Source organism: Bacillus sp. FSL K6-0073 (assembly GCF_038006085.1).
GTDB classification, from domain to species: domain Bacteria; phylum Bacillota; class Bacilli; order Bacillales; family Bacillaceae_G; genus Bacillus_A; species Bacillus_A cereus.
Map to the genome: position 1 here is coordinate 1 of NZ_JBBOUN010000006.1, position 55,805 is coordinate 55,805.

Here is a 55,805-nt window from a genome sequence, read left to right on the forward strand (position 1 = left end):
CAAATTTTGACTAAAATAAAAAAGCCTGCTGCAGCACGCTCAATTTCGATAAAGTTATATGTTCATTTTCTTCCACGCGTATTCTAGTGGTTCAGTACGTGGTGGTTTCATTACTGCTTTTTCAGTAGTTTTGCTTTCGTTTCGGGAGAAATTAAACATAACCCCTTTTCGTGTGGCGGTTTGCCTCACCCCTGTAATATACATGTCACTGATTTCTAATTTTGAGCCTTTGCGTATTTGTGGTTTACGTTGTACGGTTGGATACAGTGTTTTTGGTTGAATTATTATGCCTTTTATTGTCATAAAATCACCAGCCTTATTCTACTCTTAATGCAATGTTGTACTCTGAAAATGAACTCCATACACTTGAGTAGTAGGTGTTAAATAATTTATATTTCTGGACTTCTCCATCTTGAGAAATTTCAACGATATCGCCAATTACAAAATTTGAACCTCTATATGTGTAAAGGCCATCAAATTTCGCTCTTAATCCATCTACGTTATCTCCCATAAAAAATGATGTGAATATTATATTTCCTTCTAAAGATGGTGCCTTTAAAAATACCTTATCCCAAATGAAAATAGGAACAGAAACATTTTTTAATCCCTCATATATAAGTTTACTTCTAGCAGCCACCAGTGCTGCATAAACGTCCCACCTTGAGCAAGCACTCACTAAGACACTAAAAGGAGAAGATATAGGTGTGAATTGTTCTTGTTGATATAGTTCATCTGGAATACCAAATAATCCTATTACAGTCTTCCCTTTTCGTTCTGGAAGATTATCATCGTTTTCATAAACACAATAAATAACAATGTCTTTATCAACGTATAAATATAGATCCACCATAACAATTGGTTTGCTAATAGTAGTAACATTAATGGAGCTAGTCGTTTTCCCTTGATGAAAACATAACGGGTAGAACGAACCAGGTCCTCCGAAGGTAACATCCTTCTCTTTATCATATCGTTCAATTAATCTAAAGCTTGCATCAGTAACAGAATTAGCAGAATCTCTTATATCAAAATAGGTATATCTACCTGCTATAATATCTTGGCTACTTGCATTAACGGCATCAAATGGACGTAATTCTATAGAATGGTTTTTCATACCATCGTTACCGTTTGAGTACATAACATAAATGGTATCCTTTGATGGTGCAGCAGCATTTAATTGCTGCCATCCAGCCTTTTTCATTTCATCGATAATCTTCATAAAGACTTCTCTTCGCTCTAGTCTGTGTAACTTACAAATTTTATTTGTCATTTTATATGTTCCTCCTTAACTTAAACGTATCGCTTTCATAGAAACATTAAAAGTAGAGTTTGCTACGCCCCTATTTTCTATATAAAGATGGACCTTGTTTGTATGATCTTTATCCTCGCAAGGAATCGCTAAAATATCATATGTTCTTTTTTCTGATAAACTTTTATAAATTTGATTCCCATTCTCTTTTTGGTCGTACATAAATAGCATTGCTTCAACATTTGAATCATTTGTAACTTGAATCGTGCGAATATCGTATTTGTTACAACCTACATCCAATGGAGTATATAGAGTTTTTCCTGGTTCAATTGTAATTTGTATATTCCTCTCAATAAGGATTGACGGTGTAATCTCGCTTTCGGATGTATATCTATATAATTTCATTACGGTTCCCATATTGTATTCACCTCAATTATGTTTTAGATGAATATTAAAATAAATTGGTTCAAATGCTAGGAAATTTGTATCCTTCACAACTTTTACCCAAAAATCACGCGTACTTTGTGCAGCTACTGAATCAATCTGTATTTCATTTAAATAGCTTGTCCCATCTAACGAAATAAGAGCCCAGGTGTAACCAACTTTCTCCATGTACTGTTGAATGGATAGTTTTATATTTGTAGCAGCGCCGATGTTGTCATTTACGATTGTCATTTTTATAATACGCTCATTATTCACCATGTAACCTAAATTCGTTGGATCCGTTGTATTTAATTCTTCGCTATTCATTTTGATTTGTAGTGATGAACCCATACAATACATATCCCCACCATAGAAGGTAGCTTGTTTCTTTGCTAGTAGTTCGTTTTCTTCATCATATATTTCTATGATTCCCTCAAACTCTAAAGAAGGGAGTAGAATATCAATGCCTGTATGAGCTGCAGCTACAATGTTAGTAGACAGGATATTATCTGCAGTATCTTTTAATACAACTTTATAATTTTCATATAGTTGGCGCAGACGTAACATGTTGCTTGTTGTCATAATAATTTTATTGATGTCTAGCGGTACAAATCCCTCTGCAGTTCCTCTTTTTAAAATAACACCAATTCTTTTTGCTTCTAATGAGTCGTTATCCGCATAATCAAAAAATGTATCTGTCTTTGTATAAAAGTCCCATTGATCTTCCTTGCATATTGCCATCCACTCTTTATTGCTTTGTGAACCATTAGCAGAATAGGATTCAAGAAACTCGACTTTATTTTTTTCATTTTGATAGATTAGTAAGCCGCCTTCATCTCCTTCTTTTGTAGGAGCATAATCCGCAATAACCTGGATCGCAAAGTTACTTTGTGGTTTATCGATTAAAAGCATAACGTCTTTATCTGCAGAATGATTCATACGTAAGAATCCTTTTTTAACAGCATTGTTAAATGAATTTGATGGTGACATAAGCCATTTTGGATTTACGGAGTCAAAATCATCTACAAATATTTTTCCACTTTCTTTTTCATACAAGGATACTTTAGGCTTTTTAATTAAATCTGGTGATAGTAATTCTCCCTGTAATACGTCAATAGCATCTATAATATTATCTTGAGCTTCAATTACAACTGTATGAATTCCAGGTTCAATTTCCAATTTCTCATAAACTAAACATTGAAGAATAGTTGATTTTGGAGAAAGTGTGTAAGTTTCAGAAGAACCGTCTATAGTGATTTTTATTGGATCTCTGTAACCTGTACTATTGATGTATTTAGAAATAATGCGAATTCCCTTTCCAGAAAATACGAACTCGCATTTTGTAGGTTCAGTACCATGATCTGAGTTCTTGTATGACAACGTATTATTAGAGTCACCTACCGCATTACTACTATGAAACCAAGGTCCTTTGTACCGAATATTGCTATCCGTATCATCAAACCGTTTCCAACCTGGTTCCGGTTCTTTTAATACATCACCAACTTTAGCACCTAAATCTGCGTAATCAATAGCAGCTACAAATGTATAAGTAATTCCAGGTGCCCCGGAAGCATATCCATTTGTAGTTACTTTAACGTTATGTTCACCCTTAATTAAATCAAGTTTCTCAAATACGACAAGAGAGTAGTCGGCAGAATATGCAGGAACTGAACCGGGATATCTAATACCGTCTATTGTCACTTCAATATTGTATGCATGAGTTGTATAATTTTTTAATAATATACGCACTGCATTCCCTGTAAACTTAAAATAAAATGAACGACCTAATGTATCACCGACATACCAGGCGCTATTCTGCTCTAATCTGTTAGTATCACCTACTGCACGCCATGTATCTCCTGTAATATTGTTGGTTAGGTCTACATTTGAAAAAAACTTACCTGGTTTTGCATTCTCTAAAGTGCAATATTCACGAATCCACCCTGGTTCTGGTTGCAATAAGTTTTTTCCTAATTGGCTTGCCATTCCATCACCTTCCCTTTATCTTGTTTTCTTCCAGTTTGAATTTGTCCACCAAGATTGGCGACTATGCCGCAGCCATAACTTCGGATTATCATTCTCTTTTTCAATCACTATTAATTCATCTGGTTTTTCTGTATCTAGTACTCTCTCCATTTTGAATCGTTCATTATCCTCTAGAATTGATTCTCGTTCTGGTGTGCGTTCAAATCTTTCATATTCCTCTGTAACGATTTCTAATTCATGTTTCCTATCAAATGTATCAACTTCATTAGTCACAGCGTCTACAATAGCCTGTCGCTCTAATAATTCTTGTTCACTAACGATTGCATATCGTTCAGATTCCCTTGCTGCATCTACAGTTTCAATTACATTTGTATCTCTCGTTATAACTTCTTTATCGGCTGGTGTTGTATCAGAGATAATTCCGCCTTCAAATTCACGTATACCGGTAAAGGCTTCTTGCTCTGTAATAAGAGCTTGTTGTGAAGCTTGTTTGTAAGAAATGTCTAAAGTTATATGTTCAGCATCTAAGATAAATGGAACAGTGTCCGAAGCTACTTCTTCAATTACTGCAGTTGTATGTTCTTTCATTGCTTTTTCAGATTCAATTGTTTTATCTAGCTTCATTTGCATCACATTTAATGATTTAGATGAATCATTAAATAAGGCAATACGTGTTTCTAGTTCTTTTTGAACACGGCCAAACAAATCGAATTCTGGAAGATATACGGGAATACCAAGGCCCTCAAATAAATCAAACTCTTCTATGGTAGCTTGTAATTCTTTTTCGGTTTTATTGGCAACTTCATCAGTATTTACATCAGTAATAAGTACGCGTTCTTTTAATCCGAATGAAGAAATTTTATCAACATGTGTAAGTACTGCAGTATCCTCTTTATCTACTTGGTCCAGTTCAACTACAGTTGCTTGTAACTCATTTTTCACTTCTGCAAAAGTAACGTCCGGTGATGCGCCTTGTAATTCTTTTAAGATACGATGAGAATAATCTGCATCAGTAATACCGGCATTTATTTCATGTAACCTTTCTGCTTCTTCTGCGACAATTGTCTGTATCTCGAATATGTTTTGTGATTTATTTGCATCGTCAGTTCCGAAAATATCTTTAACAGATAATACCCGTGAAGCATTTTTAACTTCTTGTCCTACCTCTATAGCTGCAGTAAATACATTTTCTTTATTTGCGAATTCTTGTTGATCGGCATAAACAGAATTAAGTGTTTCTGCGATACGTTCAAATTCATGCGTTGTATCTACATTCGCATACTGTACTTTTGTTCTTGTAAATGATGTAGATTCATTTCTTTCAGAATCAAATACATTTATTTTCTTGCTTACTTCATTACTTGCAATAACATCTGCAGCAAGTTCCTTTGTTCGAATAGAGTGATCCAGGTTAATTTGAGCTACATCTATGTCACGAATTAAATACGCACTTTCAATATCTTCATAAGGAAGCAGGTCCACATTTTCAATTTCTTCTACACGATTCAACTCATATTGTTTAGCGATAGACGTTTCAATGTCTCTTTGCATACGAGCAAATAAATCATAATCCGGAAGATAAACCGGTATACCCATACCATTGAATAAATCAAATTCTTCTATGATTCCTTTGACTTCTCGCTCTTTTGTACCAAATTCGAATTGTGTCGGAACATGAAGAAGTATTTCTTTTTGCTGTATATCACCAGTTTCATTTTCGGCAATAGATACAGGTAATATATTTGGAACTGCAGTAGATAAAGTAACCTCTGCATGTGTAGCTTTTAGCTCCCTGGTAACAATCTCGCTCGTTTCATTATGCATGGATACAGCTTCATAATCCGTTGTAACTCTGTCGGCCATAAGGTCATTATAAAAACCCTCACCGTATACAATACGTGCAACATTTACCCATTCTGGTAATACTTCCACACCAGCAGCGAATTCACGTAACTTACCTTTTAGTAAATCCTGCTGTATGATCGGCGCAACTTCATATTCATTCGTTATAAGATTTGTTACATCAGAAGCGTGTACCATTGCTTCTATCTCACTTGGTTTTTCGCTCTCTACCCCTTCGATATGGTTTATATCGAAAATTCGTCTATGTTGTGTTGATTCTTCTGCTGAAATTAGTTGAACAGAAATACTGTCCATTCGTTGCGAATGCTGCATTTCAATGTTGGCCACATTTATATTTCGTTTTAAATCAATATCAGTTGTATTTGAAATGTAGGCTTCTACCTCTATTTGTCGCAATGCATTCTCTACAACATCTGTTAAAATCCCTTTTGCTCTTACTTTAGTGGCAGTTACTCCTGCGTTATCTTCTTTAACAGCCTTATATCTCGCATAAGGAGCAATACAAACTGGATAATCAACATCATTTTTGTTTTCTGTATTCGCTGGTGTAATAGAGAAAGAATAAACTTTTTCATTCTGATTAGGTCCAGAACCAACGACAACAACATGACTTTTTTCTTTGGTACATATAGAAGGGGAAGCAATAGAATAAACTTTTTCACTCATTCTTCTGCTACCCCCTTATGCTTAAATATCTTCTTTGTAGATCGCTAAACCAATTGGATTAAATGGTGTTGCTTTTGCTTGTGTCATAGGACAAACTGGCGTTGTCGGTAATGTATAACGATATAATTGAGCCATTTCATAAGCGCCTGTGATTTCAGAACCAATAACCGGTGCTTCGTTAAATGTAACGGTCTTATCCTCTGCATTGTATACATAATCTGTTTTTTCTACTTCTTTACATGAAATGAATAACCTTAACGTTTCGCCCTTTGGCTTATGTTCTAAATGAAATACTTTACGGTGGCCATCACCTTGACCAAGTACTTCATCTACAACTGTTTTTTCAATTTCTAGCTCATCGGCTTGCTGGATATTCTTTGGATGAACCGCATATACGTCATCCAGTTTTCCAACGTAGCCATCATTTGGATGCACAATATAAATTTGAGATAAATGGTATTTACCACTATAAACCGATGGATTGAAGCGTCCTTGTCCACTATCTACTGACATATCATGAGTAATGAAAGCTAAATAATGATGCTGGTACATGGCTCCTGTACTTGATTGTGATAATTGAACCGTTTCGTTTCCGTTTGATGTATCAGAACCGTAATCAAGTGGCGCATTACCGATTTTCTTATTTGGTGAATATACAAATTGATCGCCTGGCCTGCAGCCGCTTAAAATAATCATATTTTTTCTTGGTGCAACATCGAATGTATATATTTTTCCGATATACAACGGAACAAATAATGCACGAACTGGATTTGGTGTTGGATCTACACGCATAAACATAATTAAGCGGTCCTTGTTTGCGTTCCCATACAGATAAACAACAGAGTCGCGATTTAATTCTTTAGAGAAGCGCTGCTCCGGTGTAAAGCTAATGGATGTATAAGGCGATGGATTCACAAAATTAATCGTAGAATATACTTCGCCCATAATACTTTCCATCTTTTGTACATCAAAGCTTGTTTTTGCTGTTAATGTATCCAGTGTTCCATCTTCTTTTGGTAATAAGAAATAAATACCGCTAATCTTAATTGTTGTATCTGCTGCAGGTGCGGTTTTAAATACAATTTCTGTTTCAGTAAACGAATACTCGCTAGGATCAACAATAGTATTATCTTTGTAAACTACGGTCCTGCTTTCATCAAAGTTAGGGAATGGTAATGCGAAGTTCTTTTTTGTTCCATTCCCTTTTCCTAATTCCCCTAACTTATCACCGGAAAGAATCTCTTTTTCAATAAAGTATCGATTAAAAGTAAATAGCAGCATGTCATTGTTTGGCTCGTATGTGTTGGTAGCTAATCTATATTCGCATGTTATTTTATCGCCTTTTGCAATAGCGGTAGTAAATGTTACTTTTCCTGTAGTTGCATCCACCTTATATTTACTCTTTTCTTGTTCAAACCCATTTACATATACAATGACAGAAGGGCCAAGAACAGGAGAAACAGGGATAGAGAAGTCTTTCTTCACTCCATCCCCCATCCCTAATTTACCTAGTGGAGAATCTGCAGAAATAAACCGGCTATCAGTGAAATCAGAATCCGCAGTATCATACGCATTTGCTATACCGAATCTTCTACGTTCTCCATCGCTTCCTAACGATTCAAACAACCTTACATCAATAAATTTTGAAATTCCGCTCTTAATTTGGAAAAATAGCGTTCGTTTCCAACCGTTATCAGCAAATAGTTTTTCTAATTCTTGCGGTAATGTTTGTAAATATACGACTTTATCAAACCACATATATGTACACTCCTTTATACTGTTTTCTCAAAAATACCTAATCCAGCAGGACGATACGCCGTAGCAGGTCTTTTTGTAATTGGTGAAATAGCATCTACATTAAAGAATTTGTAAATGTCATGCGAATCCGGACAAGTATTCTTTCTAACTTTTAATCTATCGCCATTTAATAGACCTAACGGAGACAATAGGATCATATAAGGTAAATATCCACGTACACCTTCATCTGGATGAACAATATAAGCACGAGAAGTATGTACTTTATTGCTATAAACAGACGGGTTAAATTGATATTTGTATTCGTCATTATCTTGCGATTGCCATGCTAGTGAATATTGGCCGCCATCTTTACCAACGCGATCTGGTGGCATTGCATTAGGCGCTACATTCCAAGCGATAAAATGGGCCTGGTACCTTGCTCCTAATCTTGAACGTTTAATAATTACGTTATCAATACCGTTACCAGGGGAACGTGGATAAGACTTCATGACAGGCATGTAGTTTTCTACATTTCTATATGGTTTCGTATCGTTAAAATCGAATTTGTGTGATGCTGCTTCATTTCCAGTATCAAAGGCTGTGCCCGCCCATAAAGCGTCACCTAATGTATCATCATTTGCATAGCTTTCTAATTGGCCCATATAAAGCGGTGTAACTGGAACCACATTGTTTTCAAAGGCTGGTGTATTATCAGCTTGTATTAATAAAACAACACGGCTTTCATCAACTTGGCCATTAATTCGAACCAATGAATCCGGCCACCAGTTTGTTTGAGCATTGATACCTTGCAAATTCGTATTTCGTAATGTTACTTTCACCCAAGGAGACATCATGACTTGAGTCTCTGCTTCGTCATAGGAGTAAACTTTATATGTACCGACACCACTTGGATTTGTCTTTAGAGTAATTCCTATCTTAGTTAATTCCACATCTAATAATATTTTTTCAAATTTATTAAATTCATAAGGGAGAACAAGAACGCCATCATCTGCAACGCTGGGTTCTTTTTCAATCATATAAACATAAAAACAAGAACGATCCCTGCCGCTTTCTAAACGTTTTTTACCATCTTCGGCAAAAGCTTTCTTACCTTCTTCATTTGTGAAGTTGTATTTAATCTCTGACTTTTTAAGTGACCATTTTGAAATTTGAGCAATTCCATAAATAGAACCGCTATTGTTCTTCACTAGCATGTGCTTACTCATGCCGAACTCAAACTTTGAATCATCTTCGGATTTTACGTCTAAATCCGGATAAACGGCTCTAAAAAACGATTTGACTTTCTTCCATCCGTTAGCGATTACCAATTTAACAATTTCGTCTTGGAATTCACCTTCTGTATACATTTTTTCAACGTATGCCATCTATTTCACGCTCCTAATCTCTTAATAGTTGGTAATTAAGCCATATAGCCTTTTTCTCTGCAGATGCATTGTGGTATTCAAACTTTAGTTCTGCATTAGCAGGTATAGGTTTTACAATGGAGAAATTAAATCCCTCCGGCACATCTTTTACATAAACCTCTTTAAATACTTGTTGGCCATTAATAAATAAATTCCAGTAGTCCGAATCACTGTAATGTGAAGCGGCAACAGAAAAAGCAATCATTTCTGTTTCGAATGGTAATGAAAACTTATCTACATGAATTTCATCATGTATACCAACTCTTCGCCCTTGTATGAATGGCTCTGTTTTTGTTGGGAAGTAAGGTGCGTCGAATCTTCCACCAGCCATATAGGTAACAGCAAAACTCATCAATAAGCCCCCTTATCTTAAAAAGTGCAATTCAAACCAAACTGTTTTATCAAGAATTCCTTGGTTATGGAATCGAAATACAATTGTGTCTCCTGCTTTAACTGCTTTATAAACCATAAAGTGCATCCCTTCCGGAAGCCGCTTTGTATAAATATCTTGGCAAACGGTTTGCCCGTTTACGATCAAATCCCATTTATCATCTAATTCGTAAATGGAAGAACTAACACTAATTGCGTAAATCTCCATATCTGCAGGTAATGTATATTTCACTTCATCCGTTTTAAATGATGTGGAATCCATAATGAAACCAGGTATAAATGGTTCTGTTTTAGTCGGATGAAAAGGTGGATCTAATCGGCCACCGGCTAAATAGGTTGTTTCAAACAAGAGCAATCACCCTTTTTCGTGTATTAAAAAATTCCCGTGCATCATTACGACACATCGGGAATTGGTAAATCAGATAGTATACCGTTACCTTTATTAAGAAGTCTCGGCTGCACACGCTCTAATTGCTTTTGTGCATTGTATATTAATTGTATCTCCATCTCTTTTCCGGTTACTTTATGAGAGACAAGGACCTTTTCTAGCATACCGTGTGCATTAAAGGCTAAGTCATAGTGCAGATATTTATCTCCATCAACTGCAGATAAACGAGCACCGTCACGAATAAGTGTATATCCTTCGGTCATACCTTCTTTAAATACGTCATTTGGGTCATTCCCAGGCATTGGCTTACCACCGGTATATATTTGCCTATCAATTAATCCTTTCATCAAATACATGATTGGATCATATAAGTTTTTTTGCATTATCATAGAATCACCCCTAGTTCACCCTCGTAACAGACCATGTTTTGGCTGGACGCTGGATATAATAGTGATTTGCATCTTGATTTACCCGAGGAAATGATAAATCTGGTAATGAACCATAATCAAATAAGATATTATTCTGCGTATCCAGTACTTGCAAACGTCCAGTAAGAATCCCTTTTGGGTTTCGTACCGCTTCAAATACAATAATATTCACACCGTATTCAAGTGGAATATCTACATATGTTGGATTGTTCCGGATGAAATAATTTTCTTCGATTAATTTATCATTACAGTAAATATTTAATAAATCGCCATCCTCTAAATCCCAATCCCAAAGTTTTAAACGTAATGTATCTACATTTACTGTAATACCGGTTATATCTGTATAGGGAGCAGGTTCATACCCATAGTTAACAGTTAAATCTAAAGTTTGATAGAATCCGTCATCAGCAGAAATCATTGTATTAATACCTTTTACGAAATAATTCCATTGTTGGCCAGAATCTCTATTGTAAACAGAAATAACATCAAATAATTGAATCCTTGGATCACCAACTACTGCTACTGTTAATGTTCTGAACTTCTGAATTGCCTTTAAATGATAGGCTGCAGCAACCGCTCTTCTTGCAAAGAATGTTGTTGCCCAGGGTACTTCTATCATTTCCTCTCGTAAATCACCCTGCGATACATTTTTTAATAGAAACGAATTAAGAAATCCGTTTGCGTAATCTCCACATTTAACAACAATACTGTTACTTATATCCTGGTCAGTTAGCTGCATATCTAAAGAAATAAGGTTTTCCCCTTCTCTAAAACTAAACTTTGCAGGTTCATTAATTGCATAGTCTGGCATCTTCATAAATGTACAACTTCCGTCTGGTTCGTGTTTGATGTAGTGGAATGTTGTATCTATAATATCGCGTACAATTTCATCCCATTTTTGAAATCTCTTTCCGGTTGCTCCTTCAACAATCCAACTTTGATTGGTTCCAGGAATATTTACTCTGTTACCGTGCAATGTAACTCCTGCTTTTTCAAAGAAGAACTTCACAACATCATAAACATTACCGGTAGGTGCAACAATTTCATCTGATCCAGGTGTTGGGATTACTGATTTATGTAAAACCTTCTTATAGGATGTAGTGCAGGTTACTGAAATCGTGCCGCTTTCTGCATTTACCTTCACATCAGATACAAAACCATGTATATATGGTAAAGCCTCTTCACCGTAGCCAATAGACACCTTAAATTCAGTCTGCGGATATAGCTGGTTTGTATTTGTTACCTCACTGTTATAAAACCATTCTGAAATAGAAGAGAACTTACCATACCAGTTATCAGGAGCCATTTGGCCGTATTCATTTGCAAAGGTAATAGTAAATGTACTAGCAAACTGATCTACGTTCTCCTGTACTTCTAGGCCCATTACACGATGTTGTATTTGGACGTAAGAAGAAGAGTCCCTTCTTTTCATATAAACAATTAAATTAGGGGAGTTATTCCCCACTTGGAAATAGCTCCCCAACATTCTAATTAAAGAAATAGAACCTTCTCTCACATTCCATCAACTCCTATTCCTGCTTGTGACATAGATATTAATTTACATTTTGCTATGACTAGCGTTCCTTTTCGTATTGCATCTACTTCATTCGGTGGAATTATACCCCCGTAGGTACCGTAATCGCCAGTAATAATATGAGGACGGTATATTTCCCTCATGAAATCACGCCAATAACTGATATCTTTAAATAGTACAGTGAATTCTACTTCACAACCTTTGCTACCTGCACTTTGAGAACGCGGGTATCCATGCATGACATTATGTAATTTTAAGCCATCTAGTGATTTTGGTAATTTTGTTTGTTCAATCTTTTCGATATTAGGTACATGCCCAAATGCATAGTAATGTACGTCGCGTATATATGCTATGTCAGAGGAACCATAACCGATTGTTGTAAATTCAATTGTTTGTGGCCCTGCACCTACAAAGATTTCTCTTGCTTCCCAGTCATAAGGTCCTCTTGCTCTAAATCTTTCAATACCATTTACCCGAACAATAAAGTACTTATCTGGTAACATGCCATCAGAACCAATAGGAACCAGGGACAAAAACGAAAAGTTATATGTCCCTGGCCATGAGAAATCAATGGTATATCGTATTGTGTCTTTTAACTCTGCAGCCTTTCCTAAGAGATGGTATGAACCACCTCTTCTATGCAATGTTTTTAATATACTCATACATTTCGCACCGCCATTCCCATTAGATCATCAGCAACTACGTTTTGTAGCAGCTTTCTCATTTTTACAAAGTCATCTGCAGATTGTAGTTTTTCAACAGAGACTTTAAAAGTAGCATTTTGAATTGTTACGCCATTATCCGTTTTCTTCTCAACGTGGGTTTGTCCAGCAAATGGATGTGCAGTTTTACCGATTAGATCAGCAGAACGTGCGCCCATTTGTCCAATTTGATTAGATACATCGGTTACTAGTTTCATTGGTTTAGGTGGAACGACAGCTTTATTTAATAGTTCAGAAGCTTTGTCTACTGCAGGAATCATTTTTTCCATCCCTACACCAAGACCTTCTGTAATATAGCCCCCGTATTCCATCATTAACCGGGATGGGCTTCGAATACCAAAGAACTTTAATACGGCTTTAGGTATTCCCGAAACAACTCCTTTAGCTTTTTTTATAAGCCAATCTGCCATTCCTGACATACCTTCACCAATACCGGCAATAATATCTTTTCCCCAGCTAACTGCATCTTTTGCTACATTTTTTACTATAGAACCAACTTTACTGAATACATCCTTTACAGTATCTACAACCCCTGTAAATGCACCGGTGATTGCTTTCTTTATAGTTTTAAAGTTACTAACAATAAATTCTTTTATACCGCCAACAACATCGGTTATTGTGTTATATAATTTGTTGAAATTAGTAATTACAAACCCAACAAATTCACGAACTGCATTAATGATTGTAAACTTTATAAAATTCCAAGCTGATTGAATCACATTTTTAATTGTGTTCATGACGCTAGAAATTGTATCTTTAATAGATTCCCAAGAAGATTTCACAAAATCTTTTAAGAATTTTAATACTGTAGTAAAGGTGGATTTAATTGCGTCCCAGGCTTTTTTTACAATTTCCTTAATCGTGTTAAAAACACTGGATATTGTATTTTTCATTTTTTCGAATTCGGTTTTTACGTACTGCTTTATTATTGCTAAAGCCATAGAGAAAATTCTTTTAATAGCATTCCATCCAGTAGTAAAAATTTTCTTCCAGGTGTTAACTGCTTTTTGGACACTATTCTTAATGAATTTCCATGTGCCATCTACAATTTTTTTCAAACCGCTTAATGCTAGATTAAAAACAAATTTAATAGCATTCCATCCAAATTCGAAGATGTTTTTCCAAATTTTAATATTGTATTCAATTCTTTGTTTTATATATTTCCAAGCTTCCTCTAAGACTTTACCCAAAAATGATGAAGCAGATTTGAAAAGTTTTTTTGTACCATTCCAAAATCCAGAGAAGAACTTACCTAAACCATTCCATGCCTTTTTTGCACCTTTTACGGTTGCGTCCCAAGCTTTGGAACAGACATCACCAATCCATTTAACTGCTTTCTTGGTGTATTTTACGATGTCATCCCAGTTTTTATAAATTAGATATACTAATCCTACAATTGCTAGTATGGCAATCGTCCAGGGATTCATCAGTAAGGTCATCATGGATCTGCCCAAGAGCGCTAGAGCTTTCCCAATTCCACCAAACATACCGATAAGTTTAGGGCCGACTTTAAGAATACCTGTAAATAATAATGGTACTTTAGTAAGTATTGGTACTAGGAATCTTAATGAACCAACAAATGCACCAACTCCACTTGTCATAAAGCCCATCATGGCCACTAATGGACCTAAGACAGCGACCATACCTAGAATTGCTACAACACCAATTTGAATAGGCTTAGGCATAGAACTAAATGCTTTTGCAGCAACTTCTACCGCTTTAATAATTGGAGGGAGTGCCACTTCTGCAATATCTAAAATAGCTTGTCCTAATGGTTCTAAAGATGCCATTGTAGTACGCATTAACTTTTGCCAACGAACACCAAAAGCTTCTTGCTGCGTCTTCTGCATTTTTCCCATTGTGCCCTCGACATCGCCTAACGCACCATTTGCATTATTAAGACCTAAGACAGCTTGAGCACCCATGTCTTCCCATTTTGTACCGAATACAGCAACACCAAGTTGGTTTGCTTTTACTTTATCGTCCATCTTACCTAAATCACCTAAGACGGCATTAAACACATCTGCAGAAGTTCCTTTACCTTTGTTGAAGTTATCCCAGACTTTTTGTGTTTGGGGTGACATTTCAGCAAAGGCATCAGATACACCTTTAGAACCATCCTGTACCCGAATACCGAACTCTTTTACAAGGTCGTTAATGTAATCGAGATTATAACTACCATCACGAGTACCGTTTGCCATAATCGTAAACATCTCGTTAGCAGAGAAGCCGGCTTGTTTATACAGTGGAGCATATTCGGCCACATTATCAAACATTTCATTTGAATAGTTCAAACCTTCTTGTCCACCAGCAGCAAATAAATCGAATGCTTCCTTTGAAGAAATACCAAACTGATTCATTAACTGCCCTGCACCACGAGTTACTTCATTGATATCAGAATCAAATGTTTTACCCAATGTCATAGCGCTTTTTGTAGCTTCTTCTAATTCTTCGTGAGGAACGTCTTTCATATTTTGATACACTTTTATAAGAGACTGATCCACTTCTTCAATACTTTGGCCAAATCCATCTTTCCAAGTTTCTTTTGCGATTTTACCAAGGTTTTCAGCACCTTTTTCAGTAAGACCTAAAGAAGATTGGATGTTTCTTTGAGAAGTATCGAAATCAGAAGCCACTTTTACAGCGGCAGCACCGATACCAGCTAAAGGTAAGGAAACGCCCGTTGTCATGTTTGTACCAACATCTTTCATTTTGTTACCTACATGACTAATTGATTCCCCTGCTTTTTGGAATTTATCATGCATTCCATTTGCAGTCTTTTGTACTCGATCTTCAAACTGTTGTAAATCTTTATAAGCGCCTTCTGCTTTAATACCAATCGTTCCGAACAGTTGGAACATTTCAGCTAACATTTACGCACCCCCTTCTGGGGCCGATAACCATTTTATTCTTCATCGTCGTCTTCCTGGAATTGAGCCATAATCTGCTCAACATGCGCTTCACACTCTTCTTTCGTCCATACTTCACCCATTTCATAAGATGATTCTTTATCGTCCTGGTTGTCAGTTAGTCCAAAAGCTTGAAGATAATCATTAAAAGTAGTACCTTCTTCAAGTTGACGAGTTTGAAAACCAATGAACGCCATCTTCTTCCACTCATTTAGTTCTTCTTGCTGCTCTTCTCGTGCAATTAGAGAAAACAGGTCCATTAAACGCGAATACGGTATTGATAAGACATAATCATCTGTCCATCCATACCGCTTTTGGATCTTGTCGAAAGCACGTAACATATTTTGTTCTGCTTCCTCTAAATATTCATCTGAGTCTTCATTTACGCTAGGATTGGCGCTGCTGCTGGTTGGTTCCATTTCTCGCTCTGAACTTTCACTAGCCCCTGCACTTGGTTGAAAAAAGTCATTAAGTCTTCACTTTCCAGTAATCCTTGAATAACAGAAACCATTGCTTCGGGAGGGAGTTGGCAAAATTCCTCTTTCTTAGCTTTTAGTAAACTTGCAAAGAACTCTGTGAAATCATCCTCACAAGCCGGGATCATTGTTAGTACACGTAAAGCAAACTCTAAACCTTTTTGTTTTTGTTGTTCTTTAAGTGCAGCTAACTGAACGTTTTTTTCTTCTTCTGGAAGAGACTCTGCAGCTTTTGTTAGTTCATCCATTTCATTTTTAGCTTTACCGAAATCTGCAAAATCAGCTATTGCATGGCGTCCAACTTTAGAAATAATCTTAGCGAACCGCCAAACATCAGTTACATTTAAGCGACGCATCAATATTTTCTCCCCTAAAATCGTGATTTCTGTACCAGTATTCATCATTTTTTCTAAAATAGATTTCATTTCGTGCTCTCCTTTTAGCATTTAGCTTGTTTTATGTAATAGAAAACCGACTACCATTTATGCGGTAGCCGGCGCTTTAGTTGCTGCAGTTTTCTTTTTCTTTGGTACATAAATTTCATACGGTGGCGTAGATGGTGCAGATTCACTGTAATGACCGATAAATTTACATTTCAAACCAACCGTTCCTTTACCATCTTTTAGATCTACTTCAATAGATGAGACTACCATTGCATTGCGAATTACGAAAATAACAGGTAATTCACTACCCGAAATCATACCGATTAGTGCGATATCATGGTAATTTGAATCTGGAATATCATTTGAAGGTTTCATAATATCGTAATCCTCTTCTGTAGTGCTATCTACCGTCATCCCAGGTAAAGCCAACTGTAGGTTTTCTTTTGTAAATTCAACTAATGTAACCTCAACGTGCGGTACATCTTTTAAAAGCCATTTACCGCGCACTAAATGACCAAGGACACCATCAATATCTGCATCATAATATTCACGATCAAAACCGACTTTTGTTCCGCCGGTAGTCGCTCCAACCATTTCGCCTAATTCTTTTATGCTTTTAAAATTTTTGTAAATAACACCGGGACCGATAACAAAATTATCAGTCGTGCCTTCGCGGACACCGTTAATCAATTTCCAAGCCATTTGTTCTACCTCCTAATACAAGTCCGTTCGAAATGTTCGAACAAGGAATTTTGCATTTATATGAATGATAGATGGGTCTTCATCTGGTACCGGCAGTTTACCTGCACGATGTATAGAAAGTATCCCATCATCTTTTAAACCAACTTCTCTATCTAGTAACTTCTCAATACGTGTAGCAATTAACTTCGCCTTATCATAATCCCCATTATCACAATACACATCGAAATTTAGAATCATACGATCTATAATTTCAACATCATCCGGATTATCTGCTTCAATTCTCATAACTACATAAGGCATTTTCATATCATCTTGTGCAGTTTGGGATGTAAGAGCAGGGCCTCTGTCTTCGCCTTCACCATATTCCGATAGATTAGACTTTATTATTTCATCGTTTTCTACAAGCATTCTAATAGCTGCAATAGCGTTAGACATCTATTACCCTCCCATCATTCTTTTAAGTTCTCTACGTTCTTTTTCAAACGCTTTTAATAGGAATGGACGGGCTTCCATATTACTTGTACCAGTTTCAAGCCATATTGCTTTTTTCAAATCGCTTCCTACTGCGCCTAACACTTCCGATTGTGATCGTTTGACATTATACTTAATCGAATTTAATAAATCACCGGTACGAACAGCAGGAGCTTCCCCTGGTTTAGAAGCGGTATATTTACGACTCGTATGAGGTATTTTGTATTGCTTACCGCTACGGCTACCTGTGAGGTTCTTCTTAACTTGATTTTGTAAATGAATAGATGCTGCTGTGACTTTTTCAACACATATAGCGTTAATATGCGTCTTTACTTGCTCCATATTACTTGAGTACTCAATTTCTACTGAATTCGCCATATAGAATCATACCTTTTCGCAATAAATTTCAATGTGATGATTCATAAATGCAGGATTACGTGGCTCTCCTTTTACTTCAAATGTATAATCAACGCCCACATCTTCATTTTTGAAATAAATAAGATCATTGGGTTTAATTATGTAAGAAGCAGGTGCATATATCTTAAAGGTTGTATCGAAATTTTGTTTGTCACGCTTAAACCTCTCATTATCAGCAGCAGAATTAGTAGTTACACGGCAAATCATCTTCTCGTAAACGTCCACTGGTACTTCCGCATAGTTACCAGCGGACTGTTTCTTTTTCATTTTTCGTTTTACTACTACCTCATGAATATATAAATCATCCATATCGCCATCATCGAAGTACGTATTCATGTAGCCATCACCGGCTTAACTCTTGCTCTAAACGTTTTTAAACCATTGAGTATCTTATTATTTGTATCAGGTTCATTTAACGCTTCTGGGCTAATCTGGTACGAATAATCGCCAATACTTTCCGAAGTCTTCATTCCCTTTCGCTGCAAGTTAGCACGAACCACTGCAGAAATAACCAAATCAATAATACATTTCCTCATAAGTACCTGCAGATCATCGTAATCTTGTATCTTATATTCGAATTCATACAATTGATTTTCGGATAAACCATAAACAATACGGCCATTTACAGTAATAGAATCGGTCATATCTTGTTTCGAACTAACATGAGTGACTTTTGCTATGGATTCAGCAGGAAAAGAAAGCCAAGCTAGTTTGCTTGTTTGAATGACTTCTTTCATTGGATTCTCCGGCTTAACTCTTAAATACTTCCTAACAATAACTGCATAGTAATCGATTAGTTCTTGAATAACCGTATCGGGCATTTTCTGCACATTTACGCGGTCTTTAATGTCCTGCATGGTAATATCCATTATGTTTCTTTCTCCTTCTTATCGACTTCTTTTACAAGTTCAAAATGTCCAGTACTTACAAGGTAATCAGCTTTATCATTTGCAACTGTTTCTTCTTGGCCATTCTTGAACTTTTGTCCATAAGCGGTGTAAGTACCACCATATCGCAACGTAACTACTTTCATAATTAGCACCCCTTTCTCGAATGTAAACTAATAAATAAAAGTTTACATTCGTATTGTTGGTTTTATTGCTTCCGTCTCGTTTTCCGTTAAAAACAAGAAAACATTAAAAAAGTATACATTCAAAACCCTAATAACAAAGGGTTTATTCTCATAAAAAATACGCCTGGATATTAAGCTCCAAACGTATCCGGAATATTTGTTAGGATTGCTACTGCATCCATTTCTTGAATTACAGCATCATCATCAAAGTGAATTACATAGAATCGTTTATCTTCCATTACTGCAGTTTTACCTTCTGTAGTTTTACGAACACGAGTGTCGTATGTATTAACTGCAATAAAGTTTTTAGGGTCTGCAAGAATAATAACATCGTCTTCTAAAGATGGAACCGTAACAATTCCGTATCCCATTGGTTTATTAACTTGATCTCCTGCTCCAAGTAACGCAGCATCACCAGCACCAGTAGGACGATTTGTTAAATACTCAATCCATTTCTCTCTACGGCTTGGAGACATAATCCAACGTAGGTTGCTGTTTTTATATTTATTTGGCATTGCACCGGATAAAGCAAAGATAGAACCTTTCCCAAATCCATTTGCCGCAGCAGCTTCACCTGTACCAGTTACCAATTTAGCATGATCGACAATATGAGATTCTTTTGATTTCTTGATTTTTTTCAACCATCCATCATTGATAGATAACATTCCGTCGGAAGAGTCTGTATCACCATTCCAATGTAAATCCTCTAAATCGATACCTAATTGTGTAGACATAAGAGCCATTACAGTATCTTCATAACCTTCACCTTCAATATTTTCGCGGAGTAATTCTTCTGTAATTTCCCAAGGTAAACGAATAGCCTTTGTATTGTACTCAATTTTAGAAGTTTGAACACCTGCGCGGTAATTATCATCGCTGTTTTCTGTTTTCTTGCGTAAGATACGGCCACCAATTGCAATTTTATCTAATTCACCTTGTTTTGCTTTACGCATTTCTTTACGGTGTAATTGTGAGAATGGCGTTGTATCAAATGCCATACGGAAGAACTCTTTACTTTGTTCTGGATTTAATAATCCTGCATTCATTCCACTTGTTGTCATTGCTGCCTTTTCAATACGATCTAAACGTTTTAATAATTGTGCGTTAGTCATTGTCATAATGATAAATCCTCCCCTTACAGGTTCAATCCTGCCCATTTAGATTTTTTAATTTGTTGTTGTCCTGGTGTAACTTCTTCATCTGGATCTAAACCTTTACGGATAGAAGCAGCATTTTCGATATTTTCAAGTCGCTTTGTAATTGGTTCTAGTGCTTTTTGAATAACTGCTGCAGCTTTTTCTTCTTCTGTTTGCTCTTCTGGCGTCGGCTCTACCTCTTCACCATTCACCTGCTTTTCAATCTTTTCTAACTTAGTAGCTAGTGGTTCTACTGCTTGTTTTACAATCTCTGCAATATCTTCTGCTTTCATTTCATCTTCCTCCTGTGGTGAAGCAGCTTCTTTTATTTCAGTAATTAAAGCTAATGCTTCATCTAATTTTGTATGATTCTTTTGGGATAATACTTTACCAGCTTTTTTAATACTTTCTAAAACAATGCTTTCTGCTTCTACACTGTCTTCTGATTTCGCAATGGTATAACCGCCTTTAATGGAAGAAAGTATGTCCTTCATATCATCAAGAGCAGCTACCATACGGTCGATATCGGGATTACTTTCCCAAATCTCCCAATAGAACACATCTTCAAACAAATTAAATACTGCTCGTAAATCACGCTTTTGTTTTTCATCAATAAAGCGGTCTTTTACTTCGCCTTTTGTGATTTTGTGAGTTTCACCTTTAACGAAATCTAACATCTTTCGGATAAGGCCTTTATCTTCATGAGTAAAATCATCAGTCTTGGCGATTTCTACACGTTCACCAAATCCACCCATAGAAAAACCGGTAACTTCACCTTTTTTAATTTCTTCCCAGGTGTCTGCATCATCAACACGAACAGTCATAAGCCATGTTCCTGCTTGTACTTCTTGTTCGCCTACTGTCATATCACTTTTAGCAATCCAGTTTTCAACAACTGTCCCTTTACCAGCGATTTCATCATGTTGCTTGTCAATGTGTTGGTAATTCTCCATAAAGGTATAAGCAGCCTTTTCAATTTCTTCTGCGGTCATTTTATCCCCGTGTGAATCTTCTACATCTGGTTCATATACCACACCTGTAACAAGCTGCTTCTCTTCCTCTGTTTTAAGGATTGGAACTTGCTTTGATATATTTGGTTGTTTAGCAGATTCACTTTTCATAATGGCAAATTGACGACCGTTTGCGCCCTTTGTAACTAATGAAACATAACTGATATTGGCGTTTTTTAGTTCGTATCCCATCGTTTTACCTCCTTCCCTATAAATATTGGGGTTCCACTGTCAAAACGCATAGCAGCTAATTTAAAGCCATATACGTTTTGACGATGAAACCCCAATTAAATAGGTGTATTTTTATTACTCTTCTGAAATCATAGTACATCGGCAATGCGGGTGAGCTGGCGGGCACATCTTTCCATTACTAAATAGATCATCAATATCTACCGTTTCCCCATGTAGACCACCACATTCTTTACAAACACGCTCATCGTTTCCTGTAAGCCATGTTTTCTTGTTTCTATTTGCGCCCTTATAAGCAATTAAATTGCCGTAATTCATTGCATATGTTGTTTCTGTACGTGCAATCATCATTGCTCTGTAGTTACTTGCTTCTGACATCACATCTGCAATAGAAACACTTAATGCATCGACACCCATTCCCTCACTAAGATTCTTTAACATTGTTTCTCTTAATCTATCTTTAGTAGTTTCATGGATTCCCTTTGCTAATTCGAATGCGTAAGCAGCTACCCATTTCGCAGCGACGTCACCAATTGGATCTAGTACCATCCAGGTTAAACCGTTAGAAGCTATAGTACTCTGTACAAACTCTGTTACATCATCCTGTAGTGTGTCCGTGACTCCATCGACAAACATTTGTCGTTCCTCATCCCAATCAACACTATCCAGAAATTCATCAACTTCTGCTTCTGCAATTACAAGATCAATCTCTTCATCTGCTTTATTAATACGAATTACGGGAAGCAGGTTTAAGAGCCGTTTTCCCTGCTCTGAAAAAAATCAGTGACCTTCTTTTGCATAGCTTTCTCTATTTCTTCATGCTTTTCCCTAAATGCATTAATAGCAATTATGTTCTCTTGCTCATTATCTGCAGCTTTTGCAATTGGTTCAGGGAGGGTAGTTTCAGTTTTATCATTAATGAATTTATCTCCCCCTGGTACAGGTTCATAACCTACTACTTTTCGTGACTCATTCAGCATTAATATTCCACCATCATAACTGTCTTTCGCATACTTCAAATCTGCTTCACGATCATCCGTATCAATTTCATTTAATTTGAAATACCAATCTAAGCCACCTAGTATTTCAGCAAATACACGGAACAATTGATTATTTAATCGATGTTCTAATATTTCTTGTCCAGGTTCAATAATAGAACGCTTGTACATCTCGTTCATTTCTTTAGCAGTTGTTTGTCCTAATGAACCTGTCATAGCCCAACCAATACGATAAGGTGGTACACGATGGGCCACACATATCTCCATTGCGCTATCCTGCTTATATAAACGGAAACTACCTTCTTTTACGTCTGGACTGACTTTTTCTAACTTAGCTGTTGCTCCTGGTGGAACAGGAACTACGGCCAACTTATGATGTTCACCCTTAGTTTCTGCAGAGAAAAATGCTTTTAGTTCGTTTTCTGTTCCCTCATCTATTTCATCGACACCCTCAAGGAATAGTAGAGCGTCTGGAATAGTCTTGCCTGTAAAAAAGTTAATATTGTAATCTCTTACCGCTTGAGAGCCGACTATTGAGCCAATAGAACTAACATAATTAGGTATTCCATAATAAGAAGAACGAGAACCGAATTTACGAATAACAATTACTTCTCCGGCTTTTTCTGTTCCGCTTTCTGCAATATCTTCTTCATTTAAAGGTCTACCATCAGCAAGACGGAAATCATCAGGATAACCGAACTTTTTAAACCATCGTTCTTTGTTATTTACAATTTGAGCAAAGCGTACTTTATCTTTATGAGCACGAACCGTATGAGCTGGAATGTGGTATAGTTCCGACGGTTCATCTTTGTTATTACGAACAACTTCAATAATGCCCCATCCGACTGTTTCATAATCGTCCCATACGGCCCTTATGATTTCAGAGCTTGTCATTTCCGGATTACAATTCCTCATAAAGTCTTTTAACCTTTTATATTGCTCCTGGTTCGCTGCTTCTTTTACTTCTTCAAAAGGAGCAAAGTCAAAACCAACACCAGCAATATCATCAACTTTAGCGCTAATGCAAGCAGAATGAATAGGGTTACTTTCTTTTATATCAAGCAGCACTTTCATATCATAAGGAGGTTTAATCAATCCCTTATCACCATATATTTGTGCAAATGGGTCAACCGCCATTTGCTTACTGTTATCTTCCCTATTCTTTGGATCATCTGCTGCTTTATTAATACCAAATACTTTTACATTCTTTATGGTTTTCTTGTCACTCATATCGTTTGTGTGTCCTCCTTTCTTCTATTAATGGAGAGCAAAAGAAATAGCCGAACAATAAATGTTCGACTACACTCTTTTAACCTTTCCGCCCATAACTACTTTTGGTTTATAGAAGGCTAGAACTATAGCATCTGCTCTATCAGGTGATTGCAATCCGCGTTTCTTCATTTCTTCTTTTCGCTCTAATGCAATCTTACCTCTACTTGTTATTCTGTATTTACGGCTAGAAAATTGAGAAATCATTTTTTCATCATTTGGAATCTCCATTGTAGGTTCTTCACCCTGTATAAATGCTTTCATATTCTCTTCAAGTAAATCTCTTACAACGGCCCAACCTTCTGCACCTGCATTATCATAATGTTCATCATCAAGCGGCTTCCCGTTATTCACAACTGGATATACTTTGAATGGTAATCGTTCAGATTTAATAACTTCTTTCAATCTGTCCGTAACACCACCACCAACACCACTATCATCGACTTTGATATCAACTCTTTTTAACTGCTTGTACTTTGCCATGTATTCCTTAGCTAATTTCAATACATGACCAGCAGTTTCCATAGTATCTTGTTTATAGTGGTTTAATAATTTAAAGACTTTATTTCCTATCCTTGGAGCAATTACAGTTTCATCATCACCAAATCGCGCAACGTCAACACCTAAGTCAAGTGTTTCACCAGTCGGCTCCACTTTACAAGATGCTGCTTGCTCTACAATTTCTAACGGGATAAATGCATCGGCTTCTGCTTTAGGAAATTCACCAAGTACACGTACACGCCAAACATCTGAACCCTCACCATATTTCTTTTTCAATACTTCTATATTGTCTTTACTGGTTCGAGGGCTATCTAAGCTAGAGACTTTATGTATTTTATATAAATCTCTGTCACGATTATGAGAATCATAAAATACACCGCTTGTTCTTGTTGGGTTTCCGCATAAAAACAATTTATTTTCTGCGCCAGATAAAGTACCAAGTATAGCTTCCATAATAGGATCTGCTATACCAGAAGCTTCATCACATACAAATAACATATAGTCTTCGTGAAAACCTTGCATATTCTCCGGCTTTGTTGCCGTTCTAGCAGTAGCAAACCAACGTTCCTCACTGCCAATCATGTATACTCGTGTTTTAGTCCATTTAAGTAGATTTTTAACTGCACTGCCTTCTAACCATTTCGCTATTTCAGCCCAAAGTACAGTAAATAACTGTTCCTTTGTAGGAGCTGTACAAATAACTTTTGGATTCGGCCTACAGCAGAGGAACCAAATAACTACAACTGACTCAAGACCTGTTTTACCAACCCCTTGACCAGAACGCACAGAAACCTTTGGACTTTGTGCCAAATCCATAAGAACTTTTCTCTGCCATTCATCCGGATAAAAACCCAGCATATCCTCGGCAAACGCAACCGGATCATCCCAATAAACATCGATAATCTCCATAAATTCACTAAAAGCCGTATTACTCATTAGCTTCAGCTTCCTTTTGTTTACGTCTGCGCTCTGCTATCTTCATAAGAGACTCTTTCCAGTCTTCTGTATTCTGATTAGTATCACCATCAACTTTAATAGCAGCGATCTCTTTCTTGAGTTTCTCTATTCGTAGTTTTTGTTCTTCTGTATTAGCTAATCTATCATATTTTTCAATTAGATTTACCAGCGTTGACATTGCTTTCGATTGAGCATTTAAGAAACTAGCTTGTTTATCCCAAGCAAATTGAATCTCCCACTCTTCCTCAAAACCACTTTCGGTAAGTTTATTTTTCCGCAGTTCCTTTGTCATGTCTTCATTGTCTCTAACGAACATAATACGTTGAGCATGAATGATTTGAGTGTACTGCAGCATAATACTGTCCCAAATGATTGTTAAGGAATCGTTGTTAACTGCTTCTTTTAATTCTTCTTTTAAATCATATATTTCTTGCGGTAAATACTTTCTATACAATCCATGACTAACAGCATTACCATTACGAAGTGGAGCAGCGCCACCGGAATTACCAACAGCATTTTTATTCCCCTTTTTGGCTCCACCACGATTGTTTACAGCATTCTTATTACCCTTGGGTGCTCCTGGTTTCTTTTTGGAGTACTCCGTATCTTTCTTTGGAGTACTCCGTTCATTTTTATGGAGTACTCCATTTAATTTGTCTATCCATCCATCTTTGGATTTCCATCCGCCAACCGTTTTTTCACTTACAGTTTTTTCGGATGTAGACAACAATTCAGCAATTTTACGATTCGTAATATCACCATTATGTTCTTTAAATATTTCATACGCTTTGTTACGGTCTGGACTTCGTTGTCTGGCCATAATTACATAACACCTGCCCCCTTATCCAATTGTTTGTACTTCCTTCTCTAAACACTCAATGCATATATGAGCATTATCCGTATTTGCTTCACGGAGATATGTTTTATCAAAATGAGTAATAGTTAATGGCATTTTTAATGTCCACATGCACAGCTCATTACAAACAGAGCATGTAGGAACGTTTATAGTTTCTTCTTCCATTTACACCACCTCACGCTAATTGCTTTACAAAATAAAAAAGCAGCGTAATCGCTACTTTTGTGGTTTCTAATTTATAAACTGAAATCTTCTAATGATTTATCTATCTCATCTTGTTGGATTCCTATGTAACGTAATGTAATCGATGGAGCAGAATGATTAAAGATTGTTTGTAGCATTACTACATCTTTTGTCTTCTGATAATAATGATAGCCAAAAGTTTTTCTAAGAGTATGCGTTCCAATTTCATCAAGCCCTACTTTTTCAGCAGCGGTATTCATGATTCGATAAGCTTGAATTCTAGTGATAGGCTTTTTTGTCTTTTTAGAAGCAAATAAACAATCCGTTTCGTTCATTCCACTTACATACTCGTTTATTTTTTCTCTTAACGCTGTATTGATAATGAAACGCTTATCTTTTCCGGTCTTCTGTTCTTTAATAACAATGTGAGTTCTTTCTTTCACATCATTTACATGTAACTTTAATAAGTCACTAATTCGAAGACCTGTATTGATTCCCATTTCAAATAAAAACAAATCACGATAAGACTGGCGACGTAAAACCTCTTTCACTTCTTCTAATTTTTTCTTATCTCGAATTGGTTGCACAAACTTCATTCCTTACCCCTCCATACGTTATGTTACATTATATGCACCTTTATTATACAATATGTTACATAAAATATGGTAGTTATTTTTACAAATTGATAAAAACGTTGATATAACAGCATTTATCTCCTTGAATCTAATGTAACAAAATACATGATGTGTTACATTAGATGGTTTTCACTTCTCTTTTACAATATTTGGTTTGTGTTGAGTTTGTTTCGTTTTTACATGAACACTTGAACCACTCTTCAAACCGCTCTCTATTTATCACCCAGGTTCCACCAATCTTTTTAGATTCAATAGCACCTGCTGCACATAGATTCTTTATATGACCAGGAGAAAGGCCACTAATAAGATGAGCATCATTAACGCCAATAACATTATCTAGTACTGCATATGGTTTCAAATTAACATCTTCCCATTTAACACCATACATCCCTATACCAAATTCATTCATTGTTGCTTTATCTGCTATACCTTCTAAACGATCTAATACAATAGCATTAATTAACTCCCATGTAACTGCACCAGATAAAACTCGTGTCTTTAATTCTGTTGTTAAATCATTTAATAATTCTAATTCCATATGTATCACCTCATATTAAATGCAACACGTTTGCGCTTATCTTCCCTTAACAGCAAATAAGATGCTACAAAAATAACCGCTGCACAAATTGGTATACCTATTTAGATATCAAATTCATTGTTATTTATGTTTAATATGTAATTTCTATATAACAAAGAAAAAAGCACCCATTACGGATGCTACTCTTTAATTAATACCTTTCTTGGTGTACTTCCTTCATACGGACCAATGACTCCATTTTCTTCAAGACGATCAATAATCTTGGCTGCACTCGTATAACCAATTCTAAATCTACGCTGCAGCATTGTTACTGACGCAGCTTGCATTGCTATTACACATTGTCTTGCTTCCTCATAATGTTTATCTGCAATCTCATCACTTAAATATTTTCCTGACATATAAATTTCCACCTTTCAAATAAATATATAATTAGAATTTCTATTCCTCTCATAGCCACCGCACTCTTACATTTTTAATTTGACTACGCGCCTTACGTCAGTGGCTATGAGAGAAGCAAAAGTTCTCCCAGGAATTTTTTAATTTTATATCGGGCTATTTCCGTACCCCTTTAAATTGACACCCTATTAGTAGGCACAGGTATCAACTTAAAGGAGAACAGAAGCTCTCCTCCGTTTAGACCTTTTAAATTAATGAAGTTTTGAAGACTATTCTAATTACGATTGAAATCAAGAAATACATACAAAGTAAGGCTCGTAACCTCTTACCTTGCACCTTAAAAAAATCCTCTTGCAGATAAGGAAGAGCAACGCTATACGTTCACTCATCACCTAACTACAAGAGCTGGTTTCGGCCTCTCATATATAGGGGGCATTCTGACGACAAATTTCGACATTTTTTTCAAACGGAAATACTAACATAAGCAAAATAAACTTCCGCTTAAACGTTCACCGATCTTTTTATCCGCTCTTTTTAAATATTCTTGAACAGTAGTTCTTTTCACTTTTAAATAATTGGAAATTTTATCCTGAGTAAATCCATACCCTCTAGACATTACATATATTTCCTTTTCTCTTTCTGTTAGAGTTGATAATGCATCTTCTAGCTGTATACGATCCCATTCAGAAATAACACTCTCTTTCACTTCTGTATCCCATTCATACACGGGCATTACGGTACTACGTACATACCTTTGCATTAATAAAGGATCACATGGCTTCTCGCGCTCATATGCAGCCCTACGTTCAATCCCTCTTGTTTTACCTGGCTGTTTTGCAGTACGCATCCATTCCAGAGCATAATTTATATCACTAATCATTTCATTAATAATACTTATATCCTTTTCTGTCGCGCCCACCTTAGATTCTTCTAATGTCTTTCTTGTTTTGGTATACTGCTCCATTAAATCTTTCATACCAGGTTCCTCCTTTTATATAAAAAGAGGACGCTGAATTATATATAGGAAGAATTGCTTTCCTATGCATAATCAACGTCCTCTGATTGCGGACTATTACTTTCATTATTTTTTATTTATCCTTTTAATACGGTATGTGAAATTTTAATCTTAGATTCCTCTTTTTTAATTGTTCACTTATATAACTCGGATCTCGTATACCAAGTTCTTTTGCTATTTGTACTTTTGTCATTCCACTCTCTAGCATTATTAACGTTTTCTCACATAATACATCCCATTCTGCTTTCGTTCTCCGTTTCGGCTGATCTGCTACATAGGTTCCTCCTAAAGCAGTACCTAATTTATTTATCTGTCTACCTATTACACAATTATGTAAACAATAACTAGGTTTATATAGGTGCTCACATCCATTACAATGTTGGTCCTGTAAATTTATTATCTTTATACGTATGGCTCTTTTATTAATATCTTTCGTTTGTCCCATTAGCTACAAACCGACCAATCTAGTTTATCTACATGTACCAGGTAATCTACGAGAGCACGATCAGTTCTTTCTACTACATACGCATGTTTTTCAAATTCTTCTCTTGGAATGGATTTACGGCCACCATCATATAGCATAGCTTCATAGTATTTCGCTACTAAATTTACAGGAACCAAATAAATAATATGATCTGTTCTAAATTCTATTAAAAAGAAACAAATGGACCCATGTGCTTGTGTATCCTTTAAATAGTCAATTTGATGTCTGCTTATATTATCTAATGGGAATCTTTTTGCTTCTTTTGTAGACTTCGCTTCGAAGTAAACAGCTCTTCCTTTATATACTCCATCGTAATCTACTGTAGATTTACTTCCCCATGCACTTTTAGTTATTTCGCCTTTTTTATTCGTTTTTATAACTTTCACTGGTGTTGGTCGTTTATTGAAGATACCTACATTCGCTGATTTATACATGCGACAAGTAATGTTTAATAATTGTTCAAATGCCATTCCTCTATTTCCGTAACCCATGCTGCTTCCTCACTTTCTATTCAAATCATTAATTTATTGAATTTTAAATAATTCCATTGTCACTCTTACTACGACATTTTTATATATTATTGTATGGCCACTTCCTTCCAGGAACGAGCTTATTCCTTTTATTCCTTAAAAACCTTCCAGGAATTCCATGCAATATACACTTTCCGAAAGAGCACTGTTCGAAGGTGCTCTTTTTATTTTTACAAATCTGAATACCCTTTATTACATAGCGCATACTATACATAGGCGATAAGCCAGAACTCAAATAATCCTCCCTTGTATTTCTTCACTTCTTTTTAAGAGCAGTTAGCTTTTTGCTAGCTGTTTTTTAGTACAGGCACCTACTTATTAGCATCTACATAAACTGTTTTGAACCTTACTTGCCGCATCATTCAATTGTTCATGACTCACAAACATAACATAATGAATGACGTCATTTTATAAAACGAGCACTCTGGCACAGGTGCTCGTTTTATTTTGTTGATTTTCTATAAAATGAAATTTTTGTTTATTTTTTATCTTGTTTAAGCGGTATTACAGGAATTGAAAATAATAATTTTAGTAATGGGAATAATGTTCCTAATAGAATCGCCGGAATATCTATTACTGCCCATAAAATGTGATACAACTTAATACTCTTTGCTCCATAACCAATTGTTGCTTCTTTAAGACCACTGTTAAAAATCCAAAATGCTCTAATCAATGTGTAAAGTGTATAGATCCCTAATAAACTAATTTGCCACCAAGTTAAATCTGTAATCAATGTGCTCATTGCCACATCTCCTTTTCTAATAAAATAGCGTTTTTGTTTAGTTTTAATTCATAGGTATTAACTCTAATTGATACTCACGTTTTGGGTAGTGCTTGAAATTCGTCCAACTTCTTAGGTCTTCTAAGAGTTTATCTATTGTTTCAAAACTACCTGAAGCCCAAGTATCCATGCTGCAATTTAAAAGTGAATACTTTGATGTCGATGGGTCTTTATATATGAAATGTGTTTCATTTGAATTCGTAACAATGATGTCACCTACTGAGTATTTTTTATTTTTAGTTTCAACTTTAATATTGATTTTCATCTCTCATTCTCCCTTTTCTTGTGCCTTTTCAATTAGCCAATAAATTGTATCTACTTCTAACATCACTAAAGGATTACTCGTAAATGCATTTTCTACTGCCTCATCACATTTAGCCTTGATTGATTCTATTGAAGGTTCCATATTTTTTCCCTTTCGATTCAAATAAAGATTTTGTTATAAAACTTAGCTAGTTGCCTTACTCCTTGGTTGCTGTTTTCTACGTTCTTCTTGATACATTCTCCGGTATTCTTCTTTTTGTTTTCTTTCATATCTAATTTGCCTTTGTAGAGATTCAACCGTAGAAGGATTAGCGCTTTTGATTAACTTATCTGCTTCACGGGATAAGGATCTGATCAGAGATGCTTTTAAAATTTCTTCCTCAACTGCTAACTCTTGTTTCTTTGCACGTTTCTCTAGCCAACCACCGATGTATACACCTATATGACTAGGTATCTCATCTTTAACTTTTTCATACAATTCTCTTGGCATAACGTAATAGTTATAATGACCACAAAAAGTTTTACTTGCCTTACTTCTAAAGTCCGAAACCGATACTTTGACTTCATAACAGCGCCAAATCCCCTTAGTATCTAATGTTAGATAGTCCACACGTTCTTTTCCAAACCATCCAATAGTGACCTCAAAGCAACCAAATACACCTTGTTTTTTAGTTGCTGCGTAAATTTGTCGCTCCATTTCAGTAGTAACCTCAGTTTTAGCCATCATGTCACCTTCCTTTCTATTAAAATAAGAATTTTGTTTAATTTAATTCCTCGATATTTACAGCTGTTTCTTTTAGAAGCTCAGCTAAATCGTGAGCATCCGCCATATCCCTTGTATGCAACATCGTTATCCGCCCATCTGGAAAATTAATAGCTACACCTTGAGAAAACGTACTGAAATATATATTTGTCTTACACCACAAACATTTATTTTTATCAATGTGACATATACATGCACTACTCATTGCGATACATCCTTTCTCCCAAATAACTATTTTGTTACATTTATTAATCTCTGTACCAATAGATATCAGATGACAATAAATCTACTTGCAACCCATCTTCATAGTCAGAAAAATCAACACATTCCCAATGCGCAGGAGCTTTAAAACACGGAATCCCATCTGGTTCAATCCATAATTCACAATCATTAGTAATACGTGTAATCTTAGCTGGTTGATTCTCATACCAAATTTTTCGACCAATAGCTTTTTCTTGCCAATTTCTTTCTGATAAATAAAGTGGACATTCTTCTAAAAGTTTCACTAACAGATATTGAGCTTTCGCTAAACCATAATCCATATATCGTGCAGGAATGCTGTAAAATTTCTTACCGTTACGAGTTATCCAGCAACTCCCATTACATTCAACAGATGTTTCATCCCACTTGTTTTTTATATAGTTAGAACGATCAAATACTACTCCCCAAGTTGGTGCATCGCCGTTAAACTCAATCAAGTTTTTATAAGTCGGTTGTTCTCCTGCTGGACATGCCCAATAACAATTCTCTGAGAACTTACCGCCAAGTGTATGATTGTATCCATCAATACGATAAACATCATACGGAACACCATTTACTTCTAAATCCCATCCAATAGGTCTTTTTACTTGTGATAAATCTGTTGTTTCACCGATTAATTTAATACGTGCCATTTTCATACGCCCTTTCTATTCGTTTAAAATAACGCTTTGGTTACAATTTATTTAATGCTTCATCAATCACTTGTTTTATTTTCTTTTTACTTACTCCGTTGTTAACATCGTATTTAAAATTAAACCCACACTTACAAGTACGTTTGACTATATTGTCATCAACTTCTAATGTACCTTGACCATTACCAACAAATTGATTACCACAATTCGGACAGTCGTTAATAAGGGGTGATATTCTCAAAAAATCCATTGCATTCATTCTTCATCATCCTCCTCTTCATGAACATATACATGTGCTTCTATTGTTGTACTACACTCATAGCAATCAAAAGATCCACCTTGCCCAATCCCATATTCACGAATATTAGCACCGCACCTCGGACAAAAGGAAACTGTACCTTCTTTCCACTCTTCTTTTGTACAAATTGGCTCGACTATAAAATTACGATAAGTATTTAAAGGTGAAAGTAGTACATCTTCCTTTGCTATATTAATCGCTTCCTCTAAAGAAACATCATTGCTTGTTTCTGCAGTTATATTAATAGAGTTATCTACTTTTTGAGCTTTTATTTTATAGAGCATGTTTTCTTTCATATCTCATTCCCTCGCTTTTGTATAAAATTCAAATTTTGTCTGACTTTAAGCTCAGGTTCAACTCGAACTTACCTTTTTCCATTCAACTAAAATGTCGAGACCTCTCCCGAAATGAATTCTTTCCCAACTGGATTTTTCTCTCGCCCTTCTCATACATTCCTTTAGCGATAAAGGCGGTTTAGTAATCGCATCTTCTTTGTTCCATCCACCTTTTCTATATCTATAAAGTGCAGTTTGATATTGAATCCCGTTTGAAGCAGCTATTCTTAACTCTTCATCCGTAAATACTCGTTTGTGTGCTTGTGCTGTCCTTCCTTTTTGAAAAATCTGTTCCTTCTCCATAACTGGCCTTGTAGCAGCCTCAAATGGTTCCAAACCTCTCTTCACTCGATGATAGTACGTTTGGTAACCAACCCCATGTTTTTTCGCAACTTCTTTCCATCTTGACCATTGACTATCCTTATGCGTTAACGGCTCTGTAATTGCTTTTTCTTTATCCCACATGGAAACACGAACTCTACCATTTAATGTACATCTACTAATCCCGTTCTTTTCTGCTCTTTTATATTCGTCTGGCGTAATATAATAATCATATGGCGATTTCATAAAACCCATCCTCCTCTTTACTCAATATCCGCTCGCCTGACGTTCAGAGTTCTCCTTATTTTTATCTTTGTAGGCTTGTACAATATCTTCAAATTTGTACCCATACAAATAACACAGGCGGAAGAAAATACCGAAAGCCTTATGCAAATGTGTTAGAGTTACGTTTAAATCTCTATATTGGCACCACGCACGTTTGGCGGTTAAAATATCCTGCATATACCATTCAAACAGCATATTTACGCTTAATATATTTTTCTTCATAATGTATTGCTCACGAAACATTGCTACGATTCTGCGCTTTAAGGTAAAACGGTCTAATTCAATTACAATGTTCATAAGAAAATGAAATCCATCAACTAATTCCACTAATAATCCATCTTTAGGAGTCCCAAACCCTACACTCCACATTTTGAACGCTCTCGTTTCATTCCACGCCTCGCCAATCTCAACTAACAACGCGCGGAACAACATGTCTAATTTGTCATTACCTTTATATCCAATTCGCTTATCTAGTTCTTTCTGCATTTCGAACAACTCTGTAATATCAAAAGTCTGCTGCGTTTCTTCTGGAGTAATTACATATAGATTTGACGTATGTCTCACAGTGCATATGCTCCTTTACGATAATCTTTAATAATTTCACCATCATTATTGAAATACACAATCTCCCAATGTGGATTGAATCTAAATTTATGAGGATTATCATCTAGGACAACAAACAAATCGTTTTTGCAATTTCCGACAATCGTCCCTGTTCTTCCCTGGACTTCGACACGCATTCCACGTTTAGCAAATGAGATTCTTCTAAAATTACACATCTTCCGGAACGGCTCTTCTTTACCAAACAAGGTTGCTATATCAACAACACCTTTATATTCACAAGTGATAAATGGCTCAAACTGTTCGAATGGCGTATTAATAAATCCTTGCTGTTTAATTTGCTTGTAGAAATGGTATTTCGCCATCTTTTCATTTTCTTTTACAATAATGTGATTACAACGCCATTGAGGAAAGACTGTTGAAATATGATACTTATATGTAGATTTCATCGTTCTCCCTCCTTGCTAACTAATGAGACTTTCGACCATTCAAGAATTGGACTTTCTTCCACTCTTTTCTCTGGTTCCAATAAGAATCGCGCGGATTCATTACAATTTGTACATGTAACTTGAATTTCTTTTTCTGTTGTTTGGACCATAACACCCTGGATTCCGTTATCCTTTGTAGTGATGATGGGAAGTACTGCAGCATTCCCCTTTTCTTGCTCCAATCTATCTAGTTCCGCTGCTATATTCATTCCACAATTACATAAGATTTCAAATTTCATGCTTCCATTCTCCTTTAACCGTTTTATGATCGTTATAACGAGTAAGACCGCCAATTCTAGTTCGTCCAATTCCCACAACTGGCGATCCTTTGTCCTATAACACTCTAAAGCTATTAACTTTCCAATCAATTTTTCTCTACGCAATATCTTGTTTCACCTTTTAAATTCCCAATATTCAAAAAATGTTAAATGCACTCTTTACCAATTCAGCCTGCAGCATCTTCTGCAAAGAAAAGTATTTCTAAATCATGCGGTTCCACTTCATATGATTCATTTGAATTATTTACTAGCACCGTTACAATCCCTGTATCTTTATCTTGATGTCCTACAGTTAAAACACGACTATCATCACTAACAAAATCACCCGAATGAAATTCATTATTTCTTCTTTTTTTATTAGCGAAGACTCTGCGGCGCTCTTCTCGGTATTGCTCTCGTTCTGTGGCTAAACGACACTGATCTGCATATTGCCATCCTTTATCGCCTATACCTGCTATGTCACAATTTCCCCATACGCCTAAAATTTTAATACGACCATTCTTTTTATCGACTTCCATCGCTTTAACTTCAGCAAACATTGTGTAATCTTTACATTCAAATACTACCCAATCACCTAGTTCAAATGGTGTTTTAATAAACTGTGGTACTGGTACAATAACTGCTACGATTTTCATCTTTAACCCTCCAAATATTTAGTTACATATTGCGGTTTAAATCCGCTATCAAAATAGATTCGTAACGGCTGCGGTTCCTGCGATTCCCTCGCGGCTTTGCAAATCTCTTCGGCTTCGTCCCAAAAGAAACTTTTATCCTGCGCTCGTCTATACCGCCATAACGCTGTTACATAGTCGATATACATATCAAAGTGATTATCCTGCTTTACAGAGCGTGGTAGTTCGTCTGCGCTCCATACATCACATGGAATAACTGCAAGTACATCAGCGAATCCTGCATGACCTGGCAAGTGCTTCGCATGAGCATTCTTTATATCAAATGGCTTTGCTTGTTCCTTAATATCTTTAACTCTTGTATTTTTCATCACTGTAGTTGTATTTGTGAAATCATCCAGCAAGAATGTCAGTTGCTCCGTCATGGTGCTCACCTTCTTCTAACTGCAGCGTGTATACAATCCCTCTATCTAATAACGCACCGATAACTGCATTCATCCACAAATGATTGCCAATCTTCTTCTGTAAGTACTGTAGAATTCCTATAATTTCATTTGTAGAAAGGGATACAAATTCACCTAACTTCTCCTGGTTAAACTTCCCTCCACGCTTTTCAATCTCTAAAAATATTTTATTTTCTTTCACGTATTGTTCAGCTTTAATCAAATCAAAATCACGCACTTTATTCATGCCGTATCTTTTTATTAGAGCCGTTAACATATCTTTAATTACTAACGTTTCAACTACTTTTAATGTCAGCTCCATTTCACCCCGACAAGACTTACAAAGCGTTTTCTCGCATCCCTCAATGTACATGTTTTTCACATCAGCAGTTGGAATTACTGCACTACAGATATCACACCATTCACTATTATCGAACAACAAACCATCCATTACTTTCAGCTCCCCGCTATATCATCTATATTCTAAAATTTATTAATCTTTATATTTTTATAAATACACATATTTTGGCCGCTTGCGTATTTATTGTGTTATAATTGCAAATGTAAAATTATTTTTAAATCCAAATCTATATCTACCTTTAATTTTTTTGAGTATCCATCAATACGATGGATCTTTTTTTATGCGTTTTTTCTTATTTGTTCAACCACTACCGGATTACCGCCTATCGATTCCAAGCGATCCGCTACATCCAATACATTCTTTCGTTCTTCATTTCTATGTTCTTGATCTCTTTTCTGTTTTTTCTTGTACAATTCAATGAGTTCTTTTTCTACTGCATTTGATTCTTCCAATTGTTTATCACTTAGTTTTTTTAACTCTCGTGCGGCTGTTATATCGCCCGTAGCCATTGCCCTATCACACTGACGAAGTAATATTTTTTGATTTTGCATGTATTCACGTAACTTCTTTTCTAAAGGCCAAGCTATTTGTATATGCTCTGGAAGTACCCTATCGGCTAATGCCATCTATTTCACCTCTGTTCTGTCCCTATTGTTGTAAATGAATAACTTTCTCACCTACATCATTCGCAACATCTCCCTCAAGGTCGATGTAATATTGACCTTTTACACCAGAAGCAAGTTCTTGCCCAACAATTTGTCCATTTTCATCGCGCTCCATAAGGATTTTTGAGCCCACCTCTATAGTTGGCGCTAACTTAGACTTTGCTTGCACCTGGCAATCCCACACTTCACGTTTTTTATCACCAGTAATTGTAAGCGTTAATGTAATAGTTCTTGGCTTCTTTGGATCCGTGTTTAAATCGGACATATTTTCTAAAACACGTTCAAATTCTTCGTCAAACCTTTCTGCAACTGCTCCATTTGCGAAACTATTTAAATCTATTGGCATCTGTAAAACCTCCCATATTTTACTTATACTAATCCTGGTCTCCAAGCTTTTAGATAGGTTAAAGCTTCTTCAAAATCTTTTTCTTTTGTATCACGATAACTCGGAACTACAAAAGCCATTTTAAAGTCTTTCCATGCTCGACTATGTAAAATTCTTTTATCTTCAAATGCTTGGCGAATTTTCGGTTCTTCCCCCCAAAGCTTTTCGACTCGACGCAATTTCGCGTTTAGTAACGTTGTTTGTTGATAACTATCAATAGTCATCTTTTCATTTAACTTATTTTCAATTGTTTCTAATCGTTCATCTTGTTTCATCATTTCAGATGAAATTGTATGAATCATTTTCAGAGGAGACATTTGTGTTCGTTGATCATTTTGTTTCTGGATATGTTCCCTCATCCTCTTAAATTCTTGAATAAATTTGATTTTCATTTGTACAGCTTCTTTTGTGTTATAACTCATAACAACTAATGTAAAAGCTTCCTCTGTTAAATCATATTTAGGATATTGCTTTCCTCGGCTAAGATATTTTCGCTCCTCAAAATTGAGGAGTGAAAATTCCTCACCCGCATAACTTATTTGTTTGCGAATATCCCTAAGAACATTGTCATGTTCTTTACCGAACATATCTGCAACCATCAAACTATCAGTTACAATTTTATTTCCCTCCACAAAAACCAGATTACTAACTGGATTTTGTGCAACCAACAATTGACTCATCGTATAAACCTCCACTATTCAAAGTTTGTAAAATGTGAACTTTAGTCCCAAAAAAAGAAATCGATAAAGTTCGATTTTTTTAAACTCCACTACTAATTAATCTTCTGATTTCAACAATTCATCCATTGGCATATCAAAAACCTCTGAGATTGCAATAAGCGCCTTTCTACCAGGCTCTCCTTTACCACTTATATACAACGAAACCGTAGAAGGAGCACGGTTTATCGCTTGTGCAAATTCTATTTGTTTCATATTTCTAATTCTAAGCAAAGATGACAATTTATCGTTGTCAAATTTCATTTTCGTTTCACCTCGCTTATCTCTTACAAAACATATCTTAGCATAAAGTTTGTAAAAAGTGAACTTTTTTATTTTATTTTCCCAAATTCTTATCCTTCGTCAAAGGTAAAATATTACAAAAGTTTGCTAAAACTAAACTTTTATAATAAAATGAGATTAATAAAGTTGTTTACTAATTTGTAAAAAAAGAAATCTACTTGAATTTATATAAAAGGGTGAAATGGTTATGCGTGGAGAAAGGGTTAAAACTTTAAGGAAAATGAAGGGATGGACACAGGATGAACTTGGAGCAGCGGTTGGATTAAAAAAAGCTGCAATATCTGGAATCGAAAATAACAAACGTGATCGTGGGGAAAAATCTGTATCTAAATTTGCAGAAGTTTTTGGTTGCACTGCAGATTACCTTCTAGGCTTTTCAGACGATCCTGCTCTAAACAGTGAACAAAATTTACGGCTAAAAAAAGATTTTGATGAAATATACAATAAATTAAAAGAACTTCCAGAAACTGAACAAGAAATGTATTTAAGAATGATTAATTCCTTTATAGATGCGAACAAAAAATGATTGGTAGCAAGTTGCTATCAATCATTTTTTGTTTTAATTGCAAGTGATTCCTTAATATTTTCAATACTTTCTTTTACATCTCCATTAGTTTCCCCTAGTAATAACAGTTCCCAAAGTTTAGATTCTAATTGTTCTTGTTTATTCACTAACGTTTCCTTAGTTAATACTGCATTCATTTCTATATCCCCCTAGAACACCCTTTATATTTTTGTAAGTAAATGTAATTTATTCTGCTTTTATCAAAGTTTAAAGAAAACAGAAACCTTTTTTAACGCACAAATGCGACCGTCTAATAAAAGACGATCGCATCATTAACTAAATTTAATATAGTTACTAACTTTTCACCAGCCACCTGGATCGTTACTGTACATAACTACTGGCGCCTTTGCTTCTTGCTTTATTTCTTTTGTGTCCGTAGCAGAATTTAATAAGAAACCGCCTAGAATTGCTAGTACTGGAATAATAGCTAAGATTTTTTTCATATGTTTCCACCTGCCTCATGACTGATAAGTTAATTATACCATTTATTCAAACAATACCCAAGAGCATTTTTGCTAATTGCTGGACATAAAATTCATCATTATTTTGAAGAAGGCGTTCATATGCTCTTCTCATCATGAATTCGTCATTCCTTGCTAGTGCCAGATAGACATATTGTATATCAGTGAGCTTACCATTTTTTTCTTTAATACCCATTAAAATTTCTTCACCGACTTTATTATTCCCCAATCTAATTTCTAACAAAGCACGCTCTGCATCGTGGATCACAACAATGGTATCAATCTCTTTCATGTGTATAATCTTTAAAAAAGATAAGTTAAATTGGAACATATTACGTTTTTCTTTGACACCTTCAAAATCTTCAATCTCTTCCAAAGTTTCATAGGCCTTTATTAAGTAATATTTAGCCTTTTCGTAATTTGTAAACAAGTATGTCTCGCCCTTCTTAAAATAAGCCATTGCACGTGGCAATATATAGAATGGATTAAGCTCACATACATTTAGAATTTGATCACAAATAAGTCGTGCTTCTGTGATTTTACCAGCTCTTATATACATAACTGCTTGCGCTTCCTTAAACCTTAAATCAAATGTACTTTCAATAAAGTTATTTGGGATTTCATTTAGTCCATCGCTAATTTCATGCATTTTTTCCGATGCTAATTTATGGTCTCCCATTTGATATAACAATTGGCATAACAACAGCTCTATCAGCCATTTCATTTCTGTACTTTTTGTTGTTTTATTTACCTCTCGTAATGAATTATAAAATTCTAACAAGTTAATATTTTCCTGTGTATATCTTTGATAGATCCAGCGATACACTTCTGCCCATTCTTCATTGAGTGCATTCGTATACTTCTTTCCTTTTTCTACAATACATTCTTTTTCAATAACAAATTTTAATGTATTAAAATCGCCTCTTAATGATAGGTACTCCATAATTTCTCTTCTATTTTTAGGTTTGGCCTCAAGTACATACCTTGAAATATATTTACTTTCTGTTTTAATTCCCTTATTAAGTAAAGCCAAAGATTTTAACAAATATGAACAGCGCATTTGTCTTTCTCCTTTAAATACGGCTGTTACACCACTTGGGGAAATCCCCAAAGTTAAAGCTAACTTATTTTTACTAATCCCAGCTAAAGTTAAATCATTTAAAAGACATTGTAATAATTTCTTCATTTTTATTTGTCCCCTTTTTTCGGAACAAAGACACGTACCCTTTTACCATAATTTCGGAAAACGCGTCACTACATTCAAAAGTTGTGTTATACTAGTTGTTGGACTTGCAGTAAGTGTTCTCCCTAGCGCATTAGGGAAGACGTTGTAATTGTGTGACCGCACTAATTACACACGCTGTGAGTCTTTTTTTGTCCGCGTTTATTCAATTTTATTTCTTAACATTCAGATTAATCGTTATTTTAAAATCTTGAGAAAGTTTGACCTCTTCAATATATTACCATACAAAACACGATTGCTTTCTGATTATCTGACCTCTTATGCATTATTGCATATTTAAAGCGCTATATTTATATTATACCATAAAAATAGAACGTAAGTTCTTATTTTTAGATAATTATATAGACATATGTTCTTATACGTCTATTTTATAGCCATTTGTAGTATAAATTAATTATTAGATTTATACTTTTTTCCATGAGAGAATTTAATAAAATGCTAAAAAAATTAAGGAATTCATACGGGTTAACACAAGAAGAATTAGCAAGTAAACTTAACTTAAGCCGCGGTCAAATTAAAAACTACGAAAATGGTTTCGAACCAGATTTAGAAACTTTAGATCGAATCGCCTCTTATTTTAACGTACCTGTTGATGTTCTTTTAAACAGAAATATAAAACATAATACAAAAATAGTTGAGAATACACTCATTGAAATTCAACAAATTATTGCTTCTATGAACGAGGAACAAAGAGAAGACTTTTGCAAAAAATTACTTCCTTACGCTAGATTCTTAGATAAAGATAAAAAGATGTAGTTACTACCCGTCGATATTTAGTATTATTCTACATGGAAAAATATTCTGAATCTAGAGGTAAAATATTCATAAATTTACATTTTAATCAAGACAGCTACTTGGCTGTCTTTTTATTTTTTGGAAATACATATTAAAAGTTGTAATATACAAATATAAACTATATTAAGGAGCGATATTATGGGATTTAAATTTCGTAAAAGTATCAAAGTTGCCCCTGGTGTGAAAATAAACGTTACACATAAAGGTGTAGGAGTAAGTGCAGGTGTAAAAGGTGCTAGCATTAGTACTGGACCATCCGGATCTAGAATTACAACTTCTTTACCTGGAACGGGAATCTCATATGAACAACGTATAAGTAAAAAGAAAGGCACTAAACAAAGAACAAGCTCAAGTGATTCAGCAATTCAAAACACTACGACTACTACGCCAAATAATCGGTCGCATACAAGGGTTCAATCTTCCCTTATAAAAAAAGAAACTAAGGCTTTTATAGTAACTCCTTTCCGTTCAAAAGATAACGAAGCAAATTCTTTTGCTAGAAAACTGATGAAGCCACTTTCCATAATTACAGGCGCTTGTGCAATGCTTTTCTTAATTATGATGCTTGTTATTCCTGCTCTAATCCTGGCGGCTATTTCTTTCTTATGCTATAAAAATATCAAAACTCCACATGCAACTACATGTCCTGAATGTGATTATGAAAATCTATTAATTCATAAAGAGAAGAAAATTACTTGCCGTAAATGTAAAAGCACTCTTATTATACAGCGATAACAGTAAGTTATAAATAAATAACTAACTATGTTAAAGAATGCGCTTCCAATCTTTTGAAATGTATGATAAACTTGCATTTGGATGGAAGTCCATATACATATTATTAAAATTAAAGTGGTTTTCAAGTCAAAGAACGGCACTCATTTGAGTGTCTTTTCTTTTTTCTGATTATTTGTTATGATATGACTAGAGTATGACTTCTAACTGAATTGCATAAAATAAAAGAAGAGATGCGCTAACATCTCTTCCAGTAACTGATACCGCAAGGTGGTCGGTTGCTAATAGTTATTTTCGTTTAGTACCGCCCTTTCGCTTGCAGGCATTCGGGGCGGTATTTTTATTTCTTTTATTGCTAATCTTTTTTGCAAGCTCATTTGCATAAGCTGTTGCAAATGCTGCAAGGAATACCTTAGCAGCGTCATACAATAAATTAAATAAAGAATCCATTCGGTCACCTCCCTTCTCTCTAAAATCAGAGAAAGGATAGCAACCTCCCGCCCTCACAATATACAGTTAAATTTAGTTTATCATATTAGGTATAGCTAGCACTAAAAAATATTGTTATTTTCTTCTATGTATTACTTCAAGACAGACTCTTTTTTCTTTGCTATATGATTTTTCACATTTTCTTTTACTTTTGGTAGATCTAACTTCTCATTTGGAATGATGTCCATAATATTAGATTTAAATAGAAAATGTTGTTTCTCATCTGTTTCAACGTAAATCATATATTGTTCTCTACCCACTATTTTCCCCTTTAATGATTTTCCATTACTCAATACAAATGTACACGGAATATTATAGTGTTCTAAATACATTAAGATATTATCAAAAAAACATGCATATATTACATCCCCCTTTTTGTTTTAGTATAACAAAAAAAGACCATCAAACGACGGTCTTCTACCTTTTGTTTTTAGAAATTCTCTTCTTAACAACGAAAACTACGAGTTAAATGGTTGGAATATAAAAGAGTTTGGAAATTAATCCAAACTCTTTTTTAATAATTACTCAAAGAATCTGTTTAGATAACCAGCATATGTAACTTTCCAAAAGCTGCCAGAATCTTCGACTTTTTGTATAGGTATTGATCCACCATATTTAGCGCCATTAGATTCTGCAGTCATAAAATAACTATCAGGAATACTTTTACCTTTTTCGATATAATTTATTTTTGTAGCATAATATCTGGCAGCAGAAAGGGTACTAATATTAGAAGCATTCACCTGAATGGACTCTTGAATTGGTGAAGAAGGCTGAGTAAATTCTGCTGCGCTAGCAGTACTAATAATCCCAAATGATAATGCTAACGTTGCAACACCTGCAGTAATTTTTTTAATCATGGTATATTATACCTCCTATAGTAGATTTAGTTACAATTACCATTATAATACAAGTTAACTTTTAAATATACACTTTTTTCTATTTATTCAGAATTTTTAATTTGAATTTCCTGCGATTTTATCTTTTATACAAGATTTTGTGCACACTGCTGACTATGGCCCCAAATTACACGTATCTGGGCTGAACCTCATATACAGTTACATATAGTTTATCACACAAGTCATAAATACTAATTAAAAAAACTTGTTATTTTTTTACAACCATATTATTTTTTTAATCTATGTATAACAAAAAAGACCATCAAACGACGGTCTTCTCTTTTACTCTTCTTTTTTTAACAAATCTCTGCTATCATAAAGAAGTAGATACATAAATTGCAAATGTAAATTTTAAAAATAAATATTTTATATAAATAAAAAAAACAAAAAACCCCGACAGCATTTTCAAAGGTTTCCGTGGTTGGTCGCCTACATAAAACTTTTGAAAATCGAAACGCGAGGTTTGTATTAACATATTTTAATGTGTATCGCTACGTCTATGATAGCATATACTTTAAAAAATGTGAACTACAATCCTCTAATTTCTTGCACCCATTTTTTGGTCGGGGTAAAAAAATTGGAGGATTTTTTATGTTGGATTCAGTTATACAAATGAGAGGAACAGTTTACGAAAAAGGATTTGGTTTATTAGCACAGCATGTCATGCGAGATCGTTCATTACATAAGAATGCAAAATTAATATACGCTTACTTATGTAGTTACGCTTGGGGTAATACAAATGAAGAACGCACAGCATTTCCAAGTGTAGATATCCAATGTACAGATTTAGGAATGAGCGAAGATACTTATTATAAATATCGTAAACAACTAATCACTAAAGGTTACATCAACATAGAAAAGCAAAAGAATGAAAAAGGGCAATTCTCAAGAAACCTTTATTACATCGAATCTGTTGTAATACCAAAAGAAAATACAGAAGAACCATCCCCTAAAAAATCGGGTATGGATGAAAAACCAAAACCATCCCCTAAAAATCCGGGTACGGAAAAACCGAGCTCGGAAAAACCGAGTACGGAAAAATCGGGTACTAATAAGAAAAAAGATAAAAAAGATAAATTAATAAAAAAACAAGATAATAAAAAAGAACAGATAATTAATTCCTCTTCTTCTAATACAGATAATTTACTTAATATAGTAGAGGAATTGAATTTAGAAAATGAAGAGGAAGAAGAATACATCAATCAAATGTCTAATCTATTCTACAAATCTGTTATTGAAAGATTAAGAGACAGAAAGATATTTAAGAATAAACAACAATTTTTTGATGTATTAAAGACATTACAAGAAAAAAATGTACGTATTGGTACCATGAAACAAGTAGACAAGTCTATTGATGAATTTCTAAAAACAGTTGAGGAACGTAGTCAAACATCAAATCCAGTTCAGAAACCTACTATTTTTTACGCTGGTCGTCTTGCTATGGTTATCGAAAGAGAAAACACTGTAGAAACAGCAAAGGCATTTATACGTAAAAATAAAGATGAATTTAAAGGTAATGTTTTATTCTTTAACTGGTTAGATCAATAAAACAATTATAGGAGGGGTATTTATGAGAAAAGTAGATGTAGTAGTATCCTTAATCGAATTAGAAAAAAGAATCTCTAAAGCACTAAATCCACTTGAAGAAGCAGGATTAGATTCTATTTTTCAATTATTTTCTATGCTAGATTTTGAAGATGCAACAAACGTTTTACTTGAAAATGTGTTTAAAGATGTTTATTTCGAGAATATACAACACTTTCGATTCGGAACTGAAAGTAAAAAAGAATTTACAAACCGTCTGTTAAAAATTAAACCCGAACTTTCTTGGGTTATGTCACCAGATGAAACATTAAAAGTAATTTCTGTTTTATTGGATATAGAGAAAGAAAGACAAGAAACCTATATAACTTTCGCTAACTTAGGTGTGGAATTTGATATTCCAGAAGCGATGGATTCTTTGGAGAAATTTATTGATCAATTAATCGGAGAGAATGCTGGGGATATCGTTTATTTCTACACTGATGGTGACATGTCTAGAGAAGAAGTGTTAGATTTCATCTCTGATAAGTGGAAACAGGAAAGTAAATAAAGAAGATTTAAGGGCAGATTCGACATTAGAAAAATTCGAACTAGCTGAACATACAGAGAGGAATTAACATATGTCATTTAGCAATGAACTTATTAATCAAAGTATGAGTAAATTAGGAGGGCAGCTCGCATTATATTTTGGTCTTCCAATAATTCTCATTGCAATACTAGCGATAATTGTATGTAGATATTTTGATGGATATTTCACTCGACAATTTTTTGGTATAGCTGCAGCGTGTATATTTGTAGGTTGGTGTGTATATGTTTTTAATTAAGTTAGCTTAAAGTAAGAGTTTTAACAGTATGGGAGGAGCACTAACATAACGCGGATTTTGTACACTTAGACCAACAAATAAGTTTGATCCACGAGTTTGATGTTTTTTCTCATCCCTCAAAAAGTGTACCTTTTGAAATTATGTTTATATTTCTTATGAATTAAGCTTACTCCTCTTTTTGAAGGAATGGGCAAAGATACCCAAAATAAAAATTCAGAAATGAAAGGAGGACTTTAAGACAATGCGTAACGTATTTCCAAACAAATACTACAGCGATGAAGGGTTTGTAGAAAGAAAATTAGAAATCAATGAGGAAGATTTACAAGAAATTATTGAGGATTACTTACTAAGGAATGCTGATTTCGATTTTGATGAAGTCGAAATAGTCAATAACCGCCCAATGAACATATGGCTCTATGCTAAATGTAGAACATATGTTGATTCTGAAGATCCAGAGCAAGATGAAGCACTACTTGATGTAGAAGTCGAAATCGCCGGAGACTATGACGGAAATCTTTAATAGATTACCAATATAAGTATAGTGGGATGTGAGGACTAGGGATCATTACAAATGACTTACAAGCTCTCTCTTACCTTCTTACTACTGGAGAGTAGAAAACTATACACAATGGTATAAAATCACTTTAGGAGGTTAGTACAATGTTTTTAGCTAAAGGATTTAATAAAGCACCGTATTATAATAAAATTGAGTTATTAAAAAAAGAAGATTATGTTAGGAAAGTGATCTTAAAATTACGAGATATTGAGGATGAAGACGAGAGAAGAACGGCAATTGAAAAGGAAGTTAAAGAATTGTTAAGCAAGGTATCGATACACCTGCTCAAATATCCTGAGCCACTTGAAAATCTATTAATCTTACTTAAAGATGAGAATGAGCATGATATTTATTTAGTTTTGAGACTTGAAATTGATATGTTGTACATGCATGCAATTCAATTTAACTATAAAACATTAGAAAAGGCTGCTAAGACTTATAAAAAATTCCGTGAAGATCCATTAGCTTTTCGTAGATAAATAAAAAACAAGGCATCTATTGATTCAATTTATACTTATTTATAAGGATTTATCAATGTTGATCGATATTAACTTGTGATATAATACATTAGACGGTATCTCTATTATTTAAAGAAATATTAAGCTGAAGAAAAGACGCATTCATAATGAAAGCGTCTTTTCTTTTTGTTCACTAAGATGATACTTTCTATCATAATTGTACAAGCTCACTAATATAAAAAAGAAGACCACAACTTATCGATGGTCTTCCATTCACAAACTACATAGAACTTTCTGGGTATCTATATTCTACCATTTTTTTATCGAAGAGAAATATATATTTTACGACATAAAATTTCACGCACCGTATAAATCTATTAAACTTAAAATACATCATTAAGGGATTCTTGTTGTTTTCTGACGAAGACAAGGTTTTCCCTCCTACCATAACGAATGTTATAACAGAGGTGATAATGTTATGACAGATAAAACAGACAGCTCTCAATCTATATATGTCAGCAAAGACGTAGCAACGATGCTCAAAATCCAGGAGTCCACTTTGAGGAAGTACTGTATCATGCTCGAGGAACAAGGTTATCACTTCCACAAGAATGAGCATGGGCACCGTGGATTTATGGATAACGATGTTATAACACTAAGGAAGTTAATTGAGATCAAATCGCACCCTGATATGACGTTAAAACAGGCCTGCAACGCAATAATGACCTGGGTTAAAGAAAAAGATATGTCAGAGGTTGATACGGATGTTATAACGGAAACTGAGCAACATGACGAGCGATATAACGAACTAAAGGAAATGATTCAGCAGCAAAATGAAATGCTAAAGCAGATGGCTATGAAAATGGATGAACAACAACGCTACATTGATGAGAGATTAGAAAAACGAGATCAGCAGCTTATGAGTGCTATACGCGAAATACAGGAAGAGAAACGTGTACTGCTAGAGACAGCGGCAGCGAAGCGGAAGCCTTGGTGGAAATTTTGGTAGAATGGTATAGAACTAGTTATTAATCCACGACGTAGATAATCTTATGTAAAAGGGTGATTGAATTGTATTGCTGTGATAAGTGTTTTAAAGACGAATATGTGATAGAACTCATAAAAAGTAAGCGTGTTGTAGGTGATGAATGTAACTATTGTGGATCAAAAGGTGTGTCAGTCGCAAAAGTAAGTGATTTATTAGATATGTTTAATAATTTATTTACATACTTTGTAAAAAGTGAACCAGAAAAATACATTTATATGGATGGTATGCCTACTATTGAAGAGGCTTATGGTACGGGAGAAAACTTGTGGGACTTACTTCGTGAAGAATGGGATGTTTTTAGTGATATAACAGATGAAAACCTACTATACGATATTTTAAATGCTAATAAAGATGTTGAGAAAGAAGGTATAATTTCAGCAAATACTATGTTTTATACCGCAATGGATGTAAGTGATCATTTTAATGTTGGCGATTGGTGGAATGATCTTGCTGATAGTTTGAAGCACAAAAATCGCTTCTTCCCACAAATTAGTTCTTGCTCACGAAAAAATGACGACTTACTTGATTATTTAGGAATGCTATTCTTAAGTATTTCTACAACAGTTGGTGAAAATGATAAATTTTACAGGGCAAGAATTGGTGAATACGCGAAAAGCACGGAATTAGAAGCGCCACCAGAAGAAAAAATTTTAAAGAGCGGAAGAGCAAACCCTGTTGGTATAAGGGTTCTTTATACAGCGATAGATGAGGAGACTGCAGTAGCGGAAGTAAGACCATGGAAATCAGCTAAAGTAACTATAGCGTCTGTAAAGCCTAAAGAACCATTAAAATTAGTAGATTTGTCTAAAGTATCGGATAGAATGGACAAAATTTTAAAATCACCTTTTTCCGTGGAGAATATTTATAATGAGTTAACGGCATTGAATGTACTCTCAAATCTTGATAAAGCTCTGTCTAAACCGGTGAGTCCAGATACTTCAGAACTAGATTATATACCGTCTCAATACCTAACAGAATATATAAAATTTCTCGGTTATGATGGTGTTATATTTAGAAGTTCTTTAGGTCCAGGTGAGAATTATGTTTTCTATGAGCAGGAAAATAAATTTTGGATGCCAAAAAGTAAATTGAATGTAGAAATACTAGAACTTTACGAAGTAAGCGGATTGAAGTATGATTTCTCTATAATACCTAAACACGTTATGCCAGGCGTAAAACTGTAAGAATTTTAGATTTTTGATTATATATTTTTTGTTGAAATAAAGATTCTCTATGAGAATCTCTTTTTTTATTAACAATTATATAACAGTTATATAATTGTTAATAAAACATTGAAAAATATCTCTATTTGTTATAAAATTAGGTTAACATTATATAAGCGTTACATAACAGATATATAAGTATTGATAATTTAAAGGAGTCGATAAAATGACTAAAGTATTTGCAATTGATCATGGGAATGGCGCTGTAAAAATGCGTACAGATGTGTTTAAAAAGACACTTCCAGCAATCTATTCATTCTCTTCTAATGTAGGAGAAGCATTGTCTGGTGGGAAGATGAAGCTTAAAACATATAAAGTTGAAGGAACAGAATATGTTTGGGGCGATGACATAATTAAAGTGAACAATACTTTGAACACATACGCTCAACAGAATCGTTATAAAACTAATCAGTATAAAACACTATCAAAAATTGCATTAGCTGAAATGGCTGCTAAAACAAATGTGAAAAGCTACGATGAAATCTTAGTTGTAACAGGTGTTCCAAGCCAAGAAATCGGAACAAAGGCCGTTGATGAAATTAAAGAAGTTTATTATGGAACTCATGATCTTGAGGTGAATGGTAAAAAAGTAACGATTAATGTTGTAGATGTTATTGTTCTTGCTCAACCAGTAGGAACCGTTATGAGCCGTTATTTAGATGAAGATGGATTTGTTGCAGATGATACTTATGAAGATATGACTGTAGGTATTATTGATATCGGAACTGGTACAACAGATTTAGATGTAATCTCTATGCTACGCCGTGAAAAAGAATCGACTTCTGTTCCAAAAGGAATGCACGATGTCTATGAACCAATTGTAGCTAAAATTAAAAAGGAAACAAGCGCAACTATTAATGATTATAAATTAGAAAAAGTATTTGAAGAAGCTGCTTACCAGGCTTCTAAGCGTATGGATCCAATTGATTTTAATGATGAAAAAACAGCATCGATTAAAGAAGTTTATGATTTTATTGTAAACGGAGTAAATAATGCTTGGAAAACATTTGACCGCTTTGATGAAGTGCTAGTCTCTGGTGGTGGCGCGAATACTTTCCATGAGTTATTGGAAGAATGGATTGGTAAAGTAACGAAATTAGAAGAAAGCCAAACTGCAAACGTGGAGGGCTTCTACAGATACGGTAAATTTGAGGTAGGCGAAGAAGATGGCGAATAAGGTATATCCTCTTTCTTATGATGATGTATTAGATAAAGATATTAAAGATTGGTTAGAATCTCTACCGCGTAATAGAAAAGCTGAAATGGTTCGTACTGCTATTAGACAATACATGCATACAAGCGGTTCTATTATTATCTCTCCAATGAAAGAAGAAAAAGTAGAACCTAAAAAGGTTGAAAGAAAACGTCCTAATTTAGGTAGGGGCGGTAATTTCGAAAAAGATTAAATACAATTGAATATAAAAAGAGAACGCTCTTCCCAGCTTGGCGGCACGAAAGAGCGTTCTCTACACTTTGAAAATTTGAAAGGATGATTTAACAATGTCAAATACCCTTTACAAACTAACTACTAGTGAGCCTATTCTACCACAAACACGTAGCAAAAAGGAACTGTTCGGAACAATCCGCTCATTCTTTGCGAAAAAATACCAAGAATTAAATGAGTGGTTTGGTATTGAAGAATGTAAATCAGACCGTATTTGGTACTATGGAACATTATCACTTATGTTTTTTCTTCCTGCTGCTACTTATGTTACTTCTAAATTTATATGGTCGTAATGTATGATATTACAAAAAAAGAGGGCGCTTGCAGCGTCCTCTTTTTTAGGCAATTAAATATGTTCTCCGTGGTCGATATAAACATCACTGTATTCGTATGCTGGTGCAGGTGGTCTTCCGTGGTCATAAGCAGGCGCTCCACCATGATCCCCATGTGCTTCGAATTTACTTATACCACCAGTATGCCCGTGACTATATGCTAAATCAGGTCTTTGTGGTGCAGGTGTATCACCTTCAGCCATTGCAATAAATCCTACTGCCATAATGGGAAGTAATAATACTGACTTTAACTTTTTCATCACACTAACGCCCCTTTTTCTTCAAATTGTTTTCTGGATTCATTGCTGATATAAAAGTATTTACTTGCTTTTTTGTCGTTCGCTTCTTTATAAAACATAGTAGCGAGAATTTCAGCATATTCTTGAACGCACTTTGTTAATCCTTCTACTTCAAAATAAGAAATCCCTGCTTCTATTACACTTTCTAATGTATTTAACTCAGATTCATTATTCAATTCCATTAATATGTTAAATCTGTGTATGTACTCTTGATTTCCTATTTGAGTAGACGTTCTTAGCCCCTGTTCTATTAACCTATTGGCTGCTGTATGTTCCCTCAATTTATAATGTTCCTTAGCTTGTAGAAAGATAGCCTTATAATGGTTTGGTAAATGTTCTGTTACTTCTGATAAGTGGCGGATAGCTAAAGACGAAAGCCCTTGACTAGCATATAACCACCCTATATTGTTTCTAAGGCGTAATAATAGTTCTATGTTATCACCCTTTTTAACAATATCTATTGCTTTATTTAAGTGTTCTTCAGCTTGTTCAAATTGTCTTATCTGTATACATGTTAATCCTAGTACATTTTCACATAATGCTACGTTTATCTCATAGCCTTCATTATTATGAAAAGCTGTTTTTGCTTTGTTTATATACGTTATAGAGGGGAGGGGCTTATACGTTTGATAGTAGAATGTTGCTAAACGATAATTAAATTCTGCTTGTTCTAGTTCGTCAGGGACATATTTTAGAAGTGATTCTGCTTCTTCAAATTGTTCCCCAGCCTCTGCATAATTAGACAAAAATGTATTATGTATTGCTTTATAAAAGTGGTAGCAATACGCTAAATAATTGTCTACTGGTTTATTGAAGTTCTCAATTTTATCAAATTCACTTGGTGAAATATTAATGCCTTCAGTTAGAACTTTATACCTAAAATCTAGTAGAGAGTAATATAATAATAAGTTTTGGTCTTGTAATTTTGTGTCTTTTTCATGTTGTAAATTATTAATTATATTATCAATTTTTCCTTTCAAGTTTGACGCCTTTACATACCGTTGCGTTAACATGGCTTGATACCAGTCATTAAGTAATTTTGTAACTTGTTCATTCCCCTTTACTGGAACATGCATAAAATCCCACCCTTTTTTCTGAATAGTCTTACTCAAAAGAATAGCAAAAAAAGGAAGGAAAAAGAATAACAAAGTATATTTCTACATAATTTTCAGACTTTTGATGGTGAATATCAACAAAAAAGTCGATTCCTATCATAAGAACCGACTCTCCTCTTACTTCACATACACATAGGCTTCATTTGCAGTTATATAGTATGTTACGCCTTTACTGTTGTGTACTTTGTATTGTGGTGAACCATTAACGGATACTTTAGCATCAATCGTAAATCCAAGCCCTTCATCTACCGTTCCTGCTACATCTTTATCAGACCAAGAAGCAGAGTCATAGAAACGAAGGTCGTCCACTTTAGAAACAACACGTTTTCCTACTACAGAACTTGAAGTAGTAGTTTGTTCCCCTTGATATTTAATATAAGATGGGTTGTTATAAATCCATTGGTTACCGCCAAGATTTAACCAATCACCTTGTTTTCCCCATACTTGATATGCTTCTCCTTTATTTAATTGACGGATAACACCATAATTTGTTGATGGTCCACTTCTTAGGTTTACGTTAAATCCTTCAATATAAGCTACTCCTGTTTCGCCTACAACGTTTTGAGATGGTTCTTGTGGTTTTGGTTTAACTGTAACTGTTGCGCCTTCATATGCCTTTTTTACGTCCGCTCTGAATTGTGATTCTGATACACCGTGACTGCGAAGGTAATCAATCGGATCTTCGTGGTCAGTTCCACCTAATTTGTAAGTAATATCTTTATGTGTCCATAAGCCTTTGCTTGGATGAATTCCTCTATCTTTTAAAATCTTAGCTAATAGTTTTACATAACGCTCGTAAGAAGATTTAAATTTATCTGGGTTGCTAGTTTCAGAAAGTTCTACGTGAACAAATCTTTTATTTGCAGATGGTCCAGCACCGTAAGCCACATATTTTGTATCGGCAATTTGGACTGTTTCGTTCCAATCTACAGCATAATGCACAAATGCATTTCTCCATGTTCTAGCTTCATAATTTCGAATGTTAATTGCTGGTGCTTCTGGTGTTGCTGTACTATGTGCCACAACGCCCTCATAAGCGCCCACACCGTAGCGATATGCTTGTTTCGGTAAGTCTTGGATAATTAGTACTCTATCAGCAAAAGAAGCCGTAGCAAACGAAAATAAGAGTAATAGAGTCATAAATAATGAGCTAAATAGTTTAATTGGTTTTTTCATTGTGTATTTTCCCCTTTTTGCCAAACAAAAAGAGCACCGTCTTTTGACAATGCTCTCCTTATGTAAGGCGTGTATTTTTTATTTGGTAGTATGTTTTTCTTTTCGTGCATCACTTCTTTGGATCTTCGCTTGAATTTCGGATGCTACACTTTCTAATAACCATGCAGGAATCCATTTTTCCCAGCCAATTCGTGCACAGTTTGCTGCGAAACTATTAAAAATGTGGTAACTCAATCCACCGACTACCATAAAGAAAAAGAAGTCAGGTAGTTTAAGAGCAATATCAAATAAATGCGCAAGAGCTGGTAATGATAAAAGCACCACGGTTCTCGTGATGCCCTCAATTCCATATTGTGATGAGTATGTTCCATCTAGCTTTGAAGCTTTACTACCAGTAATCCAGTCCAACATAATAATCCAGCAATAGATCGATATCCAAATTAAGTTCGCTTTACCGTATAACAAATTAATTATTGTTCCTAATCCACCACCGATAGCACCACCTACTTTAAATTGAGTACTTGTAATAACATCGCTTATATTCAATGCCTTGATGAGTTCGTGAATTCTTTCCAAGTTCTCACCTCCTCGTATGATTAAGTTAGGTTTTTTAGGGACGGGATGTACCTATAAACCCAAGAGTATCTATTTTTATGAGATACTTAAATTTGTAGATAGAGTGTTGCCGACCACCTCCTTGAATCTTTGTATTCGGTTGAAAGAATGGTACCTCTGTCTAATAAGTAGTTTACGAATGAGTTGGATGTTGATGACCATTGGTCATTCTTCGTATCTCTTACGAGGTAGTAGCGCTTATTAGTTCAGAGGAGGACAACACTATCTAACACTGATTAAAATAGGGGTGTAAGCTATGTTCTATTTAGGTATTGATATCGCTAAACATAAACATTATGCGTCCATTATCGATCAAACTGGAAAACCTATTACTAAGCCATTTCCCTTTCAGAATCACAAAGAAGGTGGACAAGCACTATTAAATTGGATGTACCGATACATTGAGTCTCCTACAGAAATAATGATTGGAATGGAGGCAACAGGACATTATTGGTTAGCCATTTATTCTTTTCTACTGGATCATGGCTTCTCAGTCGTTGTATTAAATCCAATTCAAACCAATGCCTGGCGAAAAGGAACAGAAATTAGAAAGCGGAAAACAGACGCCATTGATGCCACTATGATTGCCGATATCATTCGATTCGGCCGTTTTGTTGAAACTCCACTTGTGGACGAGAAAATGTTCGCTCTAAAACAAATGAGCCGCTTTCGTAATGCGCTTGTAAGTAATATGAGTGATTTAAAAAGAAAAGCTCTTGTCGTATTAGATCAGACTTTCCCAGAGTACCAAAGCATCTTTTCGGATGTTTTTGGTAAAACTTCTTCACAAATCTTACTTGAATATTCCTCTCCTAGTGACTATGAACAGATATCTATTGATGATTTAACACAAATAATTGAGCAAACCAGTCGTAACCGACTTGGGAAGAAAACAGCCAACAAACTAATGGAATTAGCCTCTAATTCGTTTGGTGTTACTTTCTGTAAAAACGCTTTTTCCTTTCAACTAAAAATGTTGATGGAGCAAATTCGTTTTATCGAAGATCAAATCAAAGAGTGTGAAGAAGAAATGTCACAACTTTTAATTGATTTAGATACTCCTATCATGACAATACCTGGCGTTGGACCGATTTTAGGTGCCACTATACTAAGTGAAATTGGGGATATACACCGCTTTGACAAACCATCTAAACTTGTCGCATACGCAGGCATCGATGCCTCTGTGTCCCAATCTGGGCAATTTGAATCCTCAGGTACGTCTATATCCAAACGTGGCTCTTCTCATTTGCGTAGAGCCTTATTCCAGGCGGCTATTACAGCTCATAAAC

At 35.0% G+C, this 55,805-nt stretch carries 75 protein-coding genes and 1 pseudogene (1 of these 76 running past the window's edge); 13 read left to right on the forward strand and 63 right to left on the reverse strand.

What is annotated here, in order from left to right:
• Positions 1 to 54 precede the first annotated feature (54 nt).
• From MHB52_RS36265 to MHB52_RS36525, 53 genes and pseudogenes are all read right to left on the reverse strand, one after another.
• Complete coding sequence (locus MHB52_RS36265) at positions 55 to 303, reverse strand: hypothetical protein (protein WP_016099432.1); 249 nt, start codon at positions 301 to 303, stop codon at positions 55 to 57.
• A 13-nt stretch (positions 304 to 316) separates the two neighbouring features.
• The gene (locus MHB52_RS36270; RefSeq protein WP_050821809.1) at positions 317 to 1,267 is read right to left on the reverse strand and encodes a hypothetical protein; all 951 of its coding nucleotides are present in this window, start codon (positions 1,265 to 1,267) and stop codon (positions 317 to 319) included.
• A gap of 15 nt (positions 1,268 to 1,282) precedes the next feature.
• Positions 1,283 to 1,663: a hypothetical protein gene (locus MHB52_RS36275; protein ID WP_050821808.1), complete on the reverse strand. Its 381-nt coding sequence runs from the start codon at positions 1,661 to 1,663 to the stop codon at positions 1,283 to 1,285.
• Between the two features lie 12 nt (positions 1,664 to 1,675).
• Complete coding sequence (locus tag MHB52_RS36280; RefSeq protein ID WP_061663832.1) at positions 1,676 to 3,655, reverse strand: hypothetical protein; 1,980 nt, start codon at positions 3,653 to 3,655, stop codon at positions 1,676 to 1,678.
• Positions 3,656 to 3,670: 15 nt separating this feature from the next.
• Positions 3,671 to 6,184: a hypothetical protein gene (locus MHB52_RS36285; RefSeq protein ID WP_061663831.1), complete on the reverse strand. Its 2,514-nt coding sequence runs from the start codon at positions 6,182 to 6,184 to the stop codon at positions 3,671 to 3,673.
• Positions 6,185 to 6,205: 21 nt separating this feature from the next.
• Entirely contained in the window at positions 6,206 to 7,942 is a 1,737-nt protein-coding gene (locus MHB52_RS36290; RefSeq protein WP_061663830.1) for a hypothetical protein, read from the reverse strand.
• Positions 7,943 to 7,956: 14 nt separating this feature from the next.
• On the reverse strand, positions 7,957 to 9,306 hold the full coding sequence (locus MHB52_RS36295; protein ID WP_044797457.1) for a hypothetical protein: 1,350 nt from the start codon (positions 9,304 to 9,306) through the stop codon (positions 7,957 to 7,959).
• 13 nt (positions 9,307 to 9,319) lie between these two features.
• On the reverse strand, positions 9,320 to 9,697 hold the full coding sequence (locus tag MHB52_RS36300; RefSeq protein ID WP_000006649.1) for a hypothetical protein: 378 nt from the start codon (positions 9,695 to 9,697) through the stop codon (positions 9,320 to 9,322).
• A 12-nt stretch (positions 9,698 to 9,709) separates the two neighbouring features.
• Positions 9,710 to 10,084 (reverse strand): hypothetical protein, encoded by a 375-nt coding sequence (locus MHB52_RS36305; RefSeq protein WP_000464284.1) that lies wholly within the window; start codon positions 10,082 to 10,084, stop codon positions 9,710 to 9,712.
• Positions 10,085 to 10,128: 44 nt separating this feature from the next.
• Positions 10,129 to 10,512, reverse strand: a complete 384-nt coding sequence (locus MHB52_RS36310) for a hypothetical protein (RefSeq protein WP_000605844.1) — start codon at positions 10,510 to 10,512, stop codon at positions 10,129 to 10,131.
• Positions 10,513 to 10,522: 10 nt separating this feature from the next.
• The gene (locus tag MHB52_RS36315) at positions 10,523 to 12,067 is read right to left on the reverse strand and encodes a hypothetical protein (RefSeq protein ID WP_061663829.1); all 1,545 of its coding nucleotides are present in this window, start codon (positions 12,065 to 12,067) and stop codon (positions 10,523 to 10,525) included.
• Positions 12,064 to 12,747, reverse strand: a complete 684-nt coding sequence (locus MHB52_RS36320) for a hypothetical protein (protein ID WP_061663828.1) — start codon at positions 12,745 to 12,747, stop codon at positions 12,064 to 12,066. The genes MHB52_RS36315 and MHB52_RS36320 overlap by 4 nt, the downstream gene beginning before the upstream one ends.
• Positions 12,744 to 15,680, reverse strand: a complete 2,937-nt coding sequence (locus MHB52_RS36325; protein WP_061663827.1) for a phage tail tape measure protein — start codon at positions 15,678 to 15,680, stop codon at positions 12,744 to 12,746. The genes MHB52_RS36320 and MHB52_RS36325 overlap by 4 nt, the downstream gene beginning before the upstream one ends.
• Before the next feature lie 32 nt (positions 15,681 to 15,712).
• Positions 15,713 to 16,135, reverse strand: a complete 423-nt coding sequence (locus tag MHB52_RS36330) for a hypothetical protein (protein WP_016512904.1) — start codon at positions 16,133 to 16,135, stop codon at positions 15,713 to 15,715.
• Positions 16,099 to 16,617 (reverse strand): hypothetical protein, encoded by a 519-nt coding sequence (locus tag MHB52_RS36335; RefSeq protein ID WP_000836018.1) that lies wholly within the window; start codon positions 16,615 to 16,617, stop codon positions 16,099 to 16,101. Before MHB52_RS36335 ends, MHB52_RS36330 begins: the two co-directional genes overlap by 37 nt.
• 57 nt (positions 16,618 to 16,674) lie before the next feature.
• Positions 16,675 to 17,277, reverse strand: coding sequence for a hypothetical protein (locus tag MHB52_RS36340; protein ID WP_000312356.1), 603 nt, complete (start codon positions 17,275 to 17,277; stop codon positions 16,675 to 16,677).
• A gap of 12 nt (positions 17,278 to 17,289) precedes the next feature.
• Positions 17,290 to 17,712, reverse strand: a complete 423-nt coding sequence (locus MHB52_RS36345) for a hypothetical protein (RefSeq protein WP_061663826.1) — start codon at positions 17,710 to 17,712, stop codon at positions 17,290 to 17,292.
• 3 nt (positions 17,713 to 17,715) lie between these two features.
• On the reverse strand, positions 17,716 to 18,126 hold the full coding sequence (locus MHB52_RS36350; RefSeq protein WP_061663825.1) for a hypothetical protein: 411 nt from the start codon (positions 18,124 to 18,126) through the stop codon (positions 17,716 to 17,718).
• Between the two features lie 6 nt (positions 18,127 to 18,132).
• Positions 18,133 to 18,501, reverse strand: coding sequence for a hypothetical protein (locus MHB52_RS36355; RefSeq protein ID WP_061663824.1), 369 nt, complete (start codon positions 18,499 to 18,501; stop codon positions 18,133 to 18,135).
• On the reverse strand, positions 18,498 to 19,034 hold the full coding sequence (locus MHB52_RS36360; RefSeq protein WP_061663823.1) for a hypothetical protein: 537 nt from the start codon (positions 19,032 to 19,034) through the stop codon (positions 18,498 to 18,500). Before MHB52_RS36360 ends, MHB52_RS36355 begins: the two co-directional genes overlap by 4 nt.
• Positions 19,034 to 19,198, reverse strand: a complete 165-nt coding sequence (locus MHB52_RS36365; protein WP_000869887.1) for a YqbF domain-containing protein — start codon at positions 19,196 to 19,198, stop codon at positions 19,034 to 19,036. Before MHB52_RS36365 ends, MHB52_RS36360 begins: the two co-directional genes overlap by 1 nt.
• A 170-nt stretch (positions 19,199 to 19,368) precedes the next feature.
• Positions 19,369 to 20,355 (reverse strand): phage major capsid family protein, encoded by a 987-nt coding sequence (locus MHB52_RS36370; protein WP_061663822.1) that lies wholly within the window; start codon positions 20,353 to 20,355, stop codon positions 19,369 to 19,371.
• A gap of 17 nt (positions 20,356 to 20,372) precedes the next feature.
• On the reverse strand, positions 20,373 to 21,575 hold the full coding sequence (locus tag MHB52_RS36375; RefSeq protein ID WP_061663821.1) for an XkdF-like putative serine protease domain-containing protein: 1,203 nt from the start codon (positions 21,573 to 21,575) through the stop codon (positions 20,373 to 20,375).
• Positions 21,576 to 21,689: 114 nt separating this feature from the next.
• Positions 21,690 to 22,208, reverse strand: coding sequence for a phage head morphogenesis protein (locus tag MHB52_RS36380; protein WP_061663820.1), 519 nt, complete (start codon positions 22,206 to 22,208; stop codon positions 21,690 to 21,692).
• Between the two features lie 113 nt (positions 22,209 to 22,321).
• A complete protein-coding gene (locus MHB52_RS36385) occupies positions 22,322 to 23,800 on the reverse strand; it encodes a phage portal protein (protein ID WP_061663819.1) in 1,479 nt (492 codons plus the stop codon).
• Between the two features lie 69 nt (positions 23,801 to 23,869).
• Positions 23,870 to 25,276 (reverse strand): DEAD/DEAH box helicase family protein, encoded by a 1,407-nt coding sequence (locus MHB52_RS36390; RefSeq protein ID WP_000072122.1) that lies wholly within the window; start codon positions 25,274 to 25,276, stop codon positions 23,870 to 23,872.
• Entirely contained in the window at positions 25,269 to 26,117 is an 849-nt protein-coding gene (gene terS / locus MHB52_RS36395) for a phage terminase small subunit (protein WP_061663818.1), read from the reverse strand. The genes MHB52_RS36390 and terS overlap by 8 nt, the downstream gene beginning before the upstream one ends.
• 21 nt (positions 26,118 to 26,138) lie before the next feature.
• Complete coding sequence (locus MHB52_RS36400) at positions 26,139 to 26,318, reverse strand: hypothetical protein (RefSeq protein ID WP_061663817.1); 180 nt, start codon at positions 26,316 to 26,318, stop codon at positions 26,139 to 26,141.
• Between the two features lie 71 nt (positions 26,319 to 26,389).
• Complete coding sequence (locus MHB52_RS36405) at positions 26,390 to 26,932, reverse strand: site-specific integrase (RefSeq protein WP_000673901.1); 543 nt, start codon at positions 26,930 to 26,932, stop codon at positions 26,390 to 26,392.
• 157 nt (positions 26,933 to 27,089) lie between these two features.
• Complete coding sequence (locus MHB52_RS36410) at positions 27,090 to 27,509, reverse strand: helix-turn-helix domain-containing protein (protein WP_061663816.1); 420 nt, start codon at positions 27,507 to 27,509, stop codon at positions 27,090 to 27,092.
• A 179-nt stretch (positions 27,510 to 27,688) separates the two neighbouring features.
• Positions 27,689 to 27,883, reverse strand: a pseudogene (locus tag MHB52_RS36415) (DNA translocase FtsK); the annotation flags it as partial.
• A 497-nt stretch (positions 27,884 to 28,380) separates the two neighbouring features.
• Positions 28,381 to 28,881 carry a sigma-70 family RNA polymerase sigma factor gene (locus tag MHB52_RS36420; RefSeq protein ID WP_061663815.1) on the reverse strand — a complete coding sequence of 167 codons (501 nt, stop codon included), beginning with the start codon at positions 28,879 to 28,881 and terminating at the stop codon, positions 28,381 to 28,383.
• A 124-nt stretch (positions 28,882 to 29,005) separates the two neighbouring features.
• A complete protein-coding gene (locus tag MHB52_RS36425; RefSeq protein ID WP_061663814.1) occupies positions 29,006 to 29,365 on the reverse strand; it encodes a zinc-finger domain-containing protein in 360 nt (119 codons plus the stop codon).
• On the reverse strand, positions 29,365 to 29,895 hold the full coding sequence (locus MHB52_RS36430; protein ID WP_061663813.1) for a Holliday junction resolvase RecU: 531 nt from the start codon (positions 29,893 to 29,895) through the stop codon (positions 29,365 to 29,367). Before MHB52_RS36430 ends, MHB52_RS36425 begins: the two co-directional genes overlap by 1 nt.
• Before the next feature lie 517 nt (positions 29,896 to 30,412).
• Positions 30,413 to 30,676, reverse strand: a complete 264-nt coding sequence (locus tag MHB52_RS36435) for a hypothetical protein (RefSeq protein WP_061663812.1) — start codon at positions 30,674 to 30,676, stop codon at positions 30,413 to 30,415.
• A 43-nt stretch (positions 30,677 to 30,719) separates the two neighbouring features.
• Positions 30,720 to 30,980: a hypothetical protein gene (locus tag MHB52_RS36440; RefSeq protein WP_061663811.1), complete on the reverse strand. Its 261-nt coding sequence runs from the start codon at positions 30,978 to 30,980 to the stop codon at positions 30,720 to 30,722.
• 3 nt (positions 30,981 to 30,983) lie between these two features.
• Positions 30,984 to 31,121, reverse strand: a complete 138-nt coding sequence (locus tag MHB52_RS36445) for a hypothetical protein (protein WP_000433730.1) — start codon at positions 31,119 to 31,121, stop codon at positions 30,984 to 30,986.
• A gap of 42 nt (positions 31,122 to 31,163) precedes the next feature.
• On the reverse strand, positions 31,164 to 31,703 hold the full coding sequence (locus MHB52_RS36450; protein WP_061663810.1) for a hypothetical protein: 540 nt from the start codon (positions 31,701 to 31,703) through the stop codon (positions 31,164 to 31,166).
• Between the two features lie 37 nt (positions 31,704 to 31,740).
• Positions 31,741 to 31,947, reverse strand: coding sequence for a hypothetical protein (locus MHB52_RS36455; protein ID WP_061663809.1), 207 nt, complete (start codon positions 31,945 to 31,947; stop codon positions 31,741 to 31,743).
• Between the two features lie 43 nt (positions 31,948 to 31,990).
• Complete coding sequence (locus tag MHB52_RS36460) at positions 31,991 to 32,635, reverse strand: hypothetical protein (protein ID WP_061663808.1); 645 nt, start codon at positions 32,633 to 32,635, stop codon at positions 31,991 to 31,993.
• 40 nt (positions 32,636 to 32,675) lie between these two features.
• Positions 32,676 to 32,894: a DUF3797 domain-containing protein gene (locus MHB52_RS36465; RefSeq protein ID WP_061663807.1), complete on the reverse strand. Its 219-nt coding sequence runs from the start codon at positions 32,892 to 32,894 to the stop codon at positions 32,676 to 32,678.
• Positions 32,891 to 33,229 (reverse strand): hypothetical protein, encoded by a 339-nt coding sequence (locus tag MHB52_RS36470; protein WP_061663806.1) that lies wholly within the window; start codon positions 33,227 to 33,229, stop codon positions 32,891 to 32,893. Before MHB52_RS36470 ends, MHB52_RS36465 begins: the two co-directional genes overlap by 4 nt.
• A 57-nt stretch (positions 33,230 to 33,286) precedes the next feature.
• Positions 33,287 to 33,835 (reverse strand): hypothetical protein, encoded by a 549-nt coding sequence (locus MHB52_RS36475; RefSeq protein ID WP_061663805.1) that lies wholly within the window; start codon positions 33,833 to 33,835, stop codon positions 33,287 to 33,289.
• A gap of 21 nt (positions 33,836 to 33,856) precedes the next feature.
• Complete coding sequence (locus MHB52_RS36480; RefSeq protein ID WP_061663804.1) at positions 33,857 to 34,438, reverse strand: dUTP diphosphatase; 582 nt, start codon at positions 34,436 to 34,438, stop codon at positions 33,857 to 33,859.
• Positions 34,435 to 34,884, reverse strand: coding sequence for a hypothetical protein (locus tag MHB52_RS36485; protein ID WP_061663803.1), 450 nt, complete (start codon positions 34,882 to 34,884; stop codon positions 34,435 to 34,437). Before MHB52_RS36485 ends, MHB52_RS36480 begins: the two co-directional genes overlap by 4 nt.
• Complete coding sequence (locus tag MHB52_RS36490) at positions 34,881 to 35,162, reverse strand: hypothetical protein (protein WP_061663833.1); 282 nt, start codon at positions 35,160 to 35,162, stop codon at positions 34,881 to 34,883. Before MHB52_RS36490 ends, MHB52_RS36485 begins: the two co-directional genes overlap by 4 nt.
• A gap of 206 nt (positions 35,163 to 35,368) precedes the next feature.
• Positions 35,369 to 35,836, reverse strand: coding sequence for a hypothetical protein (locus tag MHB52_RS36495; RefSeq protein ID WP_061663802.1), 468 nt, complete (start codon positions 35,834 to 35,836; stop codon positions 35,369 to 35,371).
• A gap of 2 nt (positions 35,837 to 35,838) precedes the next feature.
• Positions 35,839 to 36,255 (reverse strand): hypothetical protein, encoded by a 417-nt coding sequence (locus MHB52_RS36500; protein ID WP_000139415.1) that lies wholly within the window; start codon positions 36,253 to 36,255, stop codon positions 35,839 to 35,841.
• Complete coding sequence (locus tag MHB52_RS36505) at positions 36,224 to 36,724, reverse strand: hypothetical protein (RefSeq protein WP_061663801.1); 501 nt, start codon at positions 36,722 to 36,724, stop codon at positions 36,224 to 36,226. The genes MHB52_RS36500 and MHB52_RS36505 overlap by 32 nt, the downstream gene beginning before the upstream one ends.
• 188 nt (positions 36,725 to 36,912) lie before the next feature.
• A complete protein-coding gene (locus MHB52_RS36510; RefSeq protein ID WP_061663800.1) occupies positions 36,913 to 37,260 on the reverse strand; it encodes a hypothetical protein in 348 nt (115 codons plus the stop codon).
• 22 nt (positions 37,261 to 37,282) lie between these two features.
• Complete coding sequence (locus tag MHB52_RS36515; RefSeq protein ID WP_061663799.1) at positions 37,283 to 37,645, reverse strand: hypothetical protein; 363 nt, start codon at positions 37,643 to 37,645, stop codon at positions 37,283 to 37,285.
• 23 nt (positions 37,646 to 37,668) lie between these two features.
• Entirely contained in the window at positions 37,669 to 38,364 is a 696-nt protein-coding gene (locus MHB52_RS36520) for a Rha family transcriptional regulator (protein WP_061663798.1), read from the reverse strand.
• Positions 38,365 to 38,460: 96 nt separating this feature from the next.
• Complete coding sequence (locus MHB52_RS36525) at positions 38,461 to 38,664, reverse strand: helix-turn-helix domain-containing protein (protein ID WP_000667089.1); 204 nt, start codon at positions 38,662 to 38,664, stop codon at positions 38,461 to 38,463.
• A 226-nt stretch (positions 38,665 to 38,890) separates the two neighbouring features.
• On the opposite strand from MHB52_RS36525, the gene MHB52_RS36530 reads away from it, so the two are divergent.
• Positions 38,891 to 39,229 carry a helix-turn-helix domain-containing protein gene (locus MHB52_RS36530; RefSeq protein WP_001213919.1) on the forward strand — a complete coding sequence of 113 codons (339 nt, stop codon included), beginning with the start codon at positions 38,891 to 38,893 and terminating at the stop codon, positions 39,227 to 39,229.
• 17 nt (positions 39,230 to 39,246) lie between these two features.
• On the opposite strand, the gene MHB52_RS36535 is transcribed toward MHB52_RS36530, so the two are convergent.
• From MHB52_RS36535 to MHB52_RS36545, 3 genes are all read right to left on the reverse strand, one after another.
• Entirely contained in the window at positions 39,247 to 39,405 is a 159-nt protein-coding gene (locus MHB52_RS36535) for a hypothetical protein (RefSeq protein ID WP_172797025.1), read from the reverse strand.
• Between the two features lie 165 nt (positions 39,406 to 39,570).
• Complete coding sequence (locus MHB52_RS36540) at positions 39,571 to 39,711, reverse strand: hypothetical protein (RefSeq protein WP_172797024.1); 141 nt, start codon at positions 39,709 to 39,711, stop codon at positions 39,571 to 39,573.
• A 46-nt stretch (positions 39,712 to 39,757) separates the two neighbouring features.
• Complete coding sequence (locus tag MHB52_RS36545; protein ID WP_061663797.1) at positions 39,758 to 40,915, reverse strand: AimR family lysis-lysogeny pheromone receptor; 1,158 nt, start codon at positions 40,913 to 40,915, stop codon at positions 39,758 to 39,760.
• Between the two features lie 492 nt (positions 40,916 to 41,407).
• On the opposite strand from MHB52_RS36545, the gene MHB52_RS36550 reads away from it, so the two are divergent.
• Positions 41,408 to 41,728: a helix-turn-helix domain-containing protein gene (locus MHB52_RS36550; protein WP_002084061.1), complete on the forward strand. Its 321-nt coding sequence runs from the start codon at positions 41,408 to 41,410 to the stop codon at positions 41,726 to 41,728.
• A gap of 177 nt (positions 41,729 to 41,905) precedes the next feature.
• Positions 41,906 to 42,502 carry a DUF4236 domain-containing protein gene (locus MHB52_RS36555; RefSeq protein ID WP_061663796.1) on the forward strand — a complete coding sequence of 199 codons (597 nt, stop codon included), beginning with the start codon at positions 41,906 to 41,908 and terminating at the stop codon, positions 42,500 to 42,502.
• Positions 42,503 to 42,787: 285 nt separating this feature from the next.
• Here the strand turns inward: MHB52_RS36555 and MHB52_RS36560 are convergent, their stop codons facing one another.
• From MHB52_RS36560 to MHB52_RS36570, 3 genes are all read right to left on the reverse strand, one after another.
• Positions 42,788 to 42,949 carry a hypothetical protein gene (locus MHB52_RS36560; RefSeq protein ID WP_172797023.1) on the reverse strand — a complete coding sequence of 54 codons (162 nt, stop codon included), beginning with the start codon at positions 42,947 to 42,949 and terminating at the stop codon, positions 42,788 to 42,790.
• Between the two features lie 131 nt (positions 42,950 to 43,080).
• The gene (locus MHB52_RS36565) at positions 43,081 to 43,320 is read right to left on the reverse strand and encodes an RNA chaperone Hfq (RefSeq protein ID WP_061663795.1); all 240 of its coding nucleotides are present in this window, start codon (positions 43,318 to 43,320) and stop codon (positions 43,081 to 43,083) included.
• Between the two features lie 189 nt (positions 43,321 to 43,509).
• Positions 43,510 to 43,845, reverse strand: a complete 336-nt coding sequence (locus tag MHB52_RS36570; RefSeq protein ID WP_061663794.1) for a hypothetical protein — start codon at positions 43,843 to 43,845, stop codon at positions 43,510 to 43,512.
• Between the two features lie 630 nt (positions 43,846 to 44,475).
• On the opposite strand from MHB52_RS36570, the gene MHB52_RS36575 reads away from it, so the two are divergent.
• From MHB52_RS36575 to MHB52_RS36615, 9 genes are all read left to right on the forward strand, one after another.
• Positions 44,476 to 45,432, forward strand: coding sequence for a helix-turn-helix domain-containing protein (locus MHB52_RS36575; protein ID WP_061663793.1), 957 nt, complete (start codon positions 44,476 to 44,478; stop codon positions 45,430 to 45,432).
• Positions 45,433 to 45,454: 22 nt separating this feature from the next.
• The gene (locus MHB52_RS36580; protein ID WP_061663792.1) at positions 45,455 to 45,976 is read left to right on the forward strand and encodes a hypothetical protein; all 522 of its coding nucleotides are present in this window, start codon (positions 45,455 to 45,457) and stop codon (positions 45,974 to 45,976) included.
• 515 nt (positions 45,977 to 46,491) lie between these two features.
• The gene (locus tag MHB52_RS36585) at positions 46,492 to 46,770 is read left to right on the forward strand and encodes a hypothetical protein (RefSeq protein ID WP_061663791.1); all 279 of its coding nucleotides are present in this window, start codon (positions 46,492 to 46,494) and stop codon (positions 46,768 to 46,770) included.
• A gap of 140 nt (positions 46,771 to 46,910) precedes the next feature.
• Positions 46,911 to 47,285, forward strand: coding sequence for a hypothetical protein (locus MHB52_RS36590; RefSeq protein WP_061663790.1), 375 nt, complete (start codon positions 46,911 to 46,913; stop codon positions 47,283 to 47,285).
• 556 nt (positions 47,286 to 47,841) lie between these two features.
• Positions 47,842 to 48,273: a DUF3967 domain-containing protein gene (locus tag MHB52_RS36595; protein WP_236821037.1), complete on the forward strand. Its 432-nt coding sequence runs from the start codon at positions 47,842 to 47,844 to the stop codon at positions 48,271 to 48,273.
• 62 nt (positions 48,274 to 48,335) lie between these two features.
• Positions 48,336 to 49,496, forward strand: a complete 1,161-nt coding sequence (locus MHB52_RS36600) for an RES domain-containing protein (RefSeq protein ID WP_061663788.1) — start codon at positions 48,336 to 48,338, stop codon at positions 49,494 to 49,496.
• Between the two features lie 205 nt (positions 49,497 to 49,701).
• On the forward strand, positions 49,702 to 50,712 hold the full coding sequence (locus tag MHB52_RS36605; protein WP_061663786.1) for a ParM/StbA family protein: 1,011 nt from the start codon (positions 49,702 to 49,704) through the stop codon (positions 50,710 to 50,712).
• A complete protein-coding gene (locus MHB52_RS36610) occupies positions 50,702 to 50,941 on the forward strand; it encodes a hypothetical protein (protein WP_061663784.1) in 240 nt (79 codons plus the stop codon). The genes MHB52_RS36605 and MHB52_RS36610 overlap by 11 nt, the downstream gene beginning before the upstream one ends.
• A gap of 94 nt (positions 50,942 to 51,035) precedes the next feature.
• Entirely contained in the window at positions 51,036 to 51,272 is a 237-nt protein-coding gene (locus MHB52_RS36615) for a hypothetical protein (RefSeq protein ID WP_061663782.1), read from the forward strand.
• Positions 51,273 to 51,325: 53 nt separating this feature from the next.
• Here the strand turns inward: MHB52_RS36615 and MHB52_RS36620 are convergent, their stop codons facing one another.
• The 4 genes from MHB52_RS36620 to MHB52_RS36635 form a co-directional block, all read right to left on the reverse strand.
• Positions 51,326 to 51,571 (reverse strand): hypothetical protein, encoded by a 246-nt coding sequence (locus MHB52_RS36620; protein ID WP_000734385.1) that lies wholly within the window; start codon positions 51,569 to 51,571, stop codon positions 51,326 to 51,328.
• Positions 51,571 to 52,686 (reverse strand): Rap family tetratricopeptide repeat protein, encoded by a 1,116-nt coding sequence (locus tag MHB52_RS36625; RefSeq protein WP_061663780.1) that lies wholly within the window; start codon positions 52,684 to 52,686, stop codon positions 51,571 to 51,573. The genes MHB52_RS36620 and MHB52_RS36625 overlap by 1 nt, the downstream gene beginning before the upstream one ends.
• A 156-nt stretch (positions 52,687 to 52,842) precedes the next feature.
• Positions 52,843 to 53,901 (reverse strand): N-acetylmuramoyl-L-alanine amidase, encoded by a 1,059-nt coding sequence (locus tag MHB52_RS36630; RefSeq protein WP_061663778.1) that lies wholly within the window; start codon positions 53,899 to 53,901, stop codon positions 52,843 to 52,845.
• A 78-nt stretch (positions 53,902 to 53,979) separates the two neighbouring features.
• On the reverse strand, positions 53,980 to 54,477 hold the full coding sequence (locus MHB52_RS36635) for a phage holin family protein (protein WP_000439587.1): 498 nt from the start codon (positions 54,475 to 54,477) through the stop codon (positions 53,980 to 53,982).
• A gap of 295 nt (positions 54,478 to 54,772) precedes the next feature.
• On the opposite strand from MHB52_RS36635, the gene MHB52_RS36640 reads away from it, so the two are divergent.
• Positions 54,773 to 55,805: the 5' portion of an IS110-like element ISBth13 family transposase gene (locus tag MHB52_RS36640; protein WP_061663050.1), read on the forward strand. It continues 161 nt past the right edge of the window; the window shows 1,033 of its 1,194 coding nt (coding positions 1-1,033); the start codon lies at positions 54,773 to 54,775; the stop codon falls past the right edge of the window.

Coding starts and splice junctions, on each gene's coding strand:
- MHB52_RS36265 (WP_016099432.1), bottom strand. CDS start 303: ATGACAATAAAAGGCATAATAATTCAACCAAAAACACTGTATCCAACC.
- MHB52_RS36270 (WP_050821809.1), bottom strand. CDS start 1,267: ATGACAAATAAAATTTGTAAGTTACACAGACTAGAGCGAAGAGAAGTC.
- MHB52_RS36275 (WP_050821808.1), bottom strand. CDS start 1,663: ATGGGAACCGTAATGAAATTATATAGATATACATCCGAAAGCGAGATT.
- MHB52_RS36280 (WP_061663832.1), bottom strand. CDS start 3,655: ATGGCAAGCCAATTAGGAAAAAACTTATTGCAACCAGAACCAGGGTGG.
- MHB52_RS36285 (WP_061663831.1), bottom strand. CDS start 6,184: ATGAGTGAAAAAGTTTATTCTATTGCTTCCCCTTCTATATGTACCAAA.
- MHB52_RS36290 (WP_061663830.1), bottom strand. CDS start 7,942: ATGTGGTTTGATAAAGTCGTATATTTACAAACATTACCGCAAGAATTA.
- MHB52_RS36295 (WP_044797457.1), bottom strand. CDS start 9,306: ATGGCATACGTTGAAAAAATGTATACAGAAGGTGAATTCCAAGACGAA.
- MHB52_RS36300 (WP_000006649.1), bottom strand. CDS start 9,697: ATGAGTTTTGCTGTTACCTATATGGCTGGTGGAAGATTCGACGCACCT.
- MHB52_RS36310 (WP_000605844.1), bottom strand. CDS start 10,512: ATGATAATGCAAAAAAACTTATATGATCCAATCATGTATTTGATGAAA.
- MHB52_RS36320 (WP_061663828.1), bottom strand. CDS start 12,747: ATGAGTATATTAAAAACATTGCATAGAAGAGGTGGTTCATACCATCTC.
- MHB52_RS36325 (WP_061663827.1), bottom strand. CDS start 15,680: ATGTTAGCTGAAATGTTCCAACTGTTCGGAACGATTGGTATTAAAGCA.
- MHB52_RS36330 (WP_016512904.1), bottom strand. CDS start 16,135: ATGGAACCAACCAGCAGCAGCGCCAATCCTAGCGTAAATGAAGACTCA.
- MHB52_RS36335 (WP_000836018.1), bottom strand. CDS start 16,617: ATGAAATCTATTTTAGAAAAAATGATGAATACTGGTACAGAAATCACG.
- MHB52_RS36340 (WP_000312356.1), bottom strand. CDS start 17,277: ATGGCTTGGAAATTGATTAACGGTGTCCGCGAAGGCACGACTGATAAT.
- MHB52_RS36345 (WP_061663826.1), bottom strand. CDS start 17,712: ATGTCTAACGCTATTGCAGCTATTAGAATGCTTGTAGAAAACGATGAA.
- MHB52_RS36350 (WP_061663825.1), bottom strand. CDS start 18,126: ATGGCGAATTCAGTAGAAATTGAGTACTCAAGTAATATGGAGCAAGTA.
- MHB52_RS36355 (WP_061663824.1), bottom strand. CDS start 18,501: ATGAATACGTACTTCGATGATGGCGATATGGATGATTTATATATTCAT.
- MHB52_RS36360 (WP_061663823.1), bottom strand. CDS start 19,034: ATGGATATTACCATGCAGGACATTAAAGACCGCGTAAATGTGCAGAAA.
- MHB52_RS36365 (WP_000869887.1), bottom strand. CDS start 19,198: ATGAAAGTAGTTACGTTGCGATATGGTGGTACTTACACCGCTTATGGA.
- MHB52_RS36370 (WP_061663822.1), bottom strand. CDS start 20,355: ATGACAATGACTAACGCACAATTATTAAAACGTTTAGATCGTATTGAA.
- MHB52_RS36375 (WP_061663821.1), bottom strand. CDS start 21,575: ATGGGATACGAACTAAAAAACGCCAATATCAGTTATGTTTCATTAGTT.
- MHB52_RS36380 (WP_061663820.1), bottom strand. CDS start 22,208: ATGTTTGTCGATGGAGTCACGGACACACTACAGGATGATGTAACAGAG.
- MHB52_RS36385 (WP_061663819.1), bottom strand. CDS start 23,800: ATGAGTGACAAGAAAACCATAAAGAATGTAAAAGTATTTGGTATTAAT.
- MHB52_RS36390 (WP_000072122.1), bottom strand. CDS start 25,276: ATGAGTAATACGGCTTTTAGTGAATTTATGGAGATTATCGATGTTTAT.
- terS (WP_061663818.1), bottom strand. CDS start 26,117: ATGGCCAGACAACGAAGTCCAGACCGTAACAAAGCGTATGAAATATTT.
- MHB52_RS36400 (WP_061663817.1), bottom strand. CDS start 26,318: ATGGAAGAAGAAACTATAAACGTTCCTACATGCTCTGTTTGTAATGAG.
- MHB52_RS36405 (WP_000673901.1), bottom strand. CDS start 26,932: ATGAAGTTTGTGCAACCAATTCGAGATAAGAAAAAATTAGAAGAAGTG.
- MHB52_RS36410 (WP_061663816.1), bottom strand. CDS start 27,509: ATGGAATTAGAATTATTAAATGATTTAACAACAGAATTAAAGACACGA.
- MHB52_RS36420 (WP_061663815.1), bottom strand. CDS start 28,881: ATGAAAGATTTAATGGAGCAGTATACCAAAACAAGAAAGACATTAGAA.
- MHB52_RS36425 (WP_061663814.1), bottom strand. CDS start 29,365: ATGGGACAAACGAAAGATATTAATAAAAGAGCCATACGTATAAAGATA.
- MHB52_RS36430 (WP_061663813.1), bottom strand. CDS start 29,895: ATGGGTTACGGAAATAGAGGAATGGCATTTGAACAATTATTAAACATT.
- MHB52_RS36435 (WP_061663812.1), bottom strand. CDS start 30,676: ATGAGCACATTGATTACAGATTTAACTTGGTGGCAAATTAGTTTATTA.
- MHB52_RS36440 (WP_061663811.1), bottom strand. CDS start 30,980: ATGAAAATCAATATTAAAGTTGAAACTAAAAATAAAAAATACTCAGTA.
- MHB52_RS36445 (WP_000433730.1), bottom strand. CDS start 31,121: ATGGAACCTTCAATAGAATCAATCAAGGCTAAATGTGATGAGGCAGTA.
- MHB52_RS36450 (WP_061663810.1), bottom strand. CDS start 31,703: ATGGCTAAAACTGAGGTTACTACTGAAATGGAGCGACAAATTTACGCA.
- MHB52_RS36455 (WP_061663809.1), bottom strand. CDS start 31,947: ATGAGTAGTGCATGTATATGTCACATTGATAAAAATAAATGTTTGTGG.
- MHB52_RS36460 (WP_061663808.1), bottom strand. CDS start 32,635: ATGGCACGTATTAAATTAATCGGTGAAACAACAGATTTATCACAAGTA.
- MHB52_RS36465 (WP_061663807.1), bottom strand. CDS start 32,894: ATGAATGCAATGGATTTTTTGAGAATATCACCCCTTATTAACGACTGT.
- MHB52_RS36470 (WP_061663806.1), bottom strand. CDS start 33,229: ATGAAAGAAAACATGCTCTATAAAATAAAAGCTCAAAAAGTAGATAAC.
- MHB52_RS36475 (WP_061663805.1), bottom strand. CDS start 33,835: ATGAAATCGCCATATGATTATTATATTACGCCAGACGAATATAAAAGA.
- MHB52_RS36485 (WP_061663803.1), bottom strand. CDS start 34,884: ATGAAATCTACATATAAGTATCATATTTCAACAGTCTTTCCTCAATGG.
- MHB52_RS36490 (WP_061663833.1), bottom strand. CDS start 35,162: ATGAAATTTGAAATCTTATGTAATTGTGGAATGAATATAGCAGCGGAA.
- MHB52_RS36495 (WP_061663802.1), bottom strand. CDS start 35,836: ATGAAAATCGTAGCAGTTATTGTACCAGTACCACAGTTTATTAAAACA.
- MHB52_RS36500 (WP_000139415.1), bottom strand. CDS start 36,255: ATGACGGAGCAACTGACATTCTTGCTGGATGATTTCACAAATACAACT.
- MHB52_RS36505 (WP_061663801.1), bottom strand. CDS start 36,724: ATGGATGGTTTGTTGTTCGATAATAGTGAATGGTGTGATATCTGTAGT.
- MHB52_RS36510 (WP_061663800.1), bottom strand. CDS start 37,260: ATGGCATTAGCCGATAGGGTACTTCCAGAGCATATACAAATAGCTTGG.
- MHB52_RS36515 (WP_061663799.1), bottom strand. CDS start 37,645: ATGCCAATAGATTTAAATAGTTTCGCAAATGGAGCAGTTGCAGAAAGG.
- MHB52_RS36520 (WP_061663798.1), bottom strand. CDS start 38,364: ATGAGTCAATTGTTGGTTGCACAAAATCCAGTTAGTAATCTGGTTTTT.
- MHB52_RS36525 (WP_000667089.1), bottom strand. CDS start 38,664: ATGAAATTTGACAACGATAAATTGTCATCTTTGCTTAGAATTAGAAAT.
- MHB52_RS36530 (WP_001213919.1), top strand. CDS start 38,891: ATGCGTGGAGAAAGGGTTAAAACTTTAAGGAAAATGAAGGGATGGACA.
- MHB52_RS36535 (WP_172797025.1), bottom strand. CDS start 39,405: ATGAATGCAGTATTAACTAAGGAAACGTTAGTGAATAAACAAGAACAA.
- MHB52_RS36540 (WP_172797024.1), bottom strand. CDS start 39,711: ATGAAAAAAATCTTAGCTATTATTCCAGTACTAGCAATTCTAGGCGGT.
- MHB52_RS36545 (WP_061663797.1), bottom strand. CDS start 40,915: ATGAAGAAATTATTACAATGTCTTTTAAATGATTTAACTTTAGCTGGG.
- MHB52_RS36550 (WP_002084061.1), top strand. CDS start 41,408: ATGCTAAAAAAATTAAGGAATTCATACGGGTTAACACAAGAAGAATTA.
- MHB52_RS36555 (WP_061663796.1), top strand. CDS start 41,906: ATGGGATTTAAATTTCGTAAAAGTATCAAAGTTGCCCCTGGTGTGAAA.
- MHB52_RS36560 (WP_172797023.1), bottom strand. CDS start 42,949: ATGGATTCTTTATTTAATTTATTGTATGACGCTGCTAAGGTATTCCTT.
- MHB52_RS36565 (WP_061663795.1), bottom strand. CDS start 43,320: ATGTATTTAGAACACTATAATATTCCGTGTACATTTGTATTGAGTAAT.
- MHB52_RS36570 (WP_061663794.1), bottom strand. CDS start 43,845: ATGATTAAAAAAATTACTGCAGGTGTTGCAACGTTAGCATTATCATTT.
- MHB52_RS36575 (WP_061663793.1), top strand. CDS start 44,476: ATGTTGGATTCAGTTATACAAATGAGAGGAACAGTTTACGAAAAAGGA.
- MHB52_RS36580 (WP_061663792.1), top strand. CDS start 45,455: ATGAGAAAAGTAGATGTAGTAGTATCCTTAATCGAATTAGAAAAAAGA.
- MHB52_RS36585 (WP_061663791.1), top strand. CDS start 46,492: ATGCGTAACGTATTTCCAAACAAATACTACAGCGATGAAGGGTTTGTA.
- MHB52_RS36590 (WP_061663790.1), top strand. CDS start 46,911: ATGTTTTTAGCTAAAGGATTTAATAAAGCACCGTATTATAATAAAATT.
- MHB52_RS36595 (WP_236821037.1), top strand. CDS start 47,842: ATGCTCGAGGAACAAGGTTATCACTTCCACAAGAATGAGCATGGGCAC.
- MHB52_RS36605 (WP_061663786.1), top strand. CDS start 49,702: ATGACTAAAGTATTTGCAATTGATCATGGGAATGGCGCTGTAAAAATG.
- MHB52_RS36610 (WP_061663784.1), top strand. CDS start 50,702: ATGGCGAATAAGGTATATCCTCTTTCTTATGATGATGTATTAGATAAA.
- MHB52_RS36615 (WP_061663782.1), top strand. CDS start 51,036: ATGTCAAATACCCTTTACAAACTAACTACTAGTGAGCCTATTCTACCA.
- MHB52_RS36620 (WP_000734385.1), bottom strand. CDS start 51,571: ATGAAAAAGTTAAAGTCAGTATTATTACTTCCCATTATGGCAGTAGGA.
- MHB52_RS36625 (WP_061663780.1), bottom strand. CDS start 52,686: ATGCATGTTCCAGTAAAGGGGAATGAACAAGTTACAAAATTACTTAAT.
- MHB52_RS36630 (WP_061663778.1), bottom strand. CDS start 53,901: ATGAAAAAACCAATTAAACTATTTAGCTCATTATTTATGACTCTATTA.